At 41.6% G+C, this 57,671-nt stretch carries 50 protein-coding genes (2 of these 50 running past the window's edge); 23 read left to right on the top strand and 27 right to left on the bottom strand.

Going from position 1 to position 57,671, the window contains the following annotated elements; translation table 11 throughout:
- The 8 genes in view from ACHSBP_RS06975 to ACHSBP_RS06940 are tightly spaced (at most 19 nt apart) and all read left to right on the top strand, a layout consistent with a single transcriptional unit that may run on beyond the window.
- Window positions 1-586: the 3' portion of a heme ABC transporter permease gene (locus ACHSBP_RS06975; RefSeq protein ID WP_010560554.1), read on the top strand. The gene continues 164 nt to the left of window position 1, outside the view; only the last 586 of its 750 coding nucleotides appear in the window; the start codon falls outside the window, past its left edge; it ends in the stop codon at window positions 584-586.
- On the top strand, window positions 576-776 hold the full coding sequence (gene ccmD / locus ACHSBP_RS06970; protein WP_010560553.1) for a heme exporter protein CcmD: 201 nt from the start codon (window positions 576-578) through the stop codon (window positions 774-776). The genes ACHSBP_RS06975 and ccmD overlap by 11 nt, the downstream gene beginning before the upstream one ends.
- Window positions 773-1,255: a cytochrome c maturation protein CcmE gene (gene ccmE, locus ACHSBP_RS06965; RefSeq protein ID WP_010560552.1), complete on the top strand. Its 483-nt coding sequence runs from the start codon at window positions 773-775 to the stop codon at window positions 1,253-1,255. Before ccmD ends, ccmE begins: the two co-directional genes overlap by 4 nt.
- A 2-nt stretch (window positions 1,256-1,257) precedes the next feature.
- Window positions 1,258-3,219 carry a heme lyase CcmF/NrfE family subunit gene (locus tag ACHSBP_RS06960; protein ID WP_010560551.1) on the top strand — a complete coding sequence of 654 codons (1,962 nt, stop codon included), beginning with the start codon at window positions 1,258-1,260 and terminating at the stop codon, window positions 3,217-3,219.
- Window positions 3,216-3,785, top strand: coding sequence for a redoxin family protein (locus tag ACHSBP_RS06955; RefSeq protein WP_010560550.1), 570 nt, complete (start codon window positions 3,216-3,218; stop codon window positions 3,783-3,785). Before ACHSBP_RS06960 ends, ACHSBP_RS06955 begins: the two co-directional genes overlap by 4 nt.
- Window positions 3,785-4,243: a cytochrome c-type biogenesis protein gene (locus ACHSBP_RS06950; RefSeq protein WP_010560549.1), complete on the top strand. Its 459-nt coding sequence runs from the start codon at window positions 3,785-3,787 to the stop codon at window positions 4,241-4,243. The genes ACHSBP_RS06955 and ACHSBP_RS06950 overlap by 1 nt, the downstream gene beginning before the upstream one ends.
- Window positions 4,240-5,499, top strand: coding sequence for a c-type cytochrome biogenesis protein CcmI (gene ccmI, locus ACHSBP_RS06945; protein WP_395388430.1), 1,260 nt, complete (start codon window positions 4,240-4,242; stop codon window positions 5,497-5,499). Before ACHSBP_RS06950 ends, ccmI begins: the two co-directional genes overlap by 4 nt.
- 19 nt (window positions 5,500-5,518) lie before the next feature.
- On the top strand, window positions 5,519-6,283 hold the full coding sequence (locus tag ACHSBP_RS06940) for a VacJ family lipoprotein (RefSeq protein WP_395388429.1): 765 nt from the start codon (window positions 5,519-5,521) through the stop codon (window positions 6,281-6,283).
- Between the two features lie 84 nt (window positions 6,284-6,367).
- On the opposite strand, the gene ACHSBP_RS06935 is transcribed toward ACHSBP_RS06940, so the two are convergent.
- On the bottom strand, window positions 6,368-7,591 hold the full coding sequence (locus tag ACHSBP_RS06935) for an EAL and HDOD domain-containing protein (protein ID WP_395388428.1): 1,224 nt from the start codon (window positions 7,589-7,591) through the stop codon (window positions 6,368-6,370).
- Between the two features lie 248 nt (window positions 7,592-7,839).
- On the opposite strand from ACHSBP_RS06935, the gene putP reads away from it, so the two are divergent.
- The 3 genes from putP (at window position 7,840) to ACHSBP_RS06920 (ending at window position 13,670) form a co-directional block, all read left to right on the top strand.
- Entirely contained in the window at window positions 7,840-9,324 is a 1,485-nt protein-coding gene (gene putP / locus ACHSBP_RS06930) for a sodium/proline symporter PutP (protein WP_395388427.1), read from the top strand.
- Between the two features lie 40 nt (window positions 9,325-9,364).
- Entirely contained in the window at window positions 9,365-10,969 is a 1,605-nt protein-coding gene (locus ACHSBP_RS06925; RefSeq protein ID WP_395388426.1) for a mechanosensitive ion channel family protein, read from the top strand.
- Between the two features lie 421 nt (window positions 10,970-11,390).
- The gene (locus tag ACHSBP_RS06920; RefSeq protein WP_010560543.1) at window positions 11,391-13,670 is read left to right on the top strand and encodes a TonB-dependent receptor; all 2,280 of its coding nucleotides are present in this window, start codon (window positions 11,391-11,393) and stop codon (window positions 13,668-13,670) included.
- A gap of 134 nt (window positions 13,671-13,804) precedes the next feature.
- On the opposite strand, the gene ACHSBP_RS06915 is transcribed toward ACHSBP_RS06920, so the two are convergent.
- The gene (locus tag ACHSBP_RS06915) at window positions 13,805-14,662 is read right to left on the bottom strand and encodes a hypothetical protein (RefSeq protein WP_395388425.1); all 858 of its coding nucleotides are present in this window, start codon (window positions 14,660-14,662) and stop codon (window positions 13,805-13,807) included.
- 329 nt (window positions 14,663-14,991) lie between these two features.
- On the opposite strand from ACHSBP_RS06915, the gene ACHSBP_RS06910 reads away from it, so the two are divergent.
- Genes ACHSBP_RS06910 through ACHSBP_RS06900 form a run of 3 tightly spaced genes read left to right on the top strand, consistent with a single transcriptional unit; the run spans window position 14,992 to window position 16,825 of the window.
- Window positions 14,992-15,291: a hypothetical protein gene (locus ACHSBP_RS06910; RefSeq protein ID WP_010560541.1), complete on the top strand. Its 300-nt coding sequence runs from the start codon at window positions 14,992-14,994 to the stop codon at window positions 15,289-15,291.
- Window positions 15,292-15,295: 4 nt separating this feature from the next.
- Complete coding sequence (locus ACHSBP_RS06905) at window positions 15,296-15,952, top strand: HAD family phosphatase (protein ID WP_010560540.1); 657 nt, start codon at window positions 15,296-15,298, stop codon at window positions 15,950-15,952.
- A 48-nt stretch (window positions 15,953-16,000) separates the two neighbouring features.
- Window positions 16,001-16,825: a DNA ligase gene (locus tag ACHSBP_RS06900; protein WP_010560539.1), complete on the top strand. Its 825-nt coding sequence runs from the start codon at window positions 16,001-16,003 to the stop codon at window positions 16,823-16,825.
- Window position 16,826: 1 nt separating this feature from the next.
- Here ACHSBP_RS06900 and ACHSBP_RS06895 read toward each other — a convergent pair whose 3' ends face one another.
- From ACHSBP_RS06895 to ACHSBP_RS06845, 11 genes are all read right to left on the bottom strand, one after another.
- Window positions 16,827-17,285, bottom strand: a complete 459-nt coding sequence (locus tag ACHSBP_RS06895; protein ID WP_010560538.1) for a methylglyoxal synthase — start codon at window positions 17,283-17,285, stop codon at window positions 16,827-16,829.
- Between the two features lie 11 nt (window positions 17,286-17,296).
- Entirely contained in the window at window positions 17,297-17,932 is a 636-nt protein-coding gene (locus tag ACHSBP_RS06890; protein ID WP_010560537.1) for a LysE family translocator, read from the bottom strand.
- 12 nt (window positions 17,933-17,944) lie between these two features.
- Window positions 17,945-19,102 carry a multidrug effflux MFS transporter gene (locus ACHSBP_RS06885; RefSeq protein WP_040642463.1) on the bottom strand — a complete coding sequence of 386 codons (1,158 nt, stop codon included), beginning with the start codon at window positions 19,100-19,102 and terminating at the stop codon, window positions 17,945-17,947.
- 112 nt (window positions 19,103-19,214) lie between these two features.
- Window positions 19,215-19,862 (bottom strand): peptidylprolyl isomerase, encoded by a 648-nt coding sequence (locus ACHSBP_RS06880; protein ID WP_395388424.1) that lies wholly within the window; start codon window positions 19,860-19,862, stop codon window positions 19,215-19,217.
- Window positions 19,863-20,252, bottom strand: a complete 390-nt coding sequence (locus ACHSBP_RS06875) for a polymer-forming cytoskeletal protein (protein WP_010560534.1) — start codon at window positions 20,250-20,252, stop codon at window positions 19,863-19,865.
- Window positions 20,239-21,459, bottom strand: a complete 1,221-nt coding sequence (locus ACHSBP_RS06870; protein WP_395388423.1) for a peptidoglycan DD-metalloendopeptidase family protein — start codon at window positions 21,457-21,459, stop codon at window positions 20,239-20,241. Before ACHSBP_RS06870 ends, ACHSBP_RS06875 begins: the two co-directional genes overlap by 14 nt.
- Window positions 21,460-21,630: 171 nt before the next feature.
- On the bottom strand, window positions 21,631-22,944 hold the full coding sequence (gene fahA / locus ACHSBP_RS06865; protein ID WP_395388422.1) for a fumarylacetoacetase: 1,314 nt from the start codon (window positions 22,942-22,944) through the stop codon (window positions 21,631-21,633).
- Between the two features lie 148 nt (window positions 22,945-23,092).
- Window positions 23,093-24,139, bottom strand: coding sequence for a 4-hydroxyphenylpyruvate dioxygenase (gene hppD, locus ACHSBP_RS06860; protein ID WP_395388421.1), 1,047 nt, complete (start codon window positions 24,137-24,139; stop codon window positions 23,093-23,095).
- Window positions 24,140-24,534: 395 nt separating this feature from the next.
- Window positions 24,535-27,252, bottom strand: coding sequence for a metallophosphoesterase (locus tag ACHSBP_RS06855; RefSeq protein ID WP_395388420.1), 2,718 nt, complete (start codon window positions 27,250-27,252; stop codon window positions 24,535-24,537).
- A gap of 127 nt (window positions 27,253-27,379) precedes the next feature.
- Complete coding sequence (locus ACHSBP_RS06850; protein WP_010560529.1) at window positions 27,380-28,828, bottom strand: peptide MFS transporter; 1,449 nt, start codon at window positions 28,826-28,828, stop codon at window positions 27,380-27,382.
- Window positions 28,829-29,084: 256 nt separating this feature from the next.
- The gene (locus ACHSBP_RS06845; RefSeq protein WP_010560528.1) at window positions 29,085-29,861 is read right to left on the bottom strand and encodes a phosphorylase; all 777 of its coding nucleotides are present in this window, start codon (window positions 29,859-29,861) and stop codon (window positions 29,085-29,087) included.
- Between the two features lie 40 nt (window positions 29,862-29,901).
- Between ACHSBP_RS06845 and ACHSBP_RS06840 the strand changes: the two genes are divergently transcribed.
- A complete protein-coding gene (locus tag ACHSBP_RS06840) occupies window positions 29,902-31,674 on the top strand; it encodes an ABC transporter ATP-binding protein/permease (RefSeq protein ID WP_010560527.1) in 1,773 nt (590 codons plus the stop codon).
- A 47-nt stretch (window positions 31,675-31,721) separates the two neighbouring features.
- Here ACHSBP_RS06840 and ACHSBP_RS06835 read toward each other — a convergent pair whose 3' ends face one another.
- From ACHSBP_RS06835 to ACHSBP_RS06810, 6 genes are read right to left on the bottom strand one after another with little or no spacing between them, the layout of a single operon-like run.
- On the bottom strand, window positions 31,722-35,534 hold the full coding sequence (locus ACHSBP_RS06835; RefSeq protein ID WP_395388419.1) for a cellulose synthase subunit BcsC-related outer membrane protein: 3,813 nt from the start codon (window positions 35,532-35,534) through the stop codon (window positions 31,722-31,724).
- Window positions 35,525-36,643, bottom strand: a complete 1,119-nt coding sequence (bcsZ, locus tag ACHSBP_RS06830; protein ID WP_395388418.1) for a cellulose synthase complex periplasmic endoglucanase BcsZ — start codon at window positions 36,641-36,643, stop codon at window positions 35,525-35,527. Before bcsZ ends, ACHSBP_RS06835 begins: the two co-directional genes overlap by 10 nt.
- A gap of 2 nt (window positions 36,644-36,645) precedes the next feature.
- Window positions 36,646-38,958: a cellulose biosynthesis cyclic di-GMP-binding regulatory protein BcsB gene (gene bcsB / locus ACHSBP_RS06825; RefSeq protein WP_010560524.1), complete on the bottom strand. Its 2,313-nt coding sequence runs from the start codon at window positions 38,956-38,958 to the stop codon at window positions 36,646-36,648.
- Window positions 38,942-41,569: a UDP-forming cellulose synthase catalytic subunit gene (bcsA, locus tag ACHSBP_RS06820; protein ID WP_010560523.1), complete on the bottom strand. Its 2,628-nt coding sequence runs from the start codon at window positions 41,567-41,569 to the stop codon at window positions 38,942-38,944. Before bcsA ends, bcsB begins: the two co-directional genes overlap by 17 nt.
- A gap of 5 nt (window positions 41,570-41,574) precedes the next feature.
- A complete protein-coding gene (bcsQ, locus tag ACHSBP_RS06815; protein WP_010560522.1) occupies window positions 41,575-42,279 on the bottom strand; it encodes a cellulose biosynthesis protein BcsQ in 705 nt (234 codons plus the stop codon).
- A gap of 30 nt (window positions 42,280-42,309) precedes the next feature.
- Window positions 42,310-42,486: a hypothetical protein gene (locus ACHSBP_RS06810; RefSeq protein ID WP_158523434.1), complete on the bottom strand. Its 177-nt coding sequence runs from the start codon at window positions 42,484-42,486 to the stop codon at window positions 42,310-42,312.
- Between the two features lie 319 nt (window positions 42,487-42,805).
- Between ACHSBP_RS06810 and bcsE the strand changes: the two genes are divergently transcribed.
- From bcsE to tyrR, 4 genes are all read left to right on the top strand, one after another.
- Window positions 42,806-44,398 carry a cellulose biosynthesis protein BcsE gene (bcsE, locus tag ACHSBP_RS06805; RefSeq protein WP_010560521.1) on the top strand — a complete coding sequence of 531 codons (1,593 nt, stop codon included), beginning with the start codon at window positions 42,806-42,808 and terminating at the stop codon, window positions 44,396-44,398.
- Window positions 44,398-44,562, top strand: a complete 165-nt coding sequence (locus tag ACHSBP_RS06800; RefSeq protein WP_158523435.1) for a hypothetical protein — start codon at window positions 44,398-44,400, stop codon at window positions 44,560-44,562. Before bcsE ends, ACHSBP_RS06800 begins: the two co-directional genes overlap by 1 nt.
- 3 nt (window positions 44,563-44,565) lie before the next feature.
- Window positions 44,566-46,176 carry a cellulose biosynthesis protein BcsG gene (bcsG, locus tag ACHSBP_RS06795; RefSeq protein ID WP_010560520.1) on the top strand — a complete coding sequence of 537 codons (1,611 nt, stop codon included), beginning with the start codon at window positions 44,566-44,568 and terminating at the stop codon, window positions 46,174-46,176.
- A 172-nt stretch (window positions 46,177-46,348) separates the two neighbouring features.
- Window positions 46,349-47,896, top strand: a complete 1,548-nt coding sequence (gene tyrR / locus ACHSBP_RS06790) for a transcriptional regulator TyrR (RefSeq protein ID WP_010560519.1) — start codon at window positions 46,349-46,351, stop codon at window positions 47,894-47,896.
- Between the two features lie 42 nt (window positions 47,897-47,938).
- Here the strand turns inward: tyrR and ACHSBP_RS06785 are convergent, their stop codons facing one another.
- A complete protein-coding gene (locus ACHSBP_RS06785) occupies window positions 47,939-48,424 on the bottom strand; it encodes a hypothetical protein (protein ID WP_395388416.1) in 486 nt (161 codons plus the stop codon).
- 86 nt (window positions 48,425-48,510) lie between these two features.
- On the opposite strand from ACHSBP_RS06785, the gene ACHSBP_RS06780 reads away from it, so the two are divergent.
- Window positions 48,511-49,044 carry a thioesterase family protein gene (locus tag ACHSBP_RS06780; RefSeq protein ID WP_021033069.1) on the top strand — a complete coding sequence of 178 codons (534 nt, stop codon included), beginning with the start codon at window positions 48,511-48,513 and terminating at the stop codon, window positions 49,042-49,044.
- 99 nt (window positions 49,045-49,143) lie between these two features.
- Here ACHSBP_RS06780 and ACHSBP_RS06775 read toward each other — a convergent pair whose 3' ends face one another.
- Entirely contained in the window at window positions 49,144-51,798 is a 2,655-nt protein-coding gene (locus tag ACHSBP_RS06775; RefSeq protein ID WP_010560516.1) for a TonB-dependent siderophore receptor, read from the bottom strand.
- Window positions 51,799-52,063: 265 nt separating this feature from the next.
- Window positions 52,064-52,546 (bottom strand): SsrA-binding protein SmpB, encoded by a 483-nt coding sequence (gene smpB, locus ACHSBP_RS06770; RefSeq protein ID WP_010560515.1) that lies wholly within the window; start codon window positions 52,544-52,546, stop codon window positions 52,064-52,066.
- A 118-nt stretch (window positions 52,547-52,664) separates the two neighbouring features.
- Between smpB and ACHSBP_RS06765 the strand changes: the two genes are divergently transcribed.
- Window positions 52,665-53,096 carry an SRPBCC family protein gene (locus ACHSBP_RS06765; protein WP_395388415.1) on the top strand — a complete coding sequence of 144 codons (432 nt, stop codon included), beginning with the start codon at window positions 52,665-52,667 and terminating at the stop codon, window positions 53,094-53,096.
- Window positions 53,097-53,426, top strand: coding sequence for an RnfH family protein (locus ACHSBP_RS06760; RefSeq protein WP_395388414.1), 330 nt, complete (start codon window positions 53,097-53,099; stop codon window positions 53,424-53,426).
- 64 nt (window positions 53,427-53,490) lie between these two features.
- On the opposite strand, the gene ACHSBP_RS06755 is transcribed toward ACHSBP_RS06760, so the two are convergent.
- Window positions 53,491-53,838: an outer membrane protein assembly factor BamE gene (locus ACHSBP_RS06755; protein WP_010560512.1), complete on the bottom strand. Its 348-nt coding sequence runs from the start codon at window positions 53,836-53,838 to the stop codon at window positions 53,491-53,493.
- 110 nt (window positions 53,839-53,948) lie between these two features.
- Here ACHSBP_RS06755 and ACHSBP_RS06750 point away from each other — a divergent pair, with 110 nt between their 5' ends.
- Window positions 53,949-54,269: a GIY-YIG nuclease family protein gene (locus ACHSBP_RS06750; protein ID WP_105170648.1), complete on the top strand. Its 321-nt coding sequence runs from the start codon at window positions 53,949-53,951 to the stop codon at window positions 54,267-54,269.
- On the opposite strand, the gene ACHSBP_RS06745 is transcribed toward ACHSBP_RS06750, so the two are convergent.
- From ACHSBP_RS06745 to ilvC, 4 genes are all read right to left on the bottom strand, one after another.
- The gene (locus ACHSBP_RS06745) at window positions 54,223-55,134 is read right to left on the bottom strand and encodes a M28 family peptidase (RefSeq protein WP_395388413.1); all 912 of its coding nucleotides are present in this window, start codon (window positions 55,132-55,134) and stop codon (window positions 54,223-54,225) included. The genes ACHSBP_RS06750 and ACHSBP_RS06745 overlap by 47 nt on opposite strands.
- Window positions 55,131-56,294, bottom strand: coding sequence for a tetratricopeptide repeat protein (locus ACHSBP_RS06740; RefSeq protein ID WP_395388412.1), 1,164 nt, complete (start codon window positions 56,292-56,294; stop codon window positions 55,131-55,133). The genes ACHSBP_RS06745 and ACHSBP_RS06740 overlap by 4 nt, the downstream gene beginning before the upstream one ends.
- A gap of 79 nt (window positions 56,295-56,373) precedes the next feature.
- Window positions 56,374-57,276 (bottom strand): Dyp-type peroxidase, encoded by a 903-nt coding sequence (locus ACHSBP_RS06735; protein ID WP_395388411.1) that lies wholly within the window; start codon window positions 57,274-57,276, stop codon window positions 56,374-56,376.
- Between the two features lie 92 nt (window positions 57,277-57,368).
- Window positions 57,369-57,671 carry the 3' portion of a ketol-acid reductoisomerase gene (gene ilvC / locus ACHSBP_RS06730; RefSeq protein ID WP_395388410.1) on the bottom strand. The gene runs 1,173 nt beyond the window's last position, so only the last 303 of its 1,476 coding nucleotides appear in the window; its start codon lies beyond the right edge, outside the window; its stop codon occupies window positions 57,369-57,371.

Below are 57,671 nucleotides of genomic sequence, written 5' to 3'. Positions count from 1 at the left end.
AATTATCTTTATTCATGTTCCTTCCGCCATATTGTCAATGGGGGCTTACACCTCAATGGCAATTACCGCATTTATTGCCATGGTGTGGCAGATCCGAAATGCTGAATTGGCCGTAATTGCTATTGCACCAGTGGGCGCAGCAGTCGCAGCAATTGCCTTAATCACTGGTGCTGCATGGGGTAAACCTATGTGGGGTACTTGGTGGGTTTGGGATGCTCGCTTAACCACAATGCTGATTTTATTGTTTTTATATGTTGGTGTGATTGCGCTTTATCACGCTTTTGAAGATAAAGGTGCAGCAGGTCGCGCATCATGTATCTTAGCCATGGTTGGTGTAGTTAATGTGCCTATTATTCATTACTCAGTAGAGTGGTGGAACACCTTGCACCAAGGCTCAACGATTACCAAGTTTGATGGTTCAGCAATTGATAGCAGCATGCTATATCCATTGCTTATTAATATTTTGGCATTTGCATGCTTAATGGCTGTTATCGTGCTAATGCGTTTAAAGAATGAAATTTTAGAAAGAGAAAAGCACCGCCCCTGGGTGCGTAATTTAGTGAGTGGAGGTAAAAATGCAGTTTAACTCGCTTTCAGAATTTTTCGCGATGGGTGGCTATGGCTTTTATGTCTGGCTCTCATATGGGGCATGTGCAGTGATTTTATTAGGTATTTTTATATCGAGTAAACGCACTCACGGCAAAATTTTAGAAGATGTAAAATCGCAAATTGCGCGCGAAGCACGTATTAAAAAGGCGAAGGAGCAGGGGCTGTGAATCCAAGACGTAAAAAACGAATGTTTACCATTATTGCGGTGCTTTTGGGTATTGGCTCGGCAATTGGCTTAACGCTTTACGCGTTGCAAGAAAATATCAACTTATTTTATACCCCGTCAGAGCTAATTGAAGGTAAAGGGCCAAATAAAGAAAAGCCATTTGTCGGTCAAAAGTTACGCATTGGCGGTATGGTTGTACCGGGTTCAGTAGTACGTAACGAAGAATCGTTAGATGTTGAATTTAAACTGATTGATACCGGTCCTTTAGTAACGATCCGTTATCACGGTATTCTTCCAGACTTATTCCGTGAGGGTCAGGGTATTGTGGCACAGGGCGTGCTAATTGAACCTAATGTCATCGAAGCGTTCGAAGTACTTGCTAAGCATGATGAAGAATACATGCCTGCTGATGTTGCTGAAGCAGTTAAGGGCATTAAACACGAAAAACCAAAATATAACCTAAATAACGGCGGTTACTAATTATGATTGCTGAATTAGGTTATTTATCGTTAACGCTGGCGCTAGCGTTTTCGATATTACTCAGTGTGTATCCTATGTATGGTGCTGTAAAAGGCAATTTACGCCTAATGCAAAGCGCACCATCGTTTGCTTTAGCGCAGTTTGTTTTTACTGCGATTTCATTTGGTATATTAATTTATGTAACCTTGATAGATGACTTCACGGTTGCTTATGTTGCAAGTCACAGCAGTACAACCTTGCCATGGTACTATAAAGTAACCTCTACTTGGGGCGGTCACGAAGGTGCGGTATTACTTTGGGTATTAATGCAAACAGGTTGGACGGCGATTGTTGCATTTGCGTCTAAATCATTACCGTGGCAATTGCGTGCGCGCGTACTGTCTATTTTAGGCTTTTTAGGCCTAGGCTTTATTCTTTATACGCTGCTAATGTCGAGCCCATTCGAACGTTTACTGCCTTATTTCCCAATCGAAGGGCACGATTTAAATCCATTGTTACAAGATCCGGGCATGATTATTCACCCACCTTTATTGTACATGGGTTACGTAGGTTTATCGGTGTCGTTTGCATTTGCGATTGCGGCGCTGTTAATGGGCAAGTTAGATAATACCTGGGCAAAATGGTCACGGCCTTGGACTATGGCCGCGTGGTTGTTCTTAACACTTGGTATTACGATTGGTTCTTGGTGGGCTTATGCCGAGCTTGGCTGGGGCGGCTGGTGGTTCTGGGATCCAGTTGAAAATGCATCACTAATGCCATGGCTTGTAGCAACTGCACTTATCCACTCACTTGCGGTAACTGAAAAACGAGGCGTATTTAAGTCGTGGACGGTATTACTCGCGATTGCAGCGTTCTCGTTAACACTGCTTGGTACCTTTATTGTGCGTTCGGGTATTATTGTATCGGTACACGCCTTTACCACTGATCCAGGTCGTGGTTCGTTTATTCTGTCGTTCCTTGCCATTGTTGTAGGCGGTAGTTTGCTACTCTATGCATTAAGAGCGGGCACGGTCGAATCGACGTCGCGTTATAAGTTTTTCTCTCGTGAAGTAGCGCTATGGCTCAATAACTTATTATTGTGTGTTTCAATGTTAATAGTACTGCTTGGTACTTTATTGCCTATGGTGCACAAAGAGCTTGGAATGGGCACAATTTCAATTGGTGTACCTTTCTTTAATCAAATGTTCTTCTACTTGTTAATGCCGTTCTCTTTACTATTAGGCTTAGGGCCTATGCTGCGCTGGAAACAAAATAAGTTTTCTCATGTTATGAAAAAGCTGGTTGGTGCACTTGTTGTGACAGCTGTCGTTACTTTTGCATGGCTTTATTCAAGTTATGAAAATGTGTCGACTACCACCTTAGTGGGTGTTTTCTTTGCCCTTTGGGTTTGTTTAACAGTGGCGATTGATTTGTTTGAAAAGTTAAGCAAAGAAGGCATGTCACTGACAAAATTGGGTAACAGTTTTTGGGCGATGCATACTGCTCACTTAGGCTTTGCTTTTGTGGTACTCGGTGTCACGCTAACGTCAGCTTACTCGGTAGAAAAACAAGTAAAAGTTAACCCTGGTGAGCAAGTTCAACTCAATGATTACAATTATCGTTTTGACGGTGTTAAAGCCATTGTTGGCCCTAACTATAAAGGTCATGCTGGCGTTGTAACTGTCTTTAAAGATAACCAAAAAGTAACAGAGCTTTACGCCGAAAAACGTCAATACGATGTAGGCATGCAAGTAATGACTGAAGCGGCTATCGATGCCAAGTTAAGTCGTGATTTATACCTTGCGTTAGGTGAACAGCTAAGTAACGGCGCGTGGGCACTGCGTATTTACGAAAAGCCGTTTGTACGCTGGATGTGGCTTGGTGGTATTTTAATGTCGCTTGCTGGTGTATTTATGATGCTTGATAAGCGCTATCGCCGTAAAACGGCGGCATCTAAGGCAACCATTAAAGGGGCTATTGCATGAAAAACAAAACTTTAATGTTAGTGCCGTTTATTATTTTTGCTGTGCTGTGTGTCTTTTTACTGAAAGGTTTATTTGGTAATCCAAAGGAAATTGAAACTGGGCGTATAGGGCACACTATGCCAACGTTCAGTCTGCCGGATCTAATGGATGAGAATAAGCGCTGGAGCGATAAAGATTTACTCGGCGAAGTGTACTTATTAAATGTGTGGGGGACTTGGTGCCCAACGTGTTTAATTGAATTACCTTATTTGACTAAATTGCGCGGACAAGGTGTAAAAATTATCGGTTTGTATTACGAACAAAGCTATGACCCAGACTTTGGTGATGTGTTTGATTTACCTGCATTGCAAAGTGAAGTAAAGGGTATGTTGGCGCGCACAGGTGACCCGTATCAATTTAACATTCTCGATCTTAATCGCACACTGGCGTTAGATTTAGGTGTTTCGGGTGCGCCAGAGCACTTCCTAGTAGATAAAAACGGTAAGATAATTTTACATCACACCGGTGATATTAATGAACGAGTATGGCGTGCCAAGTTTGCACCTAAGTTATTAGAGCTCCAGTAATGAAGAATTTTTTAATGGTTTTATTAACGGTATTTGCTGCGCAGCTATTTGCCGCCGAGAACCAATATCAATTTAATAGCGCAGAAGAAGAGCAATTATTTCGCCAATTAACGGCTGAATTACGTTGCCCAAAATGTCAAAACCAAAATATTGCAGACTCCGATGCAGTGGTTGCTAAAGACTTACGTGATAAAGTGCTTCAGCTAGTACAAGAGGGTAATACTAAAGACCAAGTGGTTGACTATATGATCGATCGCTATGGTTATTTTGTTCACTACAAGCCGCCAGTGACACCGTTAACACTGCTTCTTTGGGTGTTACCACTTGGCTTTGTGTTGCTTGGTTTTGTGTTTATTTTATTTAAGCAAAAGAAACAAGCACAAAGTCGTTCAACGTGGACGGATGCAGATGAACAAAAACTGTCAAAACTGATTGCCAAGTATAAGGAAGTAGCATGATCACGTCATTTTATATCTATGCTGCTGCGTTAATTGTATTTGGTTTATTGTTCGTCGTTTTTCCATTTATTCGTAAAGAAAAAGCGGTAAAAACGAGTCCTAATGCAAACGCACTTCGTATTTCAGACTATGAGTCGCGTCTTGATGAATTAAAACAAGAAGTTGATACCGGTAAACTGAGTGACGATGCCTATAACACTGCGGTAATTGAGCAAAAACAAGCTTTATTACAAGAGCTTGCGCCTGAGCAACAATTAAGCCAGCGCGGTAACCGTTCAGTTATTGCGCTCACGGCAAGTATGTTTACGCTAACATTCTGCGCGGTGTTTTATTTAATGACAGGTAGCTTTAACTTACTTACTCAGTGGCAGCAAGCGAAAGATAACTTGCCTGAGCTCGGAAAGCGTGCGGTATTGCAGCAGGGCGAACCTTTGTCTAATAATGAGATGCAACAGCTGGCGTTAGGTCTGCGCACTAAATTAGCCGAGCAGGGCGACGACGAGATGGCTTGGTTGTTACTTGGCCGCATTATGCTTATGCTAAATGATTTTGAAGCAGCGAACATGTCGTTTGATAAAGCGCTTGCGATGAACCCAAAAAGCGTAAATGCGCTAGTTAGTAAGGCACAAGTGCTGATGCTAGAAGGTTCAGAAAGTTCGATGAATCAAGCAGCGAAGGCGGTTTCTCAAGTATTAAAGTTAGAACCAAGCAATACTGACGCACTCTCAATGCTCGCATTAATTGCTTATGAGCGTGGTGATTGGCAACAGTCACTGGCTGCATTTGAGCTTATTCTGGGACGTATGTCGACAACTAACCCGAGCTACGCAATGTTGTCAGCGCGCGTTGAAGAGTTAAAAGCGAAAGTTGCTGAGCAATCTAACACTTCTAAACAAAATTCACTTGGACAAGGGCGTTCAGTCGCGGTAAATATTACGTTATCAGATGAACTGAAAGACAAATTACCGCGTAATGGTGTGTTATTTGTATTTGCAAAGGCCGAGAGCGGCCCTCCAATGCCGTTAGCTGTTGTGAAAAAATCACAATGGCAATTACCGTTGCAAGTAACGTTATCAGAAAGTGATGCGATGGTTGCGGGCATGAGCTTTGCTGAGTTTAAGCGCGTTAAAGTTGTAGCGCGTGTGAGTAATGACGATAAAGTTGATACGCAAGCTGGCGAACTTGAAGGACAGAGCAAAGGTTTTGATATCGAGCAGGTCAATCAAGTTGAATTAACAATTGATACACTACTTTAAGTTTTAATAGGGATACTGAGTGCTTAATCAAAAAATCCAGTCTGTGGTTAGCCTGTTAGCGGCAGTAGTTGTACTGCTGCTAACGGGTTGCGCACAGGTGCCACCAGAAAAAGACGATCCACGAGATCCGTTGCAATCGATGAATCGTCCGATTTATGACTTTAATATGGATGTCTTGGATGCATACGTATTGCGCCCAGCTGCAGTAGGTTACAGCAAGGTAACGCCTCAGCCTGTGCGTAATGGTTTAGTTAATGCAACGAATAATCTCGATGCACCGATTGATGCGACAAACTCGTTGCTGCAGGGCAAAGTTTCAAATTCGGGCGTTAGCGTTGCACGCTTTTTAGTGAACTCGACTGTGGGTATTTTTGGTATTTTTGATGTTGCCTCAGAGATTGGTTTGGTTGAAGAGCCGGAAGACTTTGGCCAAACACTCGGTGTATGGGGAGCAGGCGACGGACCTTATTTAATGTTTCCTGCTTACGGGCCAAGTACGGCGAGAAATATCTCTGGTGATGTGATGGATGCGTTTGTATTGCCAAGTATCTCGCTTGGTACACCAGCCACAATTGGTAAGTGGGTGATTAAAGTGTTAGAGGCGCGTGCATCGCTTATTCCTCAGGAGGCTTTGCTGAACGAATCACTCGATCCATATTTGTTTATGAAAGATATTTATCTTCAGCGTCAGCTTTACGAACTGCATGATGGTAATCCACCGTTACCAAAAGTCGAAAAGACCGAAGAAGAAACTGCGAATGATGATTTCTTCGAGAACTTGTAAAGTGCTAAACTATTTCGCTTAAGACATAAAAAAAACCGACTTAATTGTCGGTTTTTTTATGAGCAAAATAGATTGTCTCTGAACTTAGTTACTCATTGCTTCCATTTGTAAATTAGCCCACTGCAATGCATCGTGGTATGCAGTTGGAATATCATCTGCATTTAAGCTCAGTTTGGTTTGAATCTCATTGGCTTCTTGCCATTTTGCTTGTTCATACGCTTCAACCAAACCAAGGTAGTCTGCTAAACGCCCTTCACGCTTTAGAATGGCAAGTTTAATCTCTTCAGAGAGCGGTAGCTTTTCTAAAATGGCGTCCATAGACTGATCTAAAATACCGTCGATAAGCGACAACATGCCAGTTAAAAACGCTTTAGATGATTCTTGGAACTGACCGGATTGCTCTGATAATTGCTCAGCAAATTTAGCGCGTGTTAAGCAAAGGCGCATTAGTTCAGGTGGCTTATCAGAAGCAACCTGTGCGGTAAATAGCACTGATAAGAAACGTTTTAGTTCTTCTACACCTAGTACAACTAACGCTTGTTTAATGGTGCTGATTTCTGCGCGGCGTTTAAATGCCGCCGAATTTGAATAACGTAATAACTTGTACGATAAGTTAACATCACGCTCAAATACTTCGGTTACTTTCTTTAAGTCCATATCTGGGCTTGATGTTTGGTAAAGCAGTTCAGCTAATGTCATTTCGTTTGGCGCTAGCGCACGGCTTTGTACCACTTCAGGTTTAGCAAAGAAGAATCCTTGGAAGTAATCAAATCCAAGTTCCATTGCTTTTTCAAATTGCTCATGTGTTTCTACTTTTTCTGCGAGAAATTTGATACTTGGGAAGTCTTTGGTTTGAGCAATGATTTCTTGTATTTGCTCAAGCGAGGTGTCAAGCCAGTCAATTTTGATAATATCGACGAAGGGGTAGAAGTGACGCCATACGGGGGCATGTTTGTAGTCGTCTAACGCAATCGTATAGCCCATTTCTTTGAGTTCTTTTACGGCGGCTAATAGGCGTTTTCCCGGTTGTACGGTTTCAAGTATTTCAACAACGACTTCTTTTGTCTCAAGGGTTTTTGCGTACCCTTTTAATAATGTCTCAAGAGTGAAATTGATAAATGCAGGCTTATCGCCTGTCATATCCTCTAAACCAAGGCTTAATTGGCTACCTTCAATTAAACGTGATGTTGCTTCGTCTTCGTTTATATTAGGAAATACATTTTCTAAACTGTCTCTGAAAAGTAGTTCGTAGCCAATTAGCTTCTTTTCTCGGTTTAGAATAGGCTGTCTCGCTGCATAAAAATACATAAAAGCAGAGGTCCTGTATGTTGTCTTTAGAATTTTTTATGACTTGAATATAGGATAATTGAGTGTGCATTTCACCTGTTTTTGGTTATTTTTTCCTAGGTGAACAAATTTGACGCACTATCAGTTGCATTAATCGCAAGAAATAAACAAATCAAAGTAATGTTTTGATATAGTGAAATATTATGACAGCTCGCATTTGATGTGAAAATGCGAATAAAGTACTAAGTTTAGTACCTAGGAGAGATAACTTGGAATTCGGCACAATTTTTTCGTTAGCCTTATATTTTATCGTGATGTTAGGCATAGGTTTTTATGCCTATAAAAAGTCAACGAGCGATGTATCAGGCTATATGCTAGGCGGCAGAAATTTAAGCCCAAGTGTAACGGCATTATCGGCGGGCGCTTCCGATATGAGTGGCTGGATGCTAATGGGTCTTCCAGGTGCGATGTACTTGTCGGGACTCAGTAGTGCATGGATTGGCATTGGTTTGATTATTGGTGCGTATCTTAACTATCTGATTGTTGCACCGCGTTTGCGTAGTTATACCGAATTGGCAAATGACTCAATTACGCTTCCTGATTTTTTCGAAAACCGATTTAACGATGATAAGCGCGTGCTACGCGTTATCTCATCAATTGTAATTATTATATTTTTTACACTTTACACCTCATCTGGTGTGGTTGCAGGCGGCAAGCTGTTTGAATCAAGTTTTGGCTTAAGCTACGAGTTAGGTTTGTATGTAACTGCTGGCGTCGTTGTTGTGTACACTTTGTTTGGTGGTTTTTTGGCGGTTAGCCTGACTGACTTTGTACAAGGTTGCATTATGTTTTTAGCCTTAGTGTTAGTGCCGTTTGTGGTGCTGAGTGAAGTTGGCGGATTATCTAATGCGGTGGCAACGGTAGAACAAATTAACCCAAGTTTACTCAGTTTTGCGTCGGGTGTTTCGGTACTGGGTGTTATTTCTGCGATGGCATGGGGTTTAGGTTATTTTGGACAGCCACATATTATTGTGCGCTTTATGGCTATTCGCTCAGTTAAAGATTTACCGACTGCGCGTCGTATTGGCATGAGTTGGATGATTGTGTCGCTTATCGGTGCATTAGCAACAGGGTTTGTTGGTGTTGTGTATGTCAATCAGACGGGTACTGAATTAAAAGATGCTGAGACCATCTTTATTTTATTATCTCAAGTGTTGTTTCACCCATTAATTGCAGGCTTTTTATTAGCGGCAATTCTTGCTGCGATTATGAGTACGATTTCATCACAGCTATTGGTAACGTCTAGCTCGCTTACTGAAGACATTTACAAAGCGTTCTTTAATCAACAAGCGTCACAACACACCTTAGTGACGGTAGGCCGTATTTCAGTGCTTGCAGTAGCGTTGCTTGCTATTTTCCTTGCATATGACCGTGACAGTTCAATTTTAAGTTTAGTAAGTAATGCTTGGGCTGGCTTTGGTGCGGCGTTTGGACCGGTTGTTATACTCAGTTTGTATTGGTCGCGTATGACTAAGCAGGGCGCGCTTGCAGGTATTATTTCGGGTGCGGTGACAGTATTACTGTGGATTTATTTACCAATTAGTGTAAATGGTGATAGCTTAAGTAGCTTAATGTACGAAATCGTACCCGGCTTTATTATTGCTACTTTGGCGATTGTGATTGTCAGTCGCCTTACTGACGAACCAAGTGACGAACAAGTAGCGTTATTTAATAAGGTAAAAAGCCACAGTTAATCGCTAAAATAAACTCAAATGTGAATAGGGAATGTAGCACATGAAACACACAATCTGGCACGGTTTACTTTTGAGTTTATTCCTGTTTTTCGGCGTTGCGTTAGCGCAGCCGAAAAACGAAGTAACCGTTAAAGATTTGCTTGAACAAGAAGACGTTGAACAAACTCATTCACAAGACAAGTCACTTAATACCTTTATCGGCTGGGATATGCTCGGTCGCGAAACACCACGCAGCAGCATGCAAGGGTTTTTAACCGCCGCACGTGAATCAGATTATGAACAGGCTGCAAATTACCTCGATTTTCGCAATCTACCTTTTAAGGTAGAAGAGACACATAAAACTGAAATCGCCCGCCAATTACATGTCAGTTTAGACCGTGCACTGTGGGTTGATATTGATGGCTTGTCGAACGACCCATTGGGCACCTTGCCTGAAAATGTACCAGACTATCGCGACTTAGTTGGCACTATAGATACGCCTGAAGGCAAAGTAGCAGTGCTGCTGCAACGAGTCCCGTTTAACGATAATCGAATTTGGAAAATCTCTAATGCCACAGTGGCAAAAACCCCGTTGCTCGATAAATATTACGGCTACAGTGAGTTAGGTGAATGGCTATCGATGAATTTGCCAGGTTATCGCTTTATGGGAGTGATGTTATGGCAATGGCTTTATTTTTCGGTAACCTTGCTGCTTTATGTGGTGCTTGCCTCAGTGGGCTTTTGGCTTTTAATCCGTATTACCCGTTTTGCCAATCTTAAAGTTGCTAATTATTTACAGTTTCTCTATGGCCCATTAAGCTTTTTGACTGCCACGATTCTAGCGCGTAATTACGCAGATACCTCGAATGTAACTTTTGCGGTAAAAGCCGTTGCTGAAGCGTCGACATTATCTATTTTGGCGTGGTTGTGGTTTTTATGGCGCATTGCTGATTTGTTTAAACAAAAGTATTCAGAAAAACTGATTGCCGAGGGAAAAGATCATGCAACCTACTTACTAAGGCCTGCGGGCAATGTTGTTAAGTCATTATTGGTGATTGCAGCTGCCTTAATTTGGTTAGAGAATTTAGGATTCAGTGCCACTACCATTATGGCTGGTTTAGGAATTGGCGGTTTGGCTGTTGCACTTGCGGCGCAAAAGTCGGTCGAGAACTTAATTGGGGCGATCACTCTCTATTCATCAACGCCTGTTAAAGTGGGTAACTTATGTCGTATTGGCCAGTTTATTGGCACAGTTGAAGAGATTGGCTTACGCGCCACTCGCGTGCGTACTATCGAACGTACAGTGGTGTACATTGCCAACGCTAAGTTTATTGATATGGAAATCGAAAACTTTTCGGAACGTGAAAAAATGGCGTTTCGCCCTAAGTTATTGCTTGCGATGCCAGAATCAAACAGCCAGTTGGAGCAGTTCAATGTGGCGCTAAAGGCTTTATTAGATAGCCACGAATTGATAGATGAAAATCCGTGTCGTGTTTATTTTAAAGGGTTTAGCCCGTTTGCAGTTGAATTGTACGTGCTGTCGTATATTGCTACCACAAACTTCGAAACCTATTTGCAAGTGAGTGATGAAATTCACTTTCAAATTATGGCATTGTTGCATCAACATCAACTTACTTTGGCATCACCGGAGTTACTCTCAGCGTAGAAATGTAAATTTCATGTAACTGCTGTGCGGCCATTTGTCCTTTCTTTAAATGTACTTTTTCAGAGTATTTTGCAAAAAATGCTGCTAAAAGATGCAAAAAAGTGCATTTAAACTATATTTCATATTCGATCTGTTGAAACTTTTCAAGGATATATGTCCTTTTTAAACGGTGCCAATTTGTATTATTTTTGCCGCAAATGGATACGGGTGTAAACAACATGTTAACCGAAAGGCTGGCTGTTGCGGCGATGTTCAACCCGCAGTATTAAGTACTCGTATTGATGGGTCCGCGTTAAACACGTGTAAAGTTGAACTTCGCCATTCACTTTAAAAGGATACAAGCATGATTATGACTGTCTCAAGACAACTGAGTTCAGCTAATCAAACGTTTTATTTTGAGTGCACAAGGTTTTAAACCACCATGAAATATCTACAAAAGTCAAAGCTAGCTAAATTAATTCAAGGCTCGTTATTCTCATCATTAGTTTTATCAGGTGCTGCGGTTGCACAGGGTGAAGAAGCAGGCGCTGAATCTGCACAATTAGAAGTGATTCAAGTAACTGCTCGTAAACGTGTTGAGAACGCGCAAGAAGTGCCTGTTGCGGTTTCTGCGCTACAAGGCGATAACCTAGACGCATACAGTTCTGCTGGTATGGATATCCGTTTTATGAACGCGAAAATCCCAAGCTTATCAGTTGAATCTTCTTTTGGTCGTACTTTCCCACGTTTTTACGTGCGCGGTTTAGGTAACACCGATTTCGATCTGAATGCATCACAGCCAGTATCGTTAGTGGTAGACGACGTTGTACAAGAAAGCCCTATTTTAAAAGGTTTTCCGGTATTTGATGTTGAGCGTGTAGAAGTACTTCGTGGTCCTCAAGGTACATTATTCGGCCGTAACACGCCTGCAGGTCTTGTAAAGTTTGACTCAGTTAAGCCGTCGCAAGAATTTGAAGGTTACGGTGCATTATCTTACAGCACATTTAATTCAGTCGATTTTGAAGGTGCTGTAGGCGGTGGTTTAACCGATAACCTTTCAGCTCGTGTTTCAGTACTTAAGCAAACGCGCGACGATTATATTGATAACCGTGCGCCAAATAACTTCATCAATGATGTAACCGGTGGTTACGATGAGCAAGCGGCACGTATTCAATTTTTATATGAGGCAGGTGATTTCACTGCGTTACTAAATTACCACACGCGTGATTTAGATGGTAAGCCAATTGTTTTCCATGCAAATGCAATTGAAAAAGGCACAAACAAGCCTGTTGCAGGTTTTGATCCTGAAGTGATTTACCAAGACTCAGTTCAATTTGCTACACAGCAAGTTGAGTCACAAGGTTCAAGCCTTAAATTAGAGTATGATTTTGAAGATCATACGCTTACGTCAATCACTGGTTGGGAAAGCGCTGAGATTTACTCACGTGCAGACGTTGATGGTGGTTATGGTTGCGGTAACGACTTTGTATTTGGTTGTCCAACACCTGAAATGGGTCCTGGCTTCATTTTCCTAGCATCAGAAAGTGCTGACGCAATCCCATCACACGACCAGATTTCACAAGAAATTCGTTTAGCAAGTAACTTTGCTGGTGATTTTAATTACCAAGTGGGTGCGTACTACTACAACGAAGAACAAACAATTGAAACCTTTGGTTTTGATGGTTTAGGTGGCGACTTTAATTGGGGTTATGTATTCCAAGAGCAAGATACAACGGCTTGGGCTGTATTTGCTTCAGCTGATTACCACGTTTCAGATAAGTTAAAAGTGAGCGGTGGTCTTCGTTATTCAGATGACAAGCGTGATTTTAGAGCGGTACGTCTTGTAACTCCGGGCGATTTCAACAATATCGACCTAGAAAAATCTGCTAACCCAGAAGACTCACACGTATCATGGGACTTAAGTGCAGCTTATAAGCTTACTGATGATGTAAACCTATTCGCACGTGCAGCAAACAGCTTCCGCGCACCAAGTGTTCAAGGTCGTATCTTATTTGGTGACGAAGTAACTGTAGCTGACTCTGAAACTATCAACTCAATTGAGTTTGGTGTTAAATCAGATGTATTAGATGGCCGTGGCCGCGTAAATGCGACAACGTATTACTTCCAGATGGATGACCAGCAAGTAACTGCAGTAGGTGGTTCTGCAAACTTTAACCGTTTACTTAACGCTGATAAAACAGTTGGTTACGGTCTAGAGTTAGATTCAGAGTGGATTTTAACTGATGAGCTATTCGCTACATTCAACATCAGCTACAACAAAACTGAATTACAAGACAACTCACTGTTCTTGCAAGGCTGCTTTAACTGTACAATTACAGACCCATTTGTTGAAGGTAAAGGCTATAGCTTAGACGGCAACAGCTTACCGCATTCACCAGAGTGGATCTCTAACTTCACACTTCGCTACAGCAAAGAAATTGGCGACGGTGAGTTCTTCGCATACACTGATTGGTCTTACCGCAGTGCAATTGACTTCTTCTTATATGAGTCTGTTGAATTTGAAGGCGAAGCATTACTTGAAGGCGGTATTCGCTCAGGTTACCTGTGGGAAGCTGGCGACAATGAATACGAAGTATCTGCATTTGTTAGAAATATTACTGATGAGCAAGTATTCATTGGTGGTGTAGATTTCTCAAACAATGCTGCTATGGTAAACCAACCTCGTATTATGGGTGTTGAGTTTAAGGTGTCATTTTTCTAAACACCTGTTTATTTAGATTTCATAGCAAAAAGCTCATCAATCGATGGGCTTTTTTTTCGTTTAGCGATTGTTTAATACATATTTTATTAAGTATATCTTCCTATAAAACAATACGCTTACACTTTCTGAATGGCTTACGGTGATTGTATTTGGTAATTGGGTGCATCCGATGCATTTAGTATTTTCCAGTTTGAAGTGAGAGGGTGATTAATACCCACCGCCAAATAAGCGCTAGTTATTTTATTTTCGCGATGAAGTTGCTCAAGCCCTTTATTTAATGCGTCTGCAATTCGTTGATAATTAGGAAATTGAGTTGATATTGCGAAATGACGGCTATCCCACAATACCGCTTTTACATTTGGAATAGGCGCCAACTGCTCAAAGCTTAAATCATCATCATTTATGCGAAAATGCAGCAAGGTAAAATCGGCAATTTCACTTTTAACAAGGCGCTTCATATTTGGAAATGATTCGATATGTGCCAGCTTGATTGGGTTTAACTGATTAATTGCCTGCCAGTCAGCACTCCAAAAGCGATTTGAGATTGCGGTTAAGCGCGATATGTCCTCTTTATTTTGCGCTTTTAATGCACGCTCGTTATTTACTGACGTATATAAACCAACATCGTATTCACCATTGCGAATAACCGCTTGGCTCGAGCGTAATGTAGTGGCATGACTTGTAATATCAGAAAGCCATAGCGTGTCGGCGCTTAATGCGTATTTTCCGCTTTTGAGCAGTTCGATATTGCGGCCATATACCGAATTATCAAAATATACTAAACGACACTGGCATTTGCCCAAGTGCAATGCTTGATTGAGCAAAATAACATCAACTAGATCGCGCCCCTGCGGTAAATTTGAAAAATCTGAGATAGACAGAATATCGGTCTGTTTACTTAAGCGTTGTAAGTGTAGTTTGACGTCTTCAGCGATTAAAACGGGTACATCAATAAGTTCTGTTGATTTAGCGTTAGATTGAACGTTAAACACGAATATCAGCAATATAACTACTTTTTGCAACCACATACTTTCTACACTAAATTGCTTACTTATTCACTATACAAACAGTTTGCGCATATTTATGCAAGCTTTAAGCAGTTGTATGCTGCGAACTTTGTGTTTACTTCGTTACTTGTATCGCGTTTTATTTATTTTGAGCGACCAAACTAGATTAATTTAGCTTTGCAAACGAAACATTTCGTTTGATTTATATAAGGTTAAATAGACGCCAGCATAAATAGCTGTTTGCAGCACATTAGCTATCCATATCTGAGGTGAAATATGCTACAGTCAGCGCGCGTTAACTAGAGGAAAATATTATGTCTGCATTTTGGAATTATCGCGTTATTGAATGCCCAAGTGACGAAGGTACACTGTTTCAAGTACATGTTGTTGAATACAATATTAATGGTAAAGCAGTTAATTGGTCTGAAACGGCTGAGGGTTCGTTTGGTACAAGCTTAACGGGCTTAGCAGAAGATATTGAGCGTCAAAAACAGGCGTTAGAAAAGCCAGTGCTCACCGTAAAGCGCTTAGTGCGTGGTTATGAATTGGTAGAAGTGGAAAGTGGCGACGTGGCAAGTTCGCCAGTGCCAGAGTCACTACAAGAGCAAGGCTAAGCCAATGTCGTTAAGTGCAGTTTATTTTGACTTAGATGGTACATTGGTTGATTCCGAGCATTTGCATGCCGTTAGTTGGAACAAGGTACTTGCGATGTTTGATTTACATTTTAGTGAGACTGAGTTTTGCCAGCAGTTTGCTGGTAAACCAACGCTTGAAGCGGCAAAAGTGCTTGTTGAAGAGCACCAGCTGGGTTTATCCGCATCGGCATTAGCAAAGAAGAAACACATTGTATTCGCTGAGATATCTAAATTGCATTTACCCGCATTATTACCGGGTGCAAAAGCGTTGCTAGCGTGGTGCCGTGAGCAGGGACTAAAGGTTGCGTTAGTGACCGGGAGTGCAAAAGAAGAAGCGCATTCTATTTTGACAGGACATGATCTTGCAAAGTACTTTGATGTGATTTTCACACGTGATGATGTTGAACAGCCAAAACCGCATCCAGAGCCTTATTTAAGGGCAATCGCGCACTTTTCATTAACAGCAAGTTCAGGGCTTGCGGTTGAAGATACCGTAACCGGCTCTAGCAGTGCCAAATCGGCTGAACTATACACTGTTGTGGTGCCTAATAAATACAGCCTAAGCGCTGACTTTTCACACGCTGATAGTCGCTGTTCATCGTTACTTGATGTTCAGGCACTTATTGCCAGCAAACTTTAAATTTTAAAGTACACTTTAAAGAGCCGTTGAATTTTCAAGGAGGAAATGATGGCTCTTAAAATTACTCTATTCTTAATCTTCTCACTTGTTACATCTGCTGCTTACTGTGTCGAAGTGCAGCTTGCCAAATCTTATCAAAAACAGCCCATTAATGATTACCTAGTGAGCGAAAAGCTTGATGGCGTTCGTGCCATATGGAAAAACAACCAGCTTGTGACGCGAAATGGTAACGTTATTCATGCGCCCACTTGGTTTACTGAACATTGGCCGAGCGAGTGGCTTGATGGTGAATTGTGGAGTAGCCATGGTGGTTTTGAGTTTATTGCCAGCACGGTACTCGATATCAAGGCAAATCATCAAGCGTGGCGTAAAATCAGGTTTTATGTATTTGATATGCCGAATCACAGCCAAGCATTTCACCAGCGCTACTTGAATTACAAAACATTGATAGAAGCCACGCCTTCTGATTATTTGGCGGCAATTGAACAGCGTCAATTTACTACTTATCAGGAGTTGGATACCTACTATCAAGCCCGAATAAATCAAGGCGCCGAAGGCATTATGCTGCATGCAAAACGTGCTCAGTTTAGCGATGGCCGCAGTGATAACTTACTTAAGCTCAAGCCGCATCAGGATGCTGAAGCGAAGGTAGTGGGTTACAGTCCGGGTAAAGGAAAATACCATGGGTTAGTTGGCGCATTGATTGTTGAGCTGCCAAGTGGTCAACAAATCAAACTGGGCAGTGGCTTGTCAGATGTTATGAGAAACACACCGCCCGAGATAGGGTCAATGGTGACATATCGTTACAATGGCTTGACGAAATACGGCAAGCCTCGTTTTGCACGGTTTCTGCGTGTCAGGCACTCTGAGTGATTTAATCGAGGCGATCGGCCAAATAATTATGGTAGTCAGGAATTGTGCGATGTATTTGTTGCGACATCAGCTCGCTGGCAATTAGCATATCAGCTGTTGCTTCATTACAGGCAACGGGAATATTCCACACCGCAGCTAGTCGCAATAATGCTTTCACGTCAGGGTCGTGAGGCTGAGAAGCAAGAGGATCCCAAAAGAAAATCAGTAGGTTGACTTCATGCTCGGCGATTTTAGCACCAAGTTGTTGGTCGCCGCCCATAGGACCGCTTAAAAGCTTTTCAACCGCCAGCCCAGTGGTTTTTTCAATTATGTGGCCAGTTGTACCGGTACCGTATAAATTGTGCTGACTGAGTACATCTTGGTGTTTTTGACACCACAGAGTTAGCGCTGATTTTTTACCATCGTGGGCAACAAGCGCAATGCTTTTTTTGGCAGGGATCGCAGTGGTAATTTGTTCCATGTTTTCACACTTTAAAATACTTCGAACACCAAGCGTAACCCCAATACAACAAAAATACTACCGGCAATACGATCAATCCATTGCTGCGCGCTTGGGTGATGTTTAAAGTAACCTGCAATCTTGTTCCCGCTTTTTACGTACAACACATCAATAGGGAAAGCCAAAATTGGATACAGCAAGCCAAAAATAAGCAACTGTAACCATACCGGTGTGCTTAGCGAACTGTCGGCGAATTGCGGAATAAAGGCTAAAAAGAAGAGCGCAACTTTTGGGTTAAAAATCTCGGTAAGCATAGCTTGTACGAAGATGTTTTTTTCTTTTTTATTTGATAGCTCACAATGAATAACTTCTGGTTTTCGTAAGCTATCAATAATGCTGGTGACACCTAAATAAACAAGGTAAAGCGCACCTATTATCAGCACTGTTTGATACGCTAACTGAGATGTTTTTAAAATAACACTGAGGCCAGCAACGGCTAATATTGTGTGTATTACACCCGCAGTGGCGAAGCCAAATGCTGTTTGCATGCCCGCGTCTTTGCCCTTAGCAAATGTTTGCGCCATTAAAAATGCATTTGACGGCCCCGGAGACACCGCTAGTAAAAAGCTTAAGGTGATAAATGACAGCAGCGATTCAAAGTTAATCATTAATTGATGTCTCTAGTTGTACGTTGGTTTTGCCGCGCTTTGATAGCGTTTTAGCGTTAATAAAAAAGGCAGCACACTGAGTAAGTGCAGCGCAATAATAAATGGAATCGCAAGCGGTAGGTATTGGGTTAAGCTAACGATTAATCCAGCGCCGCTCATTTGCATCATGCCAAGCAAGGCTGAGGCTTTGCCTGCTTGCTTTTTGAAAGGCCCTAGCGCGTTACCTGCAGCTGCGCCCATAGTGAACGAAAAGCCAATTGAGCCGACAAAAATAGCAGCCATAAAGCTACTTACATTGGCAAGCGTAAATTGAAATAGTAAAACTAAACACGCAGCGCTAACCATCAACAATAAACCACATAACAAGGCGAGTGATGTAGAGCGCTTGATCAGTTGCGGTGCCGTGAAACTGGCGATAATACTGACTGTGGCATTGATGCTAAACCAGAGCGTAAACTCTTGCTCTGTTAGTCCTTGTTGATTAATTAAGTAGTTAGGCGCCTGTGCGACAAATGCCAAAATAGCGCCCATTGCCAGCATGCAAATGGTGGCATTAAACAAAAACGTTGGGTGTGAAATTATCTGCCAATAAGACTGTTTTTCTTCAGTTTGTTGCTGAGTTGCAATAGCAGGGCGTTTAGGAATCGCAACCAACAACACGATAAATCCGATTGCGGCAAATCCGGCTAAAAAGTAAAAGTTAGTTTGCCAGCCAAATTGCAAGGTTAGCCAAGCGCCTAAAATAGGGGCGAGTGCAGGAATAAAGCACACTATACCATTTAAGTATGAAATTACTTGGGCACTTTTGTTGGCATTGTAATTGTCGCGTACTAACGCAAATGTGCTAACAAATGTTGCTGCGGCACCAATGCCTTGAATGATACGGGCGATAATTAGCAAGGTGACGGTATCGGAAAACGCCGCAAGTACTGAGCCAATAAAGTAAGCAAAAACGCCAAATATCGCTATTTTTTGGCGGCCAAAACGGTCGCTTAACGGGCCAAGTAAGAGCTGTCCAAAGCCCACACATAACATATAAACGGTAATGCTTGATTGAATATTGGTAATTGACGTATCGAGTTTGTCAGCCATCTGAGGCATGGCTGGTAGGTAAAGGTCGATTGCCATTGGACAAAAGATGACAAGCAGAACGAGGGCGAGTTTTAGCATAATCTCACTACAATTATCAGGGGCGGTGAATTGTATACGTTATGCTTAGAAGATCCAAGCCTTAAGCGTTGGCTCAAGGCTTGTGGTTAGCGCTTGGTTACTAAATGATTTGTTATTCAGTAATTATATGCGCTGATTGGATAATCAGTTGTTGTTTTGGCTTACCAAAGCGTGTCGCGTTTTCGTTAAACAGATCTAACACTGCTTCATCGCTTACTAGCTTACCAAAAACGGTATGTTTGCCATCTAGGTGCGGGGTTGCGCGAAAAGTAATAAAAAACTGGCTACCATCAGTATTTGGACCGGCATTGGCCATACTCAAGAGGCCTTTTTGGTCATGCGATACCAAAGGTTCAAATTCACCGCCGTAACGATACCCTGGGAAACCTTGCCCATTGCCAAGTGGGTCGCCACCTTGCGCCATAAAATCGGTAATAACTCGATGAAACGTCAGTGAATCGTAAAAACCAAGCTTGGTTAAATAAATCGTACTTGAGGCATGCATAGGCGCTGTTTTATGAAACAGTTCAAATTTCATTTCGCCTAAACTTGTTTTAAGTACCCAGTAGTAGGTTGTGTCTTGTGCAAATTCAAGTTTTGGCGGCAGCGTTAATTTGGTGCGCCACTTCTCGTCTTGCTTATCGACTTTCTGTTCGCTAATAAATTGCTCAACTTGCTTTACAGCAGGATCTTGAAACCAACATGCAGATAAAATAGCGGCTGATGTAAGCGCGAGTAGGGTATTACGTAATAAAGTCATTTAGGCTGTCTTCTTTTCTTTTTTCGGTTCTTTTTCTTCAGTATTTGTTACTACAGGCTTTGCTGCTTGTGTCATAGAGCCTTGAATTGAAGCGCCTTCTTGAATGCTAATAGTGTCGTGAAAAATATCGCCAACTACATTTGCCGATTGCTCTAGTACTACTTTTTTAGCCTTAATAGTACCTTTAACAGTGCCTTTTACGATTACTTCTTGCGCGTTAATATCGCCTTCTACACGACCGTCATTGCCGATAGTTAGGCTTTGTACATTCACTTCGCCAATGATGCAGCCTTCTAACTGAATTGTGCCTGAGTTGTTAATTGTCCCGGAGATTTCAACGTCTGATGAGATAATAGAAGGAAACGAATTTTTTTTCTTATTGGAGAACATTCTCAAATGCCTTAGTTAATTTTAACGGGTTAATATGTTTTTCATTGTGTAAAATTTCATAATGTAAATGGGTGCCTGTACTGCGTCCTGAGTTACCCATTAACCCGATAACTTGGTCCTTTTGTACTTCTTGTCCACGTTTTACGTTAATTTTAGCTAAATGCCCGTAGCGTGTTACGAATCCATTCTTATGTTCAATTTCGATAAATTTACCATAGCCGCCATTGCGACCTGCACGTTTTACTGTGCCATGTGCTGGGGCAAAAATTTCAGTTTTGTGCCAGCCAGCTAAATCAACGCCGCGGTGCATTGCTCTGCGCTTGGTAACAGGGTCGGTACGTAGGCCATAGCTACTTGAAACATAAAATGCTTTAGCCGGCAAACTGGTCGGTAGTAATTCAAGATTACCGCTTAGCTGATTAAGTACTACGATTTTATCTAATAGCGCTTGCTGATCTTTACTCAGTACAGACGCATCAACCGCATTAAATGGACCACCTTGAGCTGTTTCATCTAACTCTTTGTTAATTAAGGTTGTGTGGTCAACTCCAGCTTTTTCCAACGCTTTTAATAGGCTCTCAGTACGGCCATCGACAACTTGAGCAAGGGTAGTGAACTGAGTATCAAGCAGTTGGTTTTCACGCGCGATGTCATTTTCAATGGTTTCTTCGCTAGTGCTGTCATCTTGCGTGTCAGATTCACCTTCACTTTCAGCCTTAGGCTCAGGTTTGCTATCTTGTTTTTTATCTTGCGCTTTTTTTGTAACGTCAGCGTCTTCTGGCTTTGTTTCGGTGTCAGATATTTTCGCTTGTTGCTCTGTTTGAACAGGAGCATTTTCTTTTTGCGTGGCGTCTTGTTGCGCCTGAAATTCTTCTTGCTGTGCTTCAGGTAATGACTCAAGCATATTGGTCATTAGTTGTGATTTTTCATCAATTTGAGAAATGCGACTTGAAAGTTCGCTGTGTTTTTCACGATAGGATAGGTGTAGCGCATCGAGTTCAGATTGTTTTTGCTCAATGACTTGCTGTTGTTCGGTGATCACGCCATTTAGCTCAACATATTGATAGCTACCCGCACCAGCAATAACGCACACAGCAAGACCTACGAAAAATAGCATTACTTGCAGCCAGCTTGGCAAAGTAAGGTATTTTACGTCACCGTTTTGGCGGATCAGTAACTGTTTATCTGGAAAAAGTGCTTTTAACATTATGAAAACCGACGTAGTTAAATATACTGCCTTTGATTATTATTAATTAGCAGGCAAGTTAACCGGTACAAGATACCAACATACTGCAAAAAATCCAGAAAAATTTTTGAAATACGACTTAAGAAGGAGTATTAGGTGGCAATTTGCTTGCCACCTAAAAAGGGCAGGAGGTTACTTGGCAGGTAATACCGTGCCTTCAACGCGGCCAAAGCCAATGCGGTTAAAGCCGTCGGCTTCACACCAACCACGCATAATCACTTTGTCGCCATCTTCCAAGAACTTACGCTCTTCGCCATTGTTAAGTTTAATGCTTTCTTTACCACCACGAGATAGTTCAAGCATTGAACCTGCTTCTTCATGTTCAGGGCCTGACTGAGTACCTGAACCTAGCATGTCACCTGGAATAAAGTTACAGCCATTTACCGTGTGGTGTGTCACCATTTGCGCTACTGTCCAGTAACTGTGTTTGAAGCTCGACTCAGAAAGCTTGCTTGGTGCAGCGCCGTCAGCACGCATTTTTTCAGATTCAAGTAACACATCCATCTGAATATCGAATGCGCCTGCTTCACGGTTGTGTGAAGACTCTAAGTAGTCAAGCGGCTGTGGATCGTTTTCATCACGGTGCCACTGTGTACGGTAAGGCGCTAATGCTTCAGTAGTCACAATCCAAGGTGATACAGTCGATGCGAAGTTTTTCGCAAGGAATGGTCCTAGCGGCTGATATTCCCACGCTTGTAAGTCACGCGCAGACCAGTCATTAAATAAACAGAAACCAAATACATGATCTTCTGCATCTTCAATGCTAATTGCATCGCCTAACTCGTTGCCTTTACCAAGGTAGATACCTAGCTCAAGCTCATAGTCCATACGTTTTGCAGGACCAAATGACGGAACGTCTGCATCAGGCGCTTTTGTTTGGCCTTTTGGACGAGGGAAGCTTTGACCTGACACGCCAATTGATGATGCGCGGCCGTGATAACCGATTGGCACCCATTTGTAGTTAGGTAAAAGCGGGTTATCAGGGCGGAATAAGCTACCTACCGCTGTTGCGTGGTAAATTGATGTGTAGAAATCGGTGTAGTCGCCAATATGACATGGAAGTGCATATTCAACGTCATCTTGCGCTACCAGTGCAGATTCAAGAGCACTTTGCTGCTCAGAGCCTTCACGTAGTGCTTTTGAAAGCGCTAAACGTAGAGCAGACCAATATGCCTTACCCATGCCCATAAACTCGTTGAGCGCAGGGGCGTTAGCTGCTTCTACAGCTTCTTGAGCAATGCCTGAGAAAATGCCCGCATCTGCAACTACGGCTAAATCTAATACTTGGTCACCGATTGCGACACCACCGCGAAATTCTTCTGACGATCCTTTACGACGGAAAGAAGCAAATGGCAGGTTTTGAATTGGGAAGTCATTGCCAGCAACGTTTGCGCTGCTTACCCAGCTTTTTAAATTAATATCGTGCGTTTCATTGATAAAAGACATGGTCTTTCCTTTTGCTTTTATTGGCTTAGGCTAAATATGGCGATTGAATTAATAAATTCAAGTTTGAAAACATGTTAGCCTTGAAATAGCAAAAGCAGCTTGGCCAAAAAAGACGAAAGCTGCTTTTTATGTTGTTAGCTTATCTTACTTAGATAACACCACGGCGCTCTTGGTCACGCTCGATTGATTCGAACAATGCTTGGAAGTTACCTTCACCAAAACCACCATCGTCAACACGTTGGATCATTTCGATAAAGATTGGGCCAAATAGGTTTTTAGTGAAGATTTGCAGTAAGTAACAATCTTCGCTTTGGCTATCTACCAGAATTTGGTGCTCTCTGATTTTATCTTTGTCTTCTTTAACCCAAGGAACACGGTCAAAAATAGTGTCGTAGTAATGATCTACGATATCTAAAGTTGCAATATTTGTTTGGTCTAGCTTATCTAGAGAGCCCACTAAGTCGTTGGTTAAAAACGCTAAGTGTTGAACACCTGGGCCATTGTATTCATCTAGATATTCATCAATTTGGTTGTTGTTATCGTCTTTACCTTCATTGATTGGAATCGAGAATGTGCCACATGGTGACTTAAGTGCGTAAGACAATAGTGCCGTTTTCTGACCTTTAATGTCGAAGTAACGTACTTCTTCAAAACCAAATACGTCTTTGTAGAAGTTCGCCCATGTTTCCATAGTGCCTTTGTAAACATTGTTAGTAAGGTGGTCGATGCGAAGGAAACCTTTGTCTTCAACAATGTTTTGCTCAGCTAAGTCTTCAAAGTCATTTGCATAGATAGAGCCTTTATCACCAAATACGTCGATGAAGTAAATTAGGCTGTCACCAATACCGTAAATTGCTGGGTATGGTAAATCTTTATTAGCCGCATCTGTTGCAGGCTTTGCACCGCGCTCAACAGCAACATCAAATGCTTTTTGTGCATCAGCTACACGCCAGCCCATTGAACAAATTGCAGGGCCGTGTGATTTAGCAAATTCAGCTGAAAAACCGTCACGCTCATTGTTTAGTAAAAAATGAATATCATGTTGGTTGTAGTAGGTGATGTCTTTACCTTTAAACTTTTTCAGTTTTGAAAAACCAAAGTCTGAAAAGATCTTGTCCATATAATCTGCATCTGGTGTCGCATATTCAGTAAATTCGATACCTAATAAACCGAGTGGGTTATTTACTTGAGTCATTTTTTGTCCCCTAAAGAGTGAGAGATGGCTTATTACGTTTCGAGTGGCCAACTCTTTAAACACGAATTGGCTAGATAATTATGCAAAAGTTGTAAAAGGAAAAGAGCTAAGGTGATTTTGCTAGAGGTGGCTTTTTGTAAACTTTTAAATACAAAAAAGGCAATATTTAGCTGTTTCTTTTAATGCGATTTATTGGTGCATAAAAAATATCCTATTTTGCACGAGTAAAATTTTGATTTCTGCGGTGTGAATGGTGAGTAGATAAAAACAGACTAAAATGTAGCACTGTTAATAGCGTGTGATTTTTGCTCATTTTTGTGCAGTTTTATTTACAATTTTGAGAAAGCGACGCGTGCGCACAAAAAAAGAGGCGTTGGTCCCTTTTAGAATCATTGCTATTTTTTACTGTTAAAGAACTTTTCACGTTGTTTTAACCAAGGGTTAATCGCCATCGTGGCAACACTTTCACTGTGACGTTCCACTTTTTGATTGAGTGCCCGAGTACTTTGATTAAACCGCATCGTTTTACTTGGGCCGCCAAGGTTGGCTACTTCATCTGAATCGAAGCTACGCCCAGCAAAAAGTAGTGCGTTTAAATAGCCTGGTTCAGTTTCATAAGTATCGTCTGTCAGCAGTAACAAGGTATTACTGAGCGCCCAGCGTTCACCAATTTCACCTTCGTCTTTTTCACCGACCAACTCGCCGTTAATAAATACTTTTAAAACCCCATTTTCAGGCGCGCTATAAAACACAATCGCAACGCGATACCAGGTGTTTGGTTGTAGGTTACCAAAGAAGCCACTATCACGGGTTGTTATACCTACGCCATTGGTGTCTCGGTCAACAAATAGATCCGCATCGTCGTTGTTAAGTTGGTCTGTTTGCAGTAGCCCACGGAATTCATTGCTACTGCTTTGCGGCCACATAATATCCATTACTAAAGTGTAATCGGCTACTTTATTGCTTTGGTAAAAATCGCCGTTAGCGGGCACATTATGCTTTAATGCCAAGCCTTGCGATGGGCTATGACGACCAAAGGCCAGTACGCCAGAGCTGCCATCGGGTAGATCTGCAATATTGGCATCGCTGGTACTTACAAATGGGCTGCGTTCCGGCCCCCAATCTTTATTGAGTGGATCAAAGTAGCTCAGTTCACTCGGGCCAAAATCAGCTTTAAATGGCGCATCTAAATCATTGAAATTCCAAATTGTGACATAGTTATCTTCAAGGCAGCTATTTAATGGTTGGTTGGTATCAATATGCACACATTGGCTAGTTCGCTGGCGGGCATATTGATCAAGCGCCCACCAAGATTCTGATAATTCTGTAGGCGTAGGTAACGTAACCCCCGAGAAGAACAGGTTGCCGTTATAGGCAGGGCCTTTTTGCAGTGCTACGCGATAGGTTTTGTCATTGCTGATAGATTTATCACTTGCCAGTTTAAATACCCATTCTGGCTGCGCTAAACGCATTTGGTTTAGCTCACTGCCCGTAACGGAGACTTCATAAAGCGCGTTAAACCCAGGAGTGTCAGATGGCTGTCTTTCAACATAGTAGGTCTCGTGAAACTTCTCTTGGGTTAGTTTGCCCGGAGTCCAACGGTTTTGTACTTGAATTGGATCAAACAAGGCGGCATCGACACTGTGGGTAAAGAATGTTGCATTTGCTAAAATTTCGGCGGTTTGCGCTTCGTTAGGGTAATTTTCAGAAAAGGCAATAGCGGTATTGGTATCAGGCGCGTAGCGCCCCATAATCTGCTCAATAGTGCCGACCATTTGTTGGTCAACGACATCGATATTACTCGTTAAATATGTTTTGTAGTCATAGTTAGTAATGGTGTTTGAATCGGTATTTATCGTCAGGGTTAAGTCCGTTAGGCCTTGCGCAAAAAAGTTTGGCTGAATAACCAGCGCACCGTTATCGAGTGCCTGAATACTTTCACCGCCGTGGGTATGGCCACCTAATACTAAATTAACGCCAGTGATGTTTTCGGCAATACGGGTGTCGCCACCTATACCCATGTGGCTAAGCATAACCATAAAATCAACATCTTCACTATAGGTATTAACAATACCTTGCGCAACGGAAGTCCAGTCCCAGTTCATTTTAAAGTCGGGGATAAAATCTGGAATAGGGGCGGTTTGTAAGGGTTCATCAAGTTCGTTCCATGGCACTGAAGTCATGCCAAAAAAGCCCACCTTTAAACAACCTACTTGCACCGCGGCAAAATCAACAGCGGCGAAGCCGTTTTCGTCATTGCCGACATAGCGCGTATTACTGGCGAGCACTATGGCATGGTCGTCATTGGCATAATCTAATAATTGTGTTGGCCCCCACGCATAATCGTGATTACCGACAACACGGACATCAAACTCCATTGCTTTTATTGCATCGACCGTGGCAAGCCCTTGTGAAATTTGTTCGGCTACTGTGCCTTTTTCGTAGTCGTCACCACCATTAGTGAATAAGGTATACGGCTGTGCTGATTTGGCATTTTGGTAGTGGCCTTTTATGCGACTGAAAAGTTGTTCTTTATAACCAAAACGAGAGTGTAAATCGGCCACATGAATAAAGCGCAGCGCTTGCTCATTTGCATTGGCATCACACTCGGGGCCAATCACTTTACTAATTTCTAATTCGCGCTTTGGCTCAAAAAGCACCGCATATTGACCTAGTTGACTAAGATTCGCTTTAACGCTTGCAGCACCGACACTGCTGGTAATCGGATACCAAGTTGTATTTTCTAAACGGGCTAAATACACTTTTCCTTGTTGATATTCAGTTAAATCAACAAACACTTCCATTTCAATTGGGTTGAGCAGTGTTTTGTCTTCAGGAGAGAGCGTATAGGTATTTGAAATTACCTGTTGCGTTTGCGTTGAAGGCGCGCTTTGTGATGTGCTAACTTTTAGGGTGAAATCACTGTCTGAAATGCCTGCGGGTATACGCAGCGTCATTCTGCCATTATCAAAGCTGGCGTTTAAACTCATCGATGGTGTGATTACGCCACCTTGTTCTAGATCTGGAACATATACTTTTTCAGTTTCGCCACCACCACATGCACTTAGCGCTAAACATATTAGTAATGAACTTAAAAGCTTGTAAGTTTTCACATATCACCCAAAAGAATTAAATTGAGGATGAAAAATACCATATCTGGCGGCTAAGCTTCAATTACACTTAATGACATAAAAAAAGGCCTATAGAAACTATAGGCCTTTTTTTGTAATAAGTGCGTTATTAACGAGTCGCTGTTACTTCAAGCTCTTCTTCTAACACTTCTTCTTCAGTGTGGTGGTGATCTTCTGCACCGTGCATCCAATCAACAAGTTTATCTGCCATAAAGTACAGTAAAACACCTGAAGCAATCGCAGTAATAAAGATACCGCCAAAGATAGACATTGCATTTGCAAGTTGCTCTTCTTTAGTCGTGTCGCCGTGGCCAATAAATGAACCAACGATACCACCAACTTTGTTAGCAATTGCAATAAATAGGAACCAAGCACCCATCATTAATGATGCGATACGTAGCGGAGCTAGTTTAGTTACCATTGATAAACCAATTGGTGATAAACATAATTCACCCATGGTATGGAAGAAGTATGCACCTACTAACCACCACATGCTTGATTTATTTGTTGGGTCACCGTCCATTTCCATAACCGCACCCATCATAAATACAAAACCAATACCTAATAAGATAAGGCCAAGTGCAAATTTAACCGGTGAGTTAGGTTCTTTGTTACCAAGACGGATCCAGATAGATGCAATTACCGGAGCAAATACAACGATGAAAATCGCATTTAAAGATTGGAACCACGTAGTCGGTACTTCGAAGCTACCAATGTTACGGTCTGTGTATTCGTTAGTGAAGATATTCATTAGGCCGCCAGCTTGCTCGAAGCCTGCCCAGAAAACAACAGTGAAAAGGCCTAATACCATGATTACTTTAATACGGTCGCGCTCAACAGCAGTTAATGGCTCTTTACGTACTTCTGTTTGTTGTTGCTTTTCTAACTTAGCCGCTGGGATTGTACCTATGTTACCAAGTAGTTTTTGCGCAAATAAGAATTGAATAATAAGTGAGAAGACCATACCAATGCCGGCACAAATGAAGCCTGCTTGGTAGTTACCATCATAATGTGCAACAACTGAACCTACTACGATACCAGAAAGTGCGGCACCTACGTTGATACCCATATAGAAGATAGTAAATGCGCCATCACGACGGTTATCACCTTCTTCATATAAATCACCAACCATGGTTGAAATATTTGGCTTGAATAAACCGTTACCAGCAATTAATAGACCTAAACCTACATAGAACGCTTCCGTTTCCATGCCAGGTACCCACGCGTGCGGCGTACCTAAGATAAATTGACCTGCAGCCATTAAGAAGCCGCCGATATAAATTGCTTTACGTTGGCCTAAGTACTGATCCGCTAACCAACCACCGATTAATGGCGTAAGGTAAACAAGACCGGTAAATGTACCATACATTGAAAGTGCATCGGCTTGGGTCCAACCCATACCGTTACCGCCTTCAGAATATACTTGGTCTACTAAATAAAGTACTAAGATTGCGCGCATTGCGTAGTAGCTAAAGCGCTCCCAAAGTTCTGTAGTGAATAGCAGGAATAGGCCTTTCGGGTGGCCTAACATTTCACCTGCTTTAGGGACTGAATTCATCGTATGCTTCCTAATTCAAATTATTGTTGTGGCCAATATTATTATTGTTGTTACTACCTTTCGGTTTGAACGGGCGGCCAATAGTTATGTTTGGGTAACAGTTACCCAGAAAGCAGATTTGTGTTAATAAACATACTGAACGAGGGGTAAAATAAGGTTATTAATACAAACTGCATCCGGCCAGTATACCTAGAGAGTTTTTTAAACAAAAGCCCTTATCTAACAGATTTGACCTGTTTGTATGCACTTTTGCCGTTTATTTATGCAGGTCTTGGCATAGGCCTCTTAAAAACGCGATAAAACCGTGTTCCTTTAACCAGCATAGATGTGCTTCATTTTTTACTAGAAAATGGCCGCAAAAATTGAGTCCGTTAGCGAATATTGATTCGATATGCGCGGTTTTTCGTGGCACTAACCAGAATAAGTCTTTATGTATAATTAGGTTGTAGGCACCGGTCTCAATATCATTGTTATTTAGAGCAAATTGTTGGAGCGCTTGTTGATAATACTTGATACACAGCGCTAAATTTAGAGGGCCAAATCGCACAAAACTGATGTCCTCTAGTTGTTTGGCAATAGCTGTAACGGTGTCACTGTGTGCTAAGCGAATTAACTGCATATGACGATGCCCTTGGCTAGCACCGGCTGTAGGGCCTGCATTATAAAAGCCAACATCATAAGGCGAATTTAAATGTTCAAGCCAAGCTGAAAAATCAGATTCCGTTAATGGACTTTGCTGCGCTACAAATTCTTTACTACATAACAGGGCATGGGGTTTTAATACCGGGAACTTATTTAACAGTAGCTTGTGTGACGGTGGGCAGTCTTTTACAAACATCGCCTCTTCATGAGGTAAAAACGGGTTGGTCTTTTGCGTGCTTTGATGAGGTTTGTCGATTTTTTTAGCGACGCGCAAGTGCACCGTGAAGTGAATATTATTATCCAAAAAGGATTGGCTTTGCGTTGTGAGTGGCTGGAGCGTTTTTGTTTTTAATGCGATTTCTATTTGCTGTTCAACTGCTTGCCAATACATAATACATCCTATATTTGATCTTAATGAGCACGAGTGAGTTATGCGCCGCGGTTTTTCTGTGCCAAACGAAAATGACAGCTTTAATATACGCGTCTTTAAACAAGTTGTACCTTATTTATTAGAATTTCGCACGCGCATTATTATTGCGTTTTGTTGCTTAGTATTTGCTAAGCTTGCCAGTGTTTATTTACCTTTTGTACTGAAATACACGGTAGACACGTTAGATCAACAAAATAATGTGGTGTTATTAGGCACGGTTGGTTTAATTGCCGCCTATGGTGTGCTGCGACTTGCCAATGTGGTGTTATCAGAATTACGCGACATGCTGTTTGGCCGTGTTACTGAGCGCGCCATGCGTCGTATTAGCATGAAAGTATTTAGCCATTTACAACACCTCGACCTTAAATTTCATTTAGATCGCAAAACCGGTGGCCTTGCCCGAGATATTGAACGCGGGGTGTCGGGTATTAGTTTTGTGATGCGCTTCTTTGTTTTCAATATTGGCCCAACGTTAATCGAGCTGATGTTGGTAATTGGTATTTTAACTACCAAGTATGGCGCTAAATACGGGCTAGTGATTGTCGCCTCAGTGGTGGTTTATATTACGTTCACTGTGTATGTGACTAATTGGCGATTAAAGTTTATTCGCGAAGCAAATATGGCTGATAATCGCTCAAACACCCGCGCCGTTGATAGCCTGTTAAATTTTGAAACCGTAAAATACTTTAATAACGAAGAACACGAAATTAAAGAGTACGATGTTGAACTTGCGGCTTGGGAAAAAGCACGCCGTAAAAACCGATTATCACTGTTTGCCTTAAATGGCGGTCAGGCCCTTGTAATTGCCACAGCGATGACCTCAATGCTGTTATTTGCTGCGCTTGATGTGGAAGCAAACGCGATGACCCTGGGGGATTTTGTATTAGTGAATGCCTTTATGATGCAAATATTTATGCCGCTTAACTTTTTGGGTTTTGTCTATCGCGAAATTAAAGGCTCGCTCACCAATATTGAAAACATGTTTGATTTACTCAAGGTTGACTCCTCTGTGTCGCGCAATAGCAAAAGTGCGTCACTTGCTGTAAACCAAGGGGCCATTACATTTGAAAATGTCAGCTTTGGTTATGCAAAAGAGCGCACAATTTTAAATAACCTGTCTCTTAATATTAAGGCGGGGAGCAAGGTTGCAATTGTTGGTCCGAGTGGCTCTGGAAAAAGTACTCTAACCAAGTTGCTCTGCCGGTTTTATGATGTAACCAATGGCAACATTCAAATTGACGGGCAGAATATCGCTCAGGTTAAATTAGATTCATTGCGCGAAGTCATTGCCGTGGTGCCGCAAGATACCGTGTTATTTAACGCCAGTATTTATGACAATATTCATTACGGCAACTTATCGGCAACGAAAGAGCAAGTGATTGCAGCAAGTGAAGCAGCGAATCTTAAAACCTTCGTTGAATCGCTTAACGATGGTTTTGAAACTCATGTTGGCGAGCGCGGTTTAAAGCTCTCGGGAGGTGAAAAACAGCGCGTTGCGATTGCAAGGGCACTATTGAAAGATTCTCCTATTATGGTATTTGATGAAGCAACTTCAGCACTTGATAGTCATAACGAAGAAGCCATAATGCGAACCATCAAAAAAGTGGCACGCCATCATACTGCGATTATGATTGCTCATCGCCTCTCAACCGTGACCGATGCGGATCACATTTTTTATTTAGAGCAAGGGCGGCTGGTGGAAGAGGGTACACACCAACAACTACTTGAAAAAGAAGGGCGTTATGCCGCTCTTTGGCGCAGTCAAAGTCAGTAATTAACAAATAAAAAAAGGGAGCTTTGCTCCCTTTTTCAATTATGTGATTAATAGTTAGCGTAAGGCACGATTAGCCTTGGTACTAATGGCAGCTCACCGTAAACAGGGTTAAACAAATACTTCACGTAAATTTGACCATAATTTGGTTCGTAAAAATCAGCGCGGTCGATATTAAAGCTCGCACCAATTAACCATTGAGGTTGCACGCGGTATTCAACTAAGCCCTCAATACCCCATGAAAATCCACTGCTTTTGTCAGCAGCAAATATTGGATCAATGCCCGTTTCAACTGCTTTGAGCTCTGCAACAGCTTGTAGTTCAGGGTTATTTGGGTAAAGTTCAATGGCATCTGTGGTTGTACGCGAATAACCACCGTTCACTTTGAGGCGATAAACTAAGTCCTGCTCAAAACGACCATCTACTGTAACAGGCACTGACAGACCAAGGTATTTTTGTGGGCTGTAGTAACCGCCATGGCCGTACGTTTCTTCTGAAAGGTTGTGCTTATAGCCCCAGTACAACAAGTTAGTGCCGACAGACAGTTCAAAGTCTGGCTGCTGGATAAAGCGATAGTAGGCACCTGTCATCGCACGTTTTCGGTCGTTATCAAGTACATTTTTGCCTTGATAATACTGATAATCGAGCGTAGCCCAAAAACCCCAATCGAGGCCAAGATCGTGATACAAGCCAAGGGTAATACCATTGCTGGTAACGCCACCCCAAATCTCATTTTGATTGACGTCTTCAAGGCCTGCATATGACAATACGCTGTTAGTGAGTGCTCTTCGCTCAATTTCAATGTCGTAGCTGAAGTCACCGAGACTATTTTGATAGAGCACGCCACCTACGATATTTGAAATTAAGAAGCCTTGTGGTGTGGTACCAATATCCACACGCCAGTTTTCGTTTTGCCAGCCAACACCGAAGGCAATACCTTGGTCTCGAGGGGTAATGCTAAATAACGAGCAAGTATCATAGCAAAGTGCGCCAGTGCCGTAGCGACTTGCGGCAAATCGTTCTGAAAAGTTAGTTTGTTGGGCAGAGATACTAACGGCATCCGCTTTAACAAATAACTGACCCTCTAAAAATGGAAAATAGCCTTCAAATAACGCTGCACCTAAGCCCAGTTCATGATCATTTTGCGTACTGGTTTGACCGCTAAAGTCGCCAGCAAGCGCAATATGCCCATCGGTACGGTTTTTAATTTTTGCAATGCCCGAGCGAGCAGAGCGCATATACCAAGTATCGGTTTCTTGGTCTTGTGCTAAGTCATGCAGCACTTTTTTGTCGGCAACATCAACACGTTGTTTTGTAAGTACTTGACGATAGTATTCAATTGCAAGTTCGCTTTGGCCAAATTTGTCTGCTACTTGGCCTGCAAGATTGAGCAATTCGCCATCGCTTGGTGAGAGTGCGAGTAGATCTTTTTGGTATCTGAGCGCATTGTCTTGATCTTTAAAATCGAGTAACAGGGCCATTAATCGGCGCTGATTATAGTTTTCATCTGCGGGAACGCGATACACTAAGTGTCTAACTACTTTTTCACCCAACGCATATTTATTACTAAATAGGGCTTTTTCGGCAACTTGATACTCAGTTTCGAATTCTAATTCGCCGTATTTGTGCGCATTTTCATATAAAAAATCAACTTGCTCAAAATCACCTTTATTTAACGCAAATTCAAGCAAGCGTGCATTTGCAGGAATGCTTGATGGGTTGTTGCTAAGGTAAGATGTTAAGATAATCTCTTCGCGATCAGGCTGTTTTTTTACTTGGTAGCGCACTTTTAAGTTTTCAATTTCGCGCTTTTCACTTTGGGTTTGCGCCGGCGCCATATGCAAATTGGCAAACCATGAATCGAGATCATCGGCGTCGTCTGCGCTAAGCAACCATTCACTGTATAGCTGATACCAGTAGAAATCGAGTTTAGGAGCGCTATTTAGCGCGCTTTTGAGCTGGCTGGTGGCACGGTTATGCATGCCTAATTTGTACCATTGCGCTGCAATTTGTGCTGTTTGCAGGTTACTTAAATCATTTTGATTTTCGATGTCTTGTAACAGGGCAAGGGCAGAGGCTTTTTGTTCGGTCTCAATTAACACATCGACTTGTTCAAATTGCTCACCGAGCGCTAACGTTTCTTTTAATTCTTTTATTTGCGGCGTGTAATCTTTCACCCGAATATAAGATAAGCTTTGTAATCCAGCGCGAAAATCGCCTAGCGAACGCATGTAAAGAGCGTGGGTATAACGAATTTCTGGATTCATTGGAAAACGCCAAAGCGCTTGATTGTAGACTTTCTTACTGGTGTCAATATCGCCTAACTTGCGCCATTCAAAGGCCAAGTCATAATAAAGCCAGCCATTTGTAGGAGAGGTTTTAATTGCTTTTTCAAGCAGTGCAATCGCTTCTTTCGGTTCGCCTCGCGCAGACAGTTCTTCAGCTTGTTCACGGTAAATAGCCGTTTTTGCAGCGTTTATTTCCGCACTGACTGTTTCGCGTTGTTTTTTAGTTAAACTTGATTCAAATCGCTCTAGTGCATTAATACTTTGTTGCTGTTCTACAATATTTAGCAATAAAGACAGGGCATAGCCATTATTAGGGTCACTGCGTAATACGGTTTGCAGGTATTTTGTCGCCTGCGCTGTGTCACCTTTGGCCTGTGCTACCTGTGATGAATAAGTCAGTACGGTATTAGTGTCTTCTTTGAGTTTTAATGCACTGGCTAGCAGTTGTTCGGCTCTTGTCAGCTCTAAGGCATCAATTGCAGATCTTGCTTCGCTGATCAGCCCCCAAAACTTGGCAGTATTTAATAACCCTAACCAAATTGATTTATCGCTACTGTCTGCGAGTTTGGCGGCCTTGCTAAAATATTGTTGGGCATTGGCATGTTTGCCTTGTGCCATTAAGCTACGGCCAAGGTCGCCCACTATATCAGCGTCTTTTGGTCTGCCAGCGGCTGCTTTGCGTAACAGCTTTTCTGCCAGCGCGTAGTTTTCTTTTGCCATATGGCGCTTTGCGCGCTGCCAGGCTTGGTAGTTAGGGTCGGCCTCTAGCTTTAGTTGTGCAATCAGCTTTTCACTAAATACTTCGTATTGCAATTTACCTAGATCACTTTGCGGATAGAGGCTAAAAAAATAGCTGTATTGTGAGCGTGTGAAGGTGCTAATTGGCATATCTTCTAACGCATTTAACCATACGCGCTCAACCTCAATACGCATTTGCGTATGGGTGGCATATTTACGCAAAATTGCCAGCGATTTTTTGTCAGTGGGTTTTCGTTTTAAGATATGGCGTGCATAGGCTACTTCAAACTGAGCTGTATTAGGGTAGCGTTGTGTCAGCTTAGTAAATAACTTTTTTGCTTGTTGCCAACTATCTGGGTCGGCAGAAAGTATGTTGGCATATTCAAACTTTAGTCTCGCCGTTGGTATTTCGCCGCGAAATAGCGCTTTGAATTGCTTTGCAGCTTCTTTTGATTGACCTGCGCGCGCTAATAAGCGCACAGCTTGCAGTTTTTCTTTACCTTCAGGTGAGTGAATATACGCAATGCTATCTAAGCGTTGAATATACGGATAAAACGGTTCATCTTTTTTAAATGCTTTGAGCTCTTCAACGGCTTTTTCCGTTTCACCTTGCTCGAAGTAGTAGCGGATCCAGGCTGCGCGAATATCGAGGCTGCCAGGTTCAACTTGCTCTAATCGGGCGAGACTATCAATTACCAGTTGTGGTTTTTGTTGTGCCTCGCCGAGTTCAACTTGTTCTAAAAGCCAACTAATAGGCTGAGCATCAAGGCCTTCACTGGCGTGCAGTTGTGACCCAAGTAAACAGCTTACTAATAATGCTGCCGCTCTTAGTTGCATTCGGTGCTCCATGCCGGCACTAACGAACCGTCATTTAAAAACTCAAAACGTGCATTGGTTGCGGCGGTGCCAAACAATGTGAGTACACTGCTGTAATAATTATTTCGCAGCTCATAGTCTATGTTGGCGTTGATCTTTTGATTAATCATACTTGCCGTTACGCGATCACCAAATGATTTCAAAAAAGGTAGAATCGCTGCTTGAAAGCCCAGAGGGCCAGTTTTTGCAGTACGTCCTGTTTTAGCATAGGTGTTGAGTGGTACTGCGCGATTGGCACTTACTTTTCGCGCCATTGGGTCAAACTTAAACAACAGCTGCTCTTTGTAACTAACATCATCAGCTAACAAACCTACCCATAAATAACTGCGAATAGCATTGAAGTTACCTTCATCATTGTGCCTTTTAGTGAAGTGGAAGCCTTTTTTGGGATTGTATAACACCCAGTCAGGGCTAAAGCCTTTTGGCGCACTTTCTGAAAGCACTACCAATGATGAATTTAGTACTTCTTGCCATGGTTGACTTGGATAGAGCTCAACAAATCGCTGGAAAATAAACGGTGGCAAATAACTTGGGTTTAAACGCCATGTTTGTTCGCCAACTTCAAAGCCATAAGGGGCAGGTAATAGGGTTAATCCTAGTCCTGGCAAAAACTCGGTTTCTTCTTTTAAAATGCGCTTTGCCATTACCGCAGCAAGTACCGCATAACGACGTTCATTCCATAAACGGCTCGCCTCTGCAAGCGCGTAGGCTATCCATAAATCAGAATCAGACGCAGGATTAGAATCTAAAATACCATAACTTGATGGCGTTTTACGGCCCCAAAGCCATGCAGGTAAACGTGCGCTTAAATCACCTTCAGCAAGGTGACGCTCGGTCCAATTAAGTAACTTATCAAAGGTTTCTTTATCGTTCGCCACGAGTGCGAAGAATAAACCATAAGATTGACCTTCACTGGTGGTAATGTTTTTTTCAGAACCAAGATCAATTACGCGACCTTCTTTTGAGATAAAATTGTTTTTAAAGGTCTGCCATTCAGGCCACACCATACAGTTTTCTGCTTTCAGCAATGTTGGCATTAGAAGCAATAATACAATGAGTAACTTTTTCATATTTAGTCTTCCTTATTACCAACACGTTTGCGCGCTAAAGTATTGAGAACACGCCATAAGATAACAGATAAAATAAGTAATGTAATAATCGTCATAAATGCCAATAACAGTGGATGATCCGACAAGTGGAACCAAATAAGTGTGTGCAGCGGTAACGAACCAACATAGTAGCGCTCACCTAAATGCGATTGATGCACTTTATAAGGATTGATAATTGTTGCAGTGCCTTGCACTTCAATTAATTTAGCGCCATCAATTAAGGTGTTGTTGATAAGCCCCAAATCATTACTGGTTGCCGCCATAATTGATACTACACTGCGTTCGTCGTTAAACGGCGATTGGAATCCTGCAATGGCTGCAAGTGAACCATAACTCTCAAGTGAAACGTGCGTTGAGGCATCTTCATTGCTCTTAGCGTACTTGTACGGCTGAGTTTCATAAATTGCTTGCTTTATTTCACGTAGAGAGTGATTAATCAGCACCGACATATGCTCGTTTTGAGCAAAACTATCTGCACCTGTTTGCGAGCCAATGAGCAAGATATCTTTATCGTCAAAATCAATGTCTGCACCGTTATCGGTGAGGATCGTTGCTTTTAGTGATGGGTAACCCGTTGTTTGCCCTAAGTGACCTGTTGCAGTAAGCAAGGTTTCGACCTCATCACGGTTAGGTGATTCAGGTAAAACAATTAAGGTTTCGCTTAAATCTGCAAACTTGGTAAATGGAAAACCACCTTGTGCGTAAGCATGCAAATTAGGCATCGCAATATAATGGTGATAATCAGAGACATCAATTGTTGAGTTTTCATCAATTGCGCCTATGGTGCCCTCAGGTGCGGTAGTCTGACAAAACCCTTCTTTTTCTGTTGAGAATAAGAACTCAAAGGCTACATCATTTTTAATATCCACTTTAAAACCGGGGACGGTAAAGTAACGTTCTTTATCGGTATCATCGGTCGATAGCAGTGGAATACGAATATCTTCATCGACTAACGTTGAGTACTCATTCGGGTCGAGTTTGTAACCTTGCACATACTCTTGGTTAATCGACATATTAAGACGTGATACACCTTTATCTGTAGGTGGTGTATAGCGGTATTTTAATTCGATTGGTAAACCGTCGGTGTACCAAGTGAATAAATCGGGCGCAACACGTACATCTAGTTTTACTGGTGGCGCACTGTAGCCAACAGCTTGAAGTTGATTTTTATACTCGACCAATTCGCCAAAACGAACCGGGCGATCTGAGCGGATCCAACGCGGTGCGTCGTAAGCTTTACGCGGCTCAATATATTCAACTTTGGTAATCTTTGCACTGCGGCCAGTCATCATTGGCAAGCCTAATGCTAGGCCTTCGGCGGCAACTTTTAAGTCATCACTATTACGGCCTAAGATCAACAAGAGTTTTTGGTAACGATGCTCTGGGTTTGCAATTACTTCAACAACGGGGCCATCAACACCTGGGTAATCCGCTAAGAAATCAGGGCGATTATCATTGGTTGCAAAGACAACACTGTGTGAACTTGGTAGTGCATTGTAGTTAACTGGGAATTTTGCACCACGCCAGTTTGCCTTTGCGCCAAACCATGAGCTTAAAATACTTGCAGCGTGCAAGGTTGTGTTATCTGGCGTTTCGTTAAATACAAACGGCAGTGTTAACTGAGCATAATCACGTTCATCAAAAAACGGTTCTGGGAACTGAGCAAGTAAGCTCTCAAATGGTAATTGCTGCTCGGTATAGGTAATGCGACTGGTACGACTAATATCGGCCCAAATACTGGAATGAAACGGGTCTTCACATTCACGCGTATAGTGGCCAATTAACTCGAATCTAAGGGTGTTGAAGTCTTCAACAAATTTAGGCTCAAGCTTAATGCTATGGCGCTGCATGCCTTCGTTAACTTTATCAGGGCTCGCGTCGGTGACCGGAATTGTCGCCATCACTTCTTCATTTAAATACACCTTTAAATGGGAAAGCTCTTTGATCAATGCAGGTGAACTGGTAAATGCAAAGTCGAGACTTAAATCGGTAATAATGTGATCAACACGGTTAGTAAAGTCAACCGTACGACTTGCTTGCACTCCACGCAAACGCATATCAGGTCGGTTTAATTGCTCAAATGTATAAGACAAGGTGCTTTGAGGGCCTGCCTCAGGGTAACCTTGTTTGTATATTTCTTTATTTTCAGCAATTTTAGTTGCGTTGCGGGCAAAGTTGCCTGTTGCATTGTTGCCGCTTGTTGTTGCGTAGCCATTGATACTACACAGCGAACTGAGCGCCAATATGCTTCCTGCTACTTTAGTTAGCACTTTCATAATTTAAATTTCCCAGTTTTGGCTTTTGCGGCATAAATGAGCCAACCAAAATTAAAATATTACCAATCTTTGTTATGTATTTCTTTGCTTTCGCTGGTGCATGAAGAATTAAGCTTTTAAAACCACGAATACTGGTTTGTTTTACATGCTTAAAACTTTCAGAGGGAAGATCATGCGTAAAATTTTCTTGCCAACCAAGCCACGCATCAGCGCGACTAAAGGTTGATTCAATATAGTTTTTCTCTTGTTCTAGTGTCAGATTACTTAAAATCAATCCAACTCGATTTTTACGTGCGTTAATCACTTTACACGGAAATGAAAATTGTCGGCGTCCACGTGACATTATCAGGTCAACATCAGTTTCCACATTGATTAAATCATCAGCTGGTAACTGTACGCCTACACCAACATCACTAAAATCGGTTACGCGTACTTTGTATGTTCTGCCATTCGCATCGCGCAGCGCAGCGGGGAAGTTCGCCGTAATACGGTGAGAGCGCCTTACTTGTTTTGCTTCTGCCGCAACTGCAATCGCCGCACCTAAAATCATAAAGTTGTACAGTGCCCATGCCATACTGATTAACAATACGCCGATTTGAACGGGGTCGCCAAAAAATATGCGAAAAACACCAACAACTAAGCCAATCAAGTTAATGGTTGCAAGAAAAAGGTATGGTTTTGAGATTTCCCAATCATAGAAATCTTTATCGGTTAAACCACCTTTTTCGGTTACGTTAAACTTACCTTTGTTGGGCGCAAAAAGTGCCACGGTTGTAGGCTTTAAAATGTACCAAGCAAGCACAGCTTCATATACTTCACCCCAAAATGAATAACGCCATTTACCTTGGATTCGGGAGTTGGTAATTTTAACCTGCATTAGGGTTGGTACCACGTACAGTAAAATTGCTAAAAACGGCGCATAAATAATATAGGCATCAAAATAAATGAGTGCCAAGGGTGCGGTTAAAAACACGATGCGCGGAATACCAGAGAAAAAGTGCATTGCCGCGTTCAAATAACAAAAACGTTGGCTTAACGAGAGCCCGCGTCCAAGCAAGGGGTTATCCACCCTAAATATCTGCGCCATACCCCGTGCCCAGCGAATACGCTGACCCACATGGGTCGACAAACTGTCAGTAGCAAGTCCGGCTGCTTGTGGAATATTAATGTAAGCGGTGCGATAGCCTTTACGTTGCATTTTAAGTGCTGTGTGAGCATCTTCTGTAACAGTTTCAAACGCGAAGCCGCCAATTTCTTCAATTGCACTGCGACGAATTACGGCACAAGAACCACAGAAAAAAGTCGCATCCCATAAGTCGTTTCCGTCTTGAATTAGACCGTAAAACAGCATGTTTTCATTAGGCGTTTGGGCAAAATTACCGAGGTTTTTTTCAAACGGGTCGGCAGAGAAAAAATGGTGTGGTGTTTGCACCAGACACATTTTAGAGTCTTCGACAAATTGACCTATGGTCATCTGTAAGAACGAACGTACAGGTACGTGGTCACAGTCGAAAATGGCAATTAACTCACCATCAGTGTAACGCATTGCATGGTTGAGGTTACCTGCTTTAGCGTGAAAGTTGTTTGGACGAACAATATAGCCAACACCAATCTCAGCGGCGAATTCTTTGAACTCGTCTCGTTTGCCATCGTCAAGAATATACACATTTAGCTTATCTTCTGGCCAGTCTAGCGCCAAAGCTGAGATAGTCGTTGGTTTTACAACGCTTAAAGGCTCGTTATAAGTTGGAATGTAAACGTCAACGGTAGGCCAACTACTAGTGTCCTTAGGAAGCTTAACCGGTTTACGTTTTAACGGACGCATGGTTTGGAAAAAACCCAAAATTAGAATAAACCAGGCATACGCTTCTGCGGCAAGTAAGCCAAATCCTAAAAACAAGGCTATAGGGTCACCCCAATTCAGCGTTTCATTTACACGCCACCAAATGTAACGAGTAGAGGTCGTAATTGACAACGTTATCATTACAATAGTCGGTAATGGTCCTTTTATACCTCGCAATGAGTAGGCGATAAATAAGATCAAACTCATAAAAATCGCTTGTGCTTCAAGGGAAAAAGGAACCGTGATAAATATCGCCAATAAAAAAAGTACCGCAGCAAGCAGTATTTTAGTGATATGAGGTTTTTCCCAAAAATCGGCGGAGGTTAATTTTTGAAATCCGGTTTGGGTATTTTCATTGATTTCTTTGTTAAGTGATTGCCGCACGCGCAGGGTAAACCATTTATCGAATCGCATTGCCCAGTCGATAAATAGCGGCAAAATTTTGAAAATGGAATATTTTGATTCTTTCTCAACAGCTTGTTTACCATCACGTTTAAACTTTACTAGCGTAAGAAAGGTTAATTGAATCACAAAGCGGATCGGGTCGCCAAGGCGAAAACGGTTCGGTTTTAACTGTGGAAAGTAACGATAAAAAGCATTATCAAAATCGATACGCTCTAATTTAAAAAAGGCATGCAAAACAAAGTAAGCCACAGTAAGTAACAGTGACATAAATACACTGTAACTATTTTCTTCAAAAAAGAAGCGATAGCGTGACTTTACTCTACCAATATTGTGCTTTGGGCTTACGAGGCTAGACGTATTCATATGTGTTACGACAGACTCTTGCGTTTGTTGTTTAACCAGCTTGCGAGTGCGTGAAAATCTTCTTTTACTACACTGAGCGGTGAAGTGTTAATAAGTACATTTTTAGCTGCAAGTGCCTCAGGTACTGCGCTGTCAAAATGAATAAAAAAGGGTGCTAATTGCTTTAAATTTGAACGCCAAATTTGGTAAACATCGAGTTCAAGCGGGTTACTGGCATTAAAGCGATTAATTAAGTAATAAGCCTGATTATGTGTACTGCCTTTTTTAATTTGGCTATAACACGCAGGATCGCAGGTCACTACATTGATAACGATATCGCTGTCATCAAGGGCTAAGTCATCGAGTGACATATGACTTGGTACGTCAAACAACAGCCAACTGTTGCGGTCGATATCCAAACGTTTTGACTGATTTAACAGCGTATTATACGAAAAACTATTAGCAAGTTCAGAGCCATAGGGCACATACTTGACGTTATCTTCATTAATAAATGCGATATCAGCCCAGCTAGATTCTGCGTCTGCTATTTTATTTGTCCAACCTGATTGGTTTTGCCATTCATGACCAAGGTGCAGACACAGCTCATTTTTAGAATCAAGGTCAATACACAACACGTCGTGATGGCTTTGAGATAACAGTGTTGCTATATTGGCAATAATAGATGTACTTCCTGTACCACCTTTCAAGCCTTTAAAAAATACTCGATTCATACAAATGGACTTTGTTAATACGTATAATTATTAAATTTCTTCGATTTCACTAAAAAGATCATACTTAGCAATGATTTTCGTTTCTTTTTGCTTTTCTGTAATTTCAACGTAATCGGCGACAGCAATCTTGCTTTTCATTTCTAATTTAGAAATATCGTGCGCATGATATGCATTTTCTATTGTTTCTGCGTTTTGTTTATTAGTCACAATATTAACCTCATAAATTACAACTTTTATATTATTAGTCGGTTAGATTGGGCTAAACTATTACACTCTATTACGTAGCTCGTGAGACAAAATAAGTGTTTTTTCCTTGTAGGCCTTGATTTTTGCGAGCTTGATTCAACTTGCCATAATTGTTATCGGCTCATGCAAATTTAATTTTAGCAGTTTCTAGTCAATCGTGCTGGACTTAGCTAAATGATTGTATATAAAATCATATTTTCACCTAAATAGAAAGTATTACTTTTATAGAGCATTGCGTTATGTATTATCAATGTGTTTATAAAGCAAAAGTGGGTTAAATGTGCATAAATTAAACTTTTTGGGTATTCAGAGCGAGCATGGGCTTATTGTCAAAGCTGCAACTTATGCGCTTTTCGCCAACAGCGAAGAAGCAGGTATTGAGCTTGCCTTGAGCTCAATAAACGAACAAAGCAAGAGCTTTGTAATATCGCAAGACCCTGAGCGATTTTCTGCTAAATCAGATAAATGGCCGCAACTTAAAAAAGCGCAACTTTTTGCCTTAGATACATCTTTTTTTATCGAAAACAGCACGCAGTTTATTTCACAAACAATTGAAGAGCTAAGTTATTATTCTGGCTTTCGCGGTGCGCATTTAATTATTCACTTTTCCGAAGATTTAGCTAACCACTTTGAAGCTAAATTAGTTAAAAAACTATTGCATAAAACGCAATCTATAGCTGAACGCTACAATATTAGCCTGATTTTTTTGTTTACGGGCAAAACAGCGCAACAAAAGGCGCCCACTTTTTTAGCTCACAGCAAATTAATTGACGGCGTTGCCCATCTTAATAGCCATTTAATGAACCACAACTTGTACTTTGATTTTTGGCGCAGTGAAAAAGGGGTGGTAAGCCAGATAAGTTATCAGTTGTTTTTTGAACAACCGGTATCGGCCGAGCTAAACGTTCAAAATGAAGCGAATGTTGAACCTGTTTATCAAAATTTAGAACAGGTTTTTATTAGCAAAGAGTTGTTGCCTAGCGATACAAAATTACCGCCACATTATTTAATATGCGACGATAACCAAAGCGTAGCCGAACATGCTCGCGAAAATAAAGCTGCAACAGTGGTTTTGTGTGCGTCCCATGATGTTAAAAAGACGGAACTTGCTGCACTTAGCTATGAATTACGAGATGTTTGCGGGCCTTGGCTAAAAATTGTAATTAAAAACAAAGATGGCGTGTTACGTCACCACGATGAGTGTGTATTTTTAACCTTAGGCGTTAATTTAATTTTGCACACAACCACAGATATTTCACGTTTGATGTCGCAGGTGCAAGCTTTGCAAGGCGTTAAGTTTGTGCGTACGCTGCCAAAAGATTACAAAGCAGTACTGGCTCATGCTAAAGGGGTGGAAGCAAAAGGGTATTTAACACCAAGTAGCTTTGTTGATGCCGTGAAACTGCAACGTGAAGCCAGCTTATCGACGGGGATTAGTGGCGTTTTGGTGATCCTGGATTTGATTAAAGGTGTCGAGCCAATTGATGCATTACGTCTTTTTTCTGTAAAACGTAACGGTGATATTTTTACTGCGAATCAATCGCAAGTTTTGCTTTATTTGCATGCTTGCCGAGAAAATGATGTGGATAACGCCATTGAGCGATTATTCAGATTAGCAATCAGTGAGTTCTTTGTCGCTCATAGCATTTATTCGCAAGACTTATACATAGAACAAGTTTGCCGAGAACTTAAACACGCCGACGACAACAAAGAATTAGAAGATTTCTCCGTACAGTTACTTGAATCAGCGGTAGAGCAAGTGCCACTTGCAATGAGTACATCTGGACGCACGGCTGTTGTACACGATATAAACCGCTTTCCAAGTCGTAAGCCTTGTAAAGCACATCCTCTTAAGCTTCTGGAAAATAATTAATGTACTTAACTTATATTATTTTAGCGTTTATTTTTGGCATTGTGATAGGTATTGCAATAGCGCAGTTTTCAAAAGAGCTTAAGCATTTTGTTACTAAGCTATACAAAGCGTGGACGTTTAAACATAAAGCGATTCACCCATATAAGCCGCAGGAAAAAGAATAATCAATGAGCATTGCACACCCAGATAAAGATCCGTTGCGTTATGACGCACTAGGGCTTTGGAATTTATATTTTTTAGTCAAGCTAGGCTTATTTTTCTCAGATGTTATCGATTTGCATGTACTGGAAAATATTGCGTTTATTGCGTTTCTTTTACTGCCACTCAAGCATGCCTTGTTGATTAAGGCCAAACATATTATCGGGGCATTTGTCGCATTATTTTTATTGCATTATGACTCTTATTTGCCACCGCTTAGTCGCTTACTTGAAAGTGGTGATCTGCTTAGAGATTTTAGTTTGCCATACCTTATCGAGTTGTTGTCGCGCTTTTTATCGTGGCAGTTCGTCGCCATGGCGCTGGTTTTGGTCATTGTTTATATTTATTTGGTAAATTGGGTTCGTTTTACCACGGTGAGTATCGCGGGTATTTTGTATATTGGCGCATTACAATTTTTTGCCAGCCAAGAGAGTATGCAACCCGCGCCAACTTATGTACAAAATAGTGCGCAAGCAACGCAACAAAATGTACAAAGCACCTCCTTAAACCCCGAACAAGCAATGTCGGCGTTTTATCAACAACAAGCGCGCTTAAAAACCGAATTTCCAGCATCTAACCAAGGTGGTGACTTTGATATTGTGCTACTCAACGTGTGTTCACTTGGCTGGGACGATTTAGAGCGAGTGAACCTTAGTAAGCACCCTTTGTTTAATCAGTTTGATTTACTGTTTGATAACTTCAGCTCAGCTACGTCGTACAGTGGACCTGCAGGTATTCGTTTATTAAAAGCAAGCTGTGGGCAAACATCTCACCAGGGCTTATATTCAGATGCTAATAAGCAGTGTTACTTGTTTGAGAACTTAAAGTCGCTGGGTTTTGATAACGACTTTGCTATGAACCACAATGGTAATTTTGATAATTTCCTTGGTATGGTGGAAAGCCAAGGGCGTGTTGATGCAAAACTGCAGTCGTTACAAGGTGTTAAAATTGCACAGCGCTCGTTTGATGGTACACCTATTTTCGATGATGGTCAGGTATTAAATAAGTGGCTTAAATCAAGGCTAACTTCAAACAAGCCACGTGCGGCACTTTACTACAACACCATTAGTTTGCACGATGGTAATGTGATTGAAGGACGCAGTAAGTTTGGCAGCAGTTTAAAAAGCTACGGCACGCGTACAGAAATCTTATTTAAGCAATTTAACCAATTCTTTACGCGTTTAGGACAAAGCGGTCGTAACTATATGGTGGTTATGGTACCAGAGCATGGTGCATCACTGGCGGGCGATAAAATGCAAATTGCAGGTATGCGTGATATTCCTAGTCCAGCAATTCTAGATATTCCAGTGGGCGTTAAGTTTATCGGACCAAATGCCAAACCAAATAGTGCACAAAAAGTGATTTCTGAGCCGTCTAGTTATCTGGCTATTTCAGAGCTAATTGCCCGCGCAACGCGACAAAACATCTTTAGCGGCACCTTAGATCTTGGTATGTTAGCCGCTGATTTACCGAAAACACCTATGGTGGGTGAGAACTCGGGTACGCGAATGCAGATGTTTAATGGTAAGCCATATATTCAACTCGATGATGGTGAATGGATGGTTTACCCGGGATATTAAATAACCTGAAATTGGGTTAATCAAAATAGGGAGCGTTTGCTCCCTTTTTTGATTTGAGTGAATAGTTATGGGTTATAGCTTTTTTGTTCATTTATGTTTACAAATTTTCTTCCAATCTTTGGTTTTTTCAGTATTATCAAAATATTGTGCTTAAGCTGGTAATGGGGAAATTATGCGCTTAGAGATCCATTGTGCGGACCGAATTGGTATCGCGCAGGAAATACTCAATATTTTAGTAAGTTACCAAGTTGACTTAAAAGGTATTGAAGTTGATTCAGTTAACTGTCGGATGTATGTCTCTTTTCCACCAATTGAGTTTGAACAGTTTCAGAAAATTATGCCTGAAATTCGTTTAATTCAAGGTGTAGAAGATGTAAGAACGACCGCATTTTTGCCTTCTGAGCGAGAGCATAATGAGCTTGCAACCTTACTAAGCGCACTACCCGATGGGGTTATTTCTATTGATGTTAAAGGTATTGTGCGCCAATGTAACGACTCAGCTTGCCGTGATTTAAATACATCAAGCACAGAGGTTATTGGCCAGCATATTAATACCCAACTGAAAGGGTTTAACTTTACACGTTGGTTAGAAAGTACAGAAGTGCTTGCGCAAACAACGCGTGTTGAAGTGAACGGTGAAGATTTTATTGCCGATATCTTACCAATTTCAGTGCCTGACTCTGAAAATGAAACGATTTTTGTCGGTGCGGTAGTTAATATCAAGTCGCAAAGCCGTTTAGGTGAGCAGGTAAGTGCCTTTAGACGACAAGGCAACGAGAGCTTTGCAACTATTCATACTCATAGCAGCGCCATGCGCAAAGTAGTGCGTGAAGCGCGTAAAATGGCGCAGTTAGAGGCGCCTATTTTAATCACTGGTGAAACGGGCACAGGCAAAGAACTGTTAGCGAAAGCGTGTCACTATGCGTCAAATCGCGCAAATAAACCATTTGTTACGTTATCGTGTGCATCCTTGCCTGATGATGTGGCTGAACCTGAATTGTTTGGCTGTGCATTGCCGAATGCTGAAAGCCGCGGTGTATTAGAACAAGCCGACGGCGGTACTGTATTTCTTGATGAAGTAGGGGAAATGTCGGCGCAACTGCAAACTAAATTACTGCGATTTTTACAAGACGGCACTTTTAGACGTGTTGGCAGTGAAAATGAAGTCAAAGTTAATGTGCGGATTTTAGCGGCAACACAAAAAGATATTCCAGGTATGGTACAAGAAGGGCGCTTTAGGGAAGATCTTTATTATCGCATTAATGTACTTAGCCTAGAGCTTGCGCCATTAAGAGATCGTAAAGCCGATATTGTGCCGTTAACCGAGCATTTTATTAGCCGTTATTCGCATCAATTAGGGCGTAAGTCGCCGGTATTAGATGACACTATTACCGCGTTTTTACAACAATATCCGTGGCCGGGTAATGTGCGCCAATTAGAGAATTCTCTATATCGTGCTATTTCACTGCTTGATGATGAGAATTTAAGTATCGAGCATCTACAGCTACCAAGTTTTACCAATGATTTGGGTTATCTTGAGTCTGATTTTGAAGGTACGCTAGACCAAGCGGTGAAGCGCTTTGAATCGACCCTTTTAAGAAAGCTGTATCCAGCTTACCCAAGCTCGCGTCAACTTGCGAAGCGTTTAGGCTTAAGCCATACCGCAATTGCAAACAAGTTACGCGAGTATGGCATTAACCGTAAAACTATTAAGGTGTAATGGTTGTATGTAGGTGGGCTAGTTTACGTTAAGTGACTAGCCCTAACGTCGTCTTCCGTTGTCTTTGGTAATGCCACTTGGAATAATGTAGTTAATACCGTCTTTATTAAATACGATTTTGACGCTGGGGTTGCCATTTTTTAAAAAATAGTTGTATTGATCAATCCATAGAATATAGTCGCCACGCACCGGGTACTCTAAACGCTTTTTTTCAAGCTTAATAATATGTGGTCCTAATCGCCATTCAAACTCAGATATATAACCATTGGCAAACTCCTGTACAAAAACCGCTTGATCGTCTCCTGCCAGAGTAAGTGCAATCGAATAAGAGTCCGGCATTTGATCCATTGGGTATTCTTGGTTACCTATGGTAAATAATTTATTTTGTTTGTCCCATTTAAAGCCAAAACTAAACTCTTGCTTTAAACCTGATGGGTAAATAACTGTGCCGCTACCAGGTAACTCAAAACTTGCCTTAAGCTGAAAGCTAACGCACATAAGTATAAAAATTGAGATATACGACTTCATAAAACCCTTTAAGTATTGTTTTTTGTACTTGAGTTTATTATTAAACCTGAGAAAATGAACTTTTCTGGTAAGACCACTCAAGACAAATGAATTTATATTTTAGATTACTGTTACTCTTTTATCGGATAAAGCGTAATAAACTTTATCAACCTTTGTTAGATGAGGTTGAAATTGATTTTCGAGCACTACCAAGCGACTGCGATATTAACCTTCATCTCACTAATTCGCGTTATCTTGCCTTTATGGATTTGGCGCGTACTTGGATGACTGAGCGTTTGGGGTTATTTTCAGTGGTAATGAAGCGTCGTTGGTTTCCAATTGTAAATGCCACAGCAATTACCTACATTAAAGACATTAAACCTCTGCAAATATTCACTGTGGCAACACAATTAGTTGGCTGGGATCATAAGTATTTTTATATTAAGCAAACGTTCAAATCAGAGCGTGGCTTACATGCTGTTGCTTATGTCCGAGGTGTATTTAAGAAAAAAGGTGGTATTGTAAGCGTTGAAGAAATGTTAGACGCAGCAGGTTTTGATGGCGAAGCGCCAAAGCTACATGAAGAAATTGTACATTGGAAAGAAATGCTTGAGTGCAAAAAGCAACGTGACCATGTTTAGTGTTAAATGAAAATTTTTAGATGTGTGCCCTAGTTAATCTAAAACTTAACTAACCCAAAGAGTAAAAAAGCCCCTTTCGGGGCTTTTTTGCTTTAGTGCTTAGAACTTATAGTTTGCTTGTAAATACATAAAACGGCCTTGGCCACTGTGCACATTGGTCGCAAAACCCATAAACTCATCATAGGTAAATGGCGGCTCTTCGTTAAATAGGTTAGTAATACCTAATGTGAGTGTTGTATTTTCAATACCATGGTAGTTAAAGGTTGCATCAACCGTGATAAATTCATCGACATCAGATAATGTAACCGTTTGATTTTCGATTTTGTTACCTTGAGCATCTCTTGCTGTTTGCACGCGGACGGAATCATCTTGCTTAAATGAATCAACAAAGTTAAGCGCAAGTGATGTTGTAAAATCATTTATCGCGTAATCTGCACTCAAGGTGAAGCGCAGCTCAGGTTGCTCAAAGTCACCAGCTTCAGTATCGACACGCTGACCACCATTTCCATCAGGGCGCTTATCTTCATATTCCAGCATGTAATTCATCACATAAGAGAATTTAAAGTCGCCGATTTCTGTTGGTAAGTTATATTTTACATCGATATCAAGACCTGACGTGGTTAAGTCACCAATATTTTGGAAAGTATCGTAAATAACAACGACTTCACCAGGGTCGTTAGGAATGCCAGTTGGTATACGTTCTACAACGTCTGGGTTACCGCCTTGTGTACTAAATATAAACTGAGTATCTGAATCGATAATATCTTCAATATCATAGCTATAGTAATCAACTGATACGCTTAAATCATCGGTAATATTGTACACTACACCAAGGTTGTAACTTTCAGATTCTTCAGGACCTAAATCCGGGTTACCTTCAAAAACTGCGGTATATTCGAATGGGTCGCAGCCAAGACCAACCAAGTTACAACGATAGTCATCAACCAAGGTAGGGGATTCATCAGTGCGGCCAAGGCCAAGTTGGTGTAGCGATGGTGCTCTAAATGCCGTACCCCAAGAGCCGCGCACAAGTAGGTTATCTATCGCGCGCCAAGAAAAAGACAACTTTGGATTAGTGGTATCACCAAAATCACTGTAGTCCTCATAACGGACCGCCAGTTGCACCTCTAAGTCATCAATAACCGGCACGGCAACTTCTGCAAACAACGAACTATTGTCACGCGTGCCGTTTGCTTGTGTCGCTTCGGTACCAAAAATTTGACCACGTAAATATTGATCGTCTGGGTTATCGCTAATCGATTCTTCACGATATTCAGCACCCACAGCCAGCATCAGTTCACCTGCAGGTAATTCTGCTAATGGACCATTTACTTTAAAGTCGAATGTCTTATTGGTTGATTTACCGATACGTGTGGTAGTGGTTTCAATATAATCTAGCACCTGTTGGCCATTTGATGATGGTTCAAATGGGTCGTATGCGCCTGAATCAATCGCTTCTTGTAAGCGCACTTTATTAGGGAAACCGTCTACACCGCGCTCGACCGACTGACTTTTAATGTAAGAATAGGCAGCTTCATAGCCCCAATCTCCCCATTCACCCTCAAACCCTAAGATTGCACGGTAATAATCTGCATCAACACGCTTTTCGCGGTTGCCAATATCAACCATGCGGCGACGCATCGTTAAATCTTGGCCATGGAATTCATGGTCAGGCATATTGGCAAATGGATGGTTGATGTTGTCACCATCCATAAACAATTCATTAAAGCTTGGACTGCCAGCACCACGGATCATGGTTTTTGAATTTTGACCGTTAAGCTCTGTGAATACACGGAAAGTATCATTTACATTGTAACGACCTGAGTAATTGAAGCTAAAGCGCTCATTTTGCGGGAACATGGTCATATAAGGTGCATAGTCATAGCCGCATAAATTGCCAATAATATCTTCTGGTGCACAAACGTCATTGCCAAAGGTGTCTGGCATACGATTAGTGGGATCAGACTTTAGTGCGATAGTGCCAGGAAAACCTGATGAAGAGCGAAAATCAGTAGCGTAAACATCGCCCGTGCGTGCTCGTTGATTGGCTGTTGCGCTATAATTACGGTCTGCGTAAAGTACTTCTTCGCGATTAAAATAATCAAGTATAAAGGTGTGAGAGCTGTTATCTGTGGTGTTACCAAAAACCACTGAAACATTTGTTTCTTCACCACCGCCATCTGCGGTATCGCCATATTTTGCGCTAATTTCTACACCGTCGATGTCATCCCGTAAGATAACGTTAATTACACCAGCAATCGCATCAGAACCATAAGTAGCAGATGCGCCATCTTTTAGGATATCAACACGTTTGATTGCGGCGATTGGGATATTGTTAATATCAACAAATGCGGTATCAATGCCTTTTGCAAATGGGCTTACCGACACGCGGCGGCCATTTACTAAAATTAATGTAGAGTCAGCACCTAAACCCCGTAATGACACACTCGAGCCGCCATTTGCGGTATCGTCACTGCTGTTGGCTTGCGTTGAAAATGTTCCTTGGCCAGAAATTGGTAGTTTTGCGAATAAGCCAATTAAGTCGGTAACGCCTGTTTTGGCAATATCATCAGCTGATAAACTTGTTACGGGTGAAGGGCCTTCAAGGTCGGTGCGTTTAATATGAGAGCCAGTGATCTCTATGCGTTCGACTTGCTTTTCTTGTTCAGCATTAACTGTATAGGCTGAAAACAGTAGTGACGCAGAAATAACGGAGGTTAAGGAGTTAAGCTTAAACTTTGTAGCGCGTTTCATGGACCATTCCTTGTTTGATTATTATAAATTAAACGGTAAATTCATAACGTGAATCAACCTTTTAAATTAATAACATGTTAATCATAAATTAACAATAAGGTAACTTTTGTCCCTAAAACTAAAGTGTAACTTTGTTTGTAAAAAGATTTAGTTTGACGAGGGATCTTATCTAGAGGTGTTTAGGGTGTGAGGCAATATAGGTTGGTTTTAATTGGCATAAAAAAACCACGCAGAGGCGTGGTTTTTTTTATAATTTACTGGGAGCTTAACGTGCTGAATGTTTCATCATTCGTTCTTTTTCTCGAGCCCAGTCTTTATCTTTACTGTCGGCACGCTTATCGTGCAGCTTCTTACCTTTAGCAAGGCAGAATTCGAGTTTAACCCAGCATTTTTTCCAATACATTGCAGTGGCGATTAAAGAAAAACCGTCGCGTTCTACTGCACCCACTAAACGATCGATTTCACGTTTGTTGAGCAGCAGTTTTCGCGGCCGCATTGGATCACACACAACGTGTGTAGACGCTTGAATTAAAGGCGTAATTTGGCTTGCATGTAAGTAAGCTTCGCCGTTTTTAACTTGAATAAAGGTTTCGGTAATATTTACTTTGCCGGCGCGAATACTTTTCACTTCCCAGCCTTGTAATTCCATACCAGCTTCAAATTTATCTTGCAGCAAATACTCGTGTCGCGCTTTTTTATTTAGCGCGATGGTATTGCTTTGTGCTTTTGGTTTTTTGTGTTTTGCCATAATGCCGCCATTATACTTATCCGCTATGGTTTTACACTATTTTTTGCCATTACACGGGTTATTTTTTGTTTCTGCGTCAAACCTTGATAGAATTCGCGTTGTTAAATCTGGAGAGAATATGCCGCAAATTAGTCGATCTGCGCTCGTGATGTTTAGTGCGCAGCAAATGTATGATTTAGTTAATGATGTTTCCAAATATCCTGAATTTTTGCCAAATTGCTCTGGTGCAAAAGTACATAGCCAAAATGAACTGTGTATGTCTGCATCGGTAGAAATCTCGAAAGCTGGCATGCGTAAATGGTTTTCAACGGAAAATACATTAAAAGCGGGTCAAGCGATTGATATGCGTCTGATTGATGGCCCGTTTAAAACTTTGGCGGGTGGTTGGAAGTTTACAGCGCTTGATGATCATGCTTGTAAAGTGAGCTTAGAACTCAATTTTGAATTTACCAACAAGCTGGTTGAACTTGCATTTGGCAAAGTATTTAATGAAGTGGCAAATAATATGGTAAAAGCATTTACTCAGCGCGCGAAGCAGGTTTACAAATAAATGAAATCGATAGAAATAGTTTACGCACTGCCTGACAGCGCAACAACGGTGACCTTTAATACTGAGGACGACTTAAGCGTTGAACAAGTTATTGGGCAATGCGGCATTTTAGAAAAATGCCCTGAGATTGATTTAACAAAGCTTGCCGTAGGTATTTGGAATCGTACCTGTAAGTTGCATCAAATCGTAAAAGACGGTGACCGAATCGAAATTTATCGTCCATTAATTGCCGATCCGAAAGAAGCGCGCAGACGCCGCGCAGAAAAAGCGAAAGATGAGGGTAGGGCAAATAAGATTACGGGTGGGCGTTCAGGACGTCGCCAATCATAAAAACAAAAAAGTCATGCAATTGCATGACTTTTTACGTTAATCTGAAGTCAGATTAAGTGTTAACTTATTGCTCTAGCGGTGTATTAAATGTTTCTGGCGTTTCATAATCACCGCGTAACGCTTTTAGTTTGTCACCTTCAAATTCAACTACAAGCTCTTTACGCACTTCGCTGTCTCTGCCTGGGTTAAATTGGTATAAGTAATACCAATTGCTCTCATCAAATGCATCTTTTGCGATTGGTTGACCCAATACATAGAGTACTTGTTCACGTGTCATTTCAACACGTAGCTTATCAATATCGCTTTGCTCTAAAAAGTTTCCTTGTGGAATTGGCATTCTATATAGCCAAGATGAGCAACCTGAGGTAAAAACGATCACTGCGCACAGCGAAATATACTTAAACCATTTCATTGAATACTTTAATCCTTACTACTAATCGCACCATGATACCTCTTGCTATCAGGTTATAAAAGTGTAAATTTGACCTAAATTTTACAATGAAGTTCCCAAGTGTTTGTTTTATGTCGCAGTTAGAAAGTCCCACCAAACAAAGTCATGTACAGTCAACTTGGTTTATTTACATAGTTGAAACCCGCTATGGACATTGGTATACCGGTATTACAACAGATGTTGCACGACGTTTTTGCCAGCATAGCTCAGGCAAAGGAGCAAAAGCGTTAATTGGTAAGGGGCCGTTAAAATTATTACTTGAGCGGCAAGTGGGCAGCAAAAGTGACGCCAGTAAGTTAGAGTATCAAGTCAAAAAATTATCAAAAAAGCAAAAAATCAGCTGGGTTAATGCCTGCTTAGCAACTGATAGTTTGCATCCAATTGAGAAATGACCTTAGCAATATTATGTAAGCTGCCATCAAAAAAGGCATGATCAAGATTTTCATAGGTGTCGTGTTGGCTATGATAATTACTGTGCTCACCTACGCCAAAATACAAAATAGCAATGCGCTTGCGATGAAATTCGCGGTGATCGCCCGCATCAAGTATGCGTCTACGTTGGTTTTTGATTGTTCGATTATAAAAGCCATTACCTCTTGTGAATTTTACCTCGCTGTCTTTATGCCAAGTGTTTGTGCGAAGTGACTCAATAAACGCCTTGGACGGCGCATTATAAAGGCCAAGTAGTTTGTTACGCTTGCTCACTCCAAGCATATCTAAATTAATATTGATTAGTACATTTGACAGCGGGATGGGTGAAGCCTTGATAAATTCGCGGGCGCCAAATAAGCCTGACTCTTCTGCATCGGTCGCAAGAAAAAGGTAGTTAAGTTTCCTACTGGGTTGTTTGGCGATGAGTGATGCCAGGGTAATTAATGCAGCAACACCGCTGGCATTATCGTCGGCGCCATTATAAATGTGCCTTCCTTTGGTACCTAAATGATCAAAGTGCGCGGAGATTACTACCGTTGGCCTGTTGGCAATTTGTTCGCTGGCTGCAAGCACATTGTGTGCTTCTTTTTCACCAAAAAAGCCACTGCTGTAGCGAAACGGCACTTTGTAATTGGTAAATACGGGGGAGAGTCCCGCATTTTGAAATTGTTTTGCAATGTAGTCTGCTGCAATGCTGGCGTGCAGCGTGCCTGTTTTTCGCCCAGCAAGTTGGTCATGGCTGAGTATTTGTAAATGACTATGGGCCTTAAGTGTATCTTGCGTTGTTACACTCAGTGATAAAGCGAAGAAAAGTGCGTGTATCATCTCAATAACTGCGCACTTAACGACATTATTTTTCCTCGATAACGGCGTTTTTCGCTGTCAAAATAAGCATGCTTTTCGGCTTGTTGTAACTCGCTGAGCGCTTTGTCGATATCGCCAATCATAAAGTATGCCTTGGCCAAGCCAAAGTGACTTTCGTGAATTTCGCGGTCGAGTTTAATCGCTCTTTTAAAAAAGCTGATAGCGGTTCGGTAGTCATTTTGATAAAGCGCTTCGTTGCCTTTAGCAATCGCATAATAGGGGTTTTTGCTGCGTTTTCGTTCAAGTGCAATCCGAATATTTTGGGCCTCAAGGCTACGTCCTGTTAGTTCATATAAGCGAGCTAAATTACCCTTGGCAGTATTGTTATCATTATCGAGAGAAAGCGCGTGGTTGTAGGCAAGTTCTGCCTTATCAAATTGATTATTAATGCGATAAAGCACGCCTAAATTGCCGTAGGTAGAGCCGTAGTTGGGAGCACTTTCGATTGCTGCACTAAAATACGAATAGGCGAGGTGGTGTTCGCCATTAATCATCGCGGCAGCCCCTTTATTGTTGTAAAACATCGCTAAGATTACGTCTTCACTAATAATTTTAGAACGAAATTTGTGACGCAAACTACTAGGGTTGAAATCGATGATGAGATCACCTGTGGTATCGTAAATGGTTGAGGTAAGCGCAACATCACTGGCACTTGGACGCAAAATACGTAAATTAACGTGCCCAGTTAGCAAGCTGTAGCCATTTTCGCTTGCCCAGTATTCAGGAATATACACTTGCTGAAAACGCGACGCCAAGCCAAGGTGTTTAGACATGCTGTAGGCCATAATCGACAGCGAGAGGCAATTGGCATTATTGTTGTTGAATGTATCTTCTGCAGTAAGGGTTGCACCCGATAGGTAGTCTAAGCTTTGGTTTTGTGGGCTGAAAATGTATTCAACCAGTGAGCGGGTTACAACACGTTTATCAATATCGCGTGACACGGCTTGTTCGATAAGGGCTTTGGTATTGTCAGATAAACTGAAGACGTCTTTTTTGGTTTCAACAGGAATACGCGTAAATTGCGTGTCGTTGATAAGTTGATTTGGCGGTGAAATGGCTTTTGGTGTGCTGTTACACGCCGCCAAAACTAATACGGAAATTAAGCAAATCAAGATGCGCATATTGAACCTCTTTGAACACCATACTTACTGTTAAAGATAGATAAAATATGCGCAATTTGCTTGTTTAAATTGTTACAGCTTATGTCGTCACAATCTGTGTTAGCTGTGTTTGTGACGGGGCAAACCAATATGCGCTGTTAACTGCTTTTGAGTAATCGATCAATTTGTCATAAATACCATCTTGGGTTAGGCCAAACATGCGTTCGAGTTGAATTTGAAAGCGTTGTTGTTCACAGGCAAAGCCTAAAAAGTAGAGGCCTTTTTCGTTTGCGTTTCCAAATGGCACACTGCGGCGATAGAGTTTCATGGCCACATTATCTACGTTCACGTCGGTACGCGATACATGCGAATTTTTTGGCATATCATCGCCTTCAAGTTCGATGGAATCTGGTTTTGTGCGACCCACTATTTTTTCTTGGACGGTAACGGGCAGTTTTTCAAATTCACTCAGGTCATGCACCCATTTTTGCGTTAAAACAAAGCTGCCTTGCTGATGAGAATGTGACGTTGGCAGTAGTGCTGCGTCTGCTTTTGCGGCTAAATCTTTTGGATTTGCACTGCCATCGACAAAGCCGGTGAGGTCACGATTATCCTTGTATCGAAACCCTGGGCACTCAAGCGCTAAGATAGCGACACCGTTTAACTGTGATTGGCATAATTGCATCGCGTCAAACACACCATCTAAATCATCACCGTGCAACCAAATTAATAAATCGTGTTGGGTGGCGGGCGCTGTGTGACCAAATGGCCCTGAAAGCGTTGCAAAATCAGTAAAGTCAAGCACTTTAGCTTGGTTGTCTAAATGTTGCCAAAGGCGTCTGCCAAAAGCGATAACTGAACTACAGTTGAGGTTGTCGCTAATATTTTTTAATGCATTTTTTAGTGCGTTAATGGTGTCTGCATCTCGGTTGGTAATGACATATTCTAAAAAGTAGCTATGCCTATTATTGTCATCGAAGATACCAGATTGTGCATGTTCCATTTGATTGGCCCCTTTATTTGTTTGCGCTACATTAACTCAGAAATAAGGCAAAAAAAAGCCCGCTTAAGCGGGCAGTTTACTCAGGGTTTACCTTAAATAATTGGTTTCATTGCTGACATATAACCACGCAGTGTTTCACCAATCACCTCTACTGGGTGTGAGCGAAGCGCTTTGTTTACTTCAATCAGACGTGCATTCTCTACGCGATTATCGGTTGGAGATAGTCCTTTACCGATTACGTCTGTGTTAACTGTGGTCATAAAGTCTTTTAATAATGGTAAGCAGGCATGGTTATATAAGTAACAACCGTACTCTGCCGTGTCTGAAATGGTTGCATTCATTTCATAGAGTTTCTTACGCGCAATTGTATTGGCAATTAACGGTGTTTCATGCAG

Origin of the sequence: Pseudoalteromonas sp. XMcav1-K (assembly GCF_044005875.1) — a bacterium.
In the GTDB taxonomy this organism is placed as follows: Bacteria; Pseudomonadota; Gammaproteobacteria; order Enterobacterales; family Alteromonadaceae; genus Pseudoalteromonas; species Pseudoalteromonas spongiae.
Note: the sequence above shows the minus strand (reverse complement) of the source record. Positions and strands in the feature narration are given on the sequence as shown.

Excerpts from the sequence above, each read along its gene's own strand:
- ACHSBP_RS06935 (WP_395388428.1), bottom strand. The coding sequence starts at position 7,591 with ATGTATTTTTATGCAGCGAGACAGCCTATTCTAAACCGAGAAAAGAAG.
- ACHSBP_RS06785 (WP_395388416.1), bottom strand. The coding sequence starts at position 48,424 with ATGAAGTCGTATATCTCAATTTTTATACTTATGTGCGTTAGCTTTCAG.
- bcsB (WP_010560524.1), bottom strand. The coding sequence starts at position 38,958 with ATGAAAGTGCTAACTAAAGTAGCAGGAAGCATATTGGCGCTCAGTTCG.
- ACHSBP_RS06885 (WP_040642463.1), bottom strand. The coding sequence starts at position 19,102 with ATGCTAAAACTCGCCCTCGTTCTGCTTGTCATCTTTTGTCCAATGGCA.
- fahA (WP_395388422.1), bottom strand. The coding sequence starts at position 22,944 with ATGTCTTTTATCAATGAAACGCACGATATTAATTTAAAAAGCTGGGTA.
- ACHSBP_RS06760 (WP_395388414.1), top strand. The coding sequence starts at position 53,097 with ATGAAATCGATAGAAATAGTTTACGCACTGCCTGACAGCGCAACAACG.
- ACHSBP_RS06900 (WP_010560539.1), top strand. The coding sequence starts at position 16,001 with ATGGCTCTTAAAATTACTCTATTCTTAATCTTCTCACTTGTTACATCT.
- ACHSBP_RS06925 (WP_395388426.1), top strand. The coding sequence starts at position 9,365 with ATGAAACACACAATCTGGCACGGTTTACTTTTGAGTTTATTCCTGTTT.
- ACHSBP_RS06845 (WP_010560528.1), bottom strand. The coding sequence starts at position 29,861 with ATGTATTGGCAAGCAGTTGAACAGCAAATAGAAATCGCATTAAAAACA.
- ACHSBP_RS06890 (WP_010560537.1), bottom strand. The coding sequence starts at position 17,932 with ATGATTAACTTTGAATCGCTGCTGTCATTTATCACCTTAAGCTTTTTA.
- ACHSBP_RS06775 (WP_010560516.1), bottom strand. The coding sequence starts at position 51,798 with ATGAAACGCGCTACAAAGTTTAAGCTTAACTCCTTAACCTCCGTTATT.
- ACHSBP_RS06800 (WP_158523435.1), top strand. The coding sequence starts at position 44,398 with ATGTACTTAACTTATATTATTTTAGCGTTTATTTTTGGCATTGTGATA.
- ACHSBP_RS06835 (WP_395388419.1), bottom strand. The coding sequence starts at position 35,534 with ATGCAACTAAGAGCGGCAGCATTATTAGTAAGCTGTTTACTTGGGTCA.
- bcsZ (WP_395388418.1), bottom strand. The coding sequence starts at position 36,643 with ATGAAAAAGTTACTCATTGTATTATTGCTTCTAATGCCAACATTGCTG.
- smpB (WP_010560515.1), bottom strand. The coding sequence starts at position 52,546 with ATGGCAAAACACAAAAAACCAAAAGCACAAAGCAATACCATCGCGCTA.
- ACHSBP_RS06750 (WP_105170648.1), top strand. The coding sequence starts at position 53,949 with ATGTCGCAGTTAGAAAGTCCCACCAAACAAAGTCATGTACAGTCAACT.
- ACHSBP_RS06960 (WP_010560551.1), top strand. The coding sequence starts at position 1,258 with ATGATTGCTGAATTAGGTTATTTATCGTTAACGCTGGCGCTAGCGTTT.
- ACHSBP_RS06955 (WP_010560550.1), top strand. The coding sequence starts at position 3,216 with ATGAAAAACAAAACTTTAATGTTAGTGCCGTTTATTATTTTTGCTGTG.
- ACHSBP_RS06920 (WP_010560543.1), top strand. The coding sequence starts at position 11,391 with ATGAAATATCTACAAAAGTCAAAGCTAGCTAAATTAATTCAAGGCTCG.
- ACHSBP_RS06895 (WP_010560538.1), bottom strand. The coding sequence starts at position 17,285 with ATGGAACAAATTACCACTGCGATCCCTGCCAAAAAAAGCATTGCGCTT.
- bcsQ (WP_010560522.1), bottom strand. The coding sequence starts at position 42,279 with ATGAATCGAGTATTTTTTAAAGGCTTGAAAGGTGGTACAGGAAGTACA.
- ccmD (WP_010560553.1), top strand. The coding sequence starts at position 576 with ATGCAGTTTAACTCGCTTTCAGAATTTTTCGCGATGGGTGGCTATGGC.
- ACHSBP_RS06755 (WP_010560512.1), bottom strand. The coding sequence starts at position 53,838 with ATGAAATGGTTTAAGTATATTTCGCTGTGCGCAGTGATCGTTTTTACC.
- ACHSBP_RS06740 (WP_395388412.1), bottom strand. The coding sequence starts at position 56,294 with ATGCGCATCTTGATTTGCTTAATTTCCGTATTAGTTTTGGCGGCGTGT.
- ACHSBP_RS06870 (WP_395388423.1), bottom strand. The coding sequence starts at position 21,459 with ATGTTAAAAGCACTTTTTCCAGATAAACAGTTACTGATCCGCCAAAAC.
- hppD (WP_395388421.1), bottom strand. The coding sequence starts at position 24,139 with ATGACTCAAGTAAATAACCCACTCGGTTTATTAGGTATCGAATTTACT.
- ACHSBP_RS06880 (WP_395388424.1), bottom strand. The coding sequence starts at position 19,862 with ATGACTTTATTACGTAATACCCTACTCGCGCTTACATCAGCCGCTATT.
- ACHSBP_RS06905 (WP_010560540.1), top strand. The coding sequence starts at position 15,296 with ATGTCGTTAAGTGCAGTTTATTTTGACTTAGATGGTACATTGGTTGAT.
- ACHSBP_RS06735 (WP_395388411.1), bottom strand. The coding sequence starts at position 57,276 with ATGGAACATGCACAATCTGGTATCTTCGATGACAATAATAGGCATAGC.
- ACHSBP_RS06765 (WP_395388415.1), top strand. The coding sequence starts at position 52,665 with ATGCCGCAAATTAGTCGATCTGCGCTCGTGATGTTTAGTGCGCAGCAA.
- tyrR (WP_010560519.1), top strand. The coding sequence starts at position 46,349 with ATGCGCTTAGAGATCCATTGTGCGGACCGAATTGGTATCGCGCAGGAA.
- ACHSBP_RS06850 (WP_010560529.1), bottom strand. The coding sequence starts at position 28,828 with ATGAATTCAGTCCCTAAAGCAGGTGAAATGTTAGGCCACCCGAAAGGC.
- ACHSBP_RS06910 (WP_010560541.1), top strand. The coding sequence starts at position 14,992 with ATGTCTGCATTTTGGAATTATCGCGTTATTGAATGCCCAAGTGACGAA.
- bcsA (WP_010560523.1), bottom strand. The coding sequence starts at position 41,569 with ATGAATACGTCTAGCCTCGTAAGCCCAAAGCACAATATTGGTAGAGTA.
- ACHSBP_RS06745 (WP_395388413.1), bottom strand. The coding sequence starts at position 55,134 with ATGATACACGCACTTTTCTTCGCTTTATCACTGAGTGTAACAACGCAA.
- ACHSBP_RS06780 (WP_021033069.1), top strand. The coding sequence starts at position 48,511 with ATGAATTTATATTTTAGATTACTGTTACTCTTTTATCGGATAAAGCGT.
- ACHSBP_RS06875 (WP_010560534.1), bottom strand. The coding sequence starts at position 20,252 with ATGTTCTCCAATAAGAAAAAAAATTCGTTTCCTTCTATTATCTCATCA.
- ccmI (WP_395388430.1), top strand. The coding sequence starts at position 4,240 with ATGATCACGTCATTTTATATCTATGCTGCTGCGTTAATTGTATTTGGT.
- ACHSBP_RS06840 (WP_010560527.1), top strand. The coding sequence starts at position 29,902 with ATGCGCCGCGGTTTTTCTGTGCCAAACGAAAATGACAGCTTTAATATA.
- bcsG (WP_010560520.1), top strand. The coding sequence starts at position 44,566 with ATGAGCATTGCACACCCAGATAAAGATCCGTTGCGTTATGACGCACTA.
- ACHSBP_RS06950 (WP_010560549.1), top strand. The coding sequence starts at position 3,785 with ATGAAGAATTTTTTAATGGTTTTATTAACGGTATTTGCTGCGCAGCTA.